The organism is Marinobacter sp. MIT932201 (assembly GCF_047123295.1).
GTDB classification, from domain to species: Bacteria; Pseudomonadota; Gammaproteobacteria; order Pseudomonadales; family Oleiphilaceae; genus Marinobacter; species Marinobacter salsuginis.
On the sequence record NZ_CP138917.1, the window covers coordinates 2,588,459 to 2,646,129 of the forward strand.

General features: G+C 57.6%; 48 protein-coding genes (2 of these 48 running past the window's edge). 15 read left to right on the top strand and 33 right to left on the bottom strand.

Translation table 11 applies throughout. From position 1 onward, the window contains the following. The 3 genes in view from SIC15_RS11850 to SIC15_RS11860 are tightly spaced (at most 38 nt apart) and all read left to right on the top strand, a layout consistent with a single transcriptional unit that may run on beyond the window. On the top strand, positions 1-666 hold the final stretch of the coding sequence (locus SIC15_RS11850) for a heavy metal translocating P-type ATPase (RefSeq protein ID WP_412535988.1). It extends 1,782 nt beyond the left edge of the window; only the last 666 of its 2,448 coding nucleotides appear in the window; its start codon lies off the left edge, out of view; it ends in the stop codon at positions 664-666. A 38-nt stretch (positions 667-704) separates the two neighbouring features. Beyond that, positions 705-965 carry a cbb3-type cytochrome oxidase assembly protein CcoS gene (gene ccoS, locus SIC15_RS11855; RefSeq protein ID WP_412535989.1) on the top strand — a complete coding sequence of 87 codons (261 nt, stop codon included), beginning with the start codon at positions 705-707 and terminating at the stop codon, positions 963-965. After that, positions 962-1,651 carry a sulfite exporter TauE/SafE family protein gene (locus tag SIC15_RS11860; protein WP_153633543.1) on the top strand — a complete coding sequence of 230 codons (690 nt, stop codon included), beginning with the start codon at positions 962-964 and terminating at the stop codon, positions 1,649-1,651. Before ccoS ends, SIC15_RS11860 begins: the two co-directional genes overlap by 4 nt. A 4-nt stretch (positions 1,652-1,655) precedes the next feature. On the opposite strand, the gene ttcA is transcribed toward SIC15_RS11860, so the two are convergent. After that, positions 1,656-2,570 (bottom strand): tRNA 2-thiocytidine(32) synthetase TtcA, encoded by a 915-nt coding sequence (gene ttcA / locus SIC15_RS11865; protein WP_412535990.1) that lies wholly within the window; start codon positions 2,568-2,570, stop codon positions 1,656-1,658. Positions 2,571-2,642: 72 nt separating this feature from the next. Between ttcA and SIC15_RS11870 the strand changes: the two genes are divergently transcribed. The 3 genes from SIC15_RS11870 to SIC15_RS11880 are packed head-to-tail and all read left to right on the top strand — an operon-like array spanning position 2,643 to position 5,059. Continuing rightward, a complete protein-coding gene (locus tag SIC15_RS11870; RefSeq protein WP_412535991.1) occupies positions 2,643-3,287 on the top strand; it encodes a TetR/AcrR family transcriptional regulator in 645 nt (214 codons plus the stop codon). Between the two features lie 28 nt (positions 3,288-3,315). After that, the gene (locus tag SIC15_RS11875; RefSeq protein ID WP_412537614.1) at positions 3,316-3,981 is read left to right on the top strand and encodes a DNA-J related domain-containing protein; all 666 of its coding nucleotides are present in this window, start codon (positions 3,316-3,318) and stop codon (positions 3,979-3,981) included. A 46-nt stretch (positions 3,982-4,027) separates the two neighbouring features. Continuing rightward, the gene (locus SIC15_RS11880) at positions 4,028-5,059 is read left to right on the top strand and encodes a polysaccharide deacetylase family protein (RefSeq protein ID WP_291907192.1); all 1,032 of its coding nucleotides are present in this window, start codon (positions 4,028-4,030) and stop codon (positions 5,057-5,059) included. Positions 5,060-5,063: 4 nt separating this feature from the next. On the opposite strand, the gene SIC15_RS11885 is transcribed toward SIC15_RS11880, so the two are convergent. The 4 genes from SIC15_RS11885 to SIC15_RS11900 all read right to left on the bottom strand — a co-directional run bounded on the left by SIC15_RS11885 (position 5,064) and on the right by SIC15_RS11900 (position 9,685). Continuing rightward, positions 5,064-6,092 (bottom strand): MalM family protein, encoded by a 1,029-nt coding sequence (locus tag SIC15_RS11885; RefSeq protein ID WP_153633545.1) that lies wholly within the window; start codon positions 6,090-6,092, stop codon positions 5,064-5,066. A gap of 63 nt (positions 6,093-6,155) precedes the next feature. Then, positions 6,156-7,781 carry an OmpP1/FadL family transporter gene (locus SIC15_RS11890; protein WP_069183690.1) on the bottom strand — a complete coding sequence of 542 codons (1,626 nt, stop codon included), beginning with the start codon at positions 7,779-7,781 and terminating at the stop codon, positions 6,156-6,158. A 38-nt stretch (positions 7,782-7,819) separates the two neighbouring features. Next, positions 7,820-8,830 carry a flagellar protein FilC gene (locus SIC15_RS11895; protein WP_069183349.1) on the bottom strand — a complete coding sequence of 337 codons (1,011 nt, stop codon included), beginning with the start codon at positions 8,828-8,830 and terminating at the stop codon, positions 7,820-7,822. A 54-nt stretch (positions 8,831-8,884) separates the two neighbouring features. Then, positions 8,885-9,685, bottom strand: coding sequence for a C39 family peptidase (locus SIC15_RS11900; protein ID WP_053112284.1), 801 nt, complete (start codon positions 9,683-9,685; stop codon positions 8,885-8,887). A gap of 250 nt (positions 9,686-9,935) precedes the next feature. Here SIC15_RS11900 and malT point away from each other — a divergent pair, with 250 nt between their 5' ends. Continuing rightward, the gene (gene malT / locus SIC15_RS11905; protein ID WP_412535992.1) at positions 9,936-12,692 is read left to right on the top strand and encodes an HTH-type transcriptional regulator MalT; all 2,757 of its coding nucleotides are present in this window, start codon (positions 9,936-9,938) and stop codon (positions 12,690-12,692) included. Between the two features lie 11 nt (positions 12,693-12,703). Here the strand turns inward: malT and SIC15_RS11910 are convergent, their stop codons facing one another. The 7 genes from SIC15_RS11910 to SIC15_RS11940 all read right to left on the bottom strand — a co-directional run bounded on the left by SIC15_RS11910 (position 12,704) and on the right by SIC15_RS11940 (position 21,384). Next, complete coding sequence (locus SIC15_RS11910) at positions 12,704-14,170, bottom strand: SLC13 family permease (RefSeq protein ID WP_412535993.1); 1,467 nt, start codon at positions 14,168-14,170, stop codon at positions 12,704-12,706. A 51-nt stretch (positions 14,171-14,221) separates the two neighbouring features. Beyond that, complete coding sequence (locus tag SIC15_RS11915) at positions 14,222-14,827, bottom strand: DUF2238 domain-containing protein (RefSeq protein WP_069183346.1); 606 nt, start codon at positions 14,825-14,827, stop codon at positions 14,222-14,224. A gap of 20 nt (positions 14,828-14,847) precedes the next feature. After that, on the bottom strand, positions 14,848-16,596 hold the full coding sequence (locus SIC15_RS11920) for an N-acyl-D-amino-acid deacylase family protein (RefSeq protein WP_412535994.1): 1,749 nt from the start codon (positions 16,594-16,596) through the stop codon (positions 14,848-14,850). A gap of 98 nt (positions 16,597-16,694) precedes the next feature. Further along, positions 16,695-17,900: an efflux RND transporter periplasmic adaptor subunit gene (locus tag SIC15_RS11925; protein WP_412537615.1), complete on the bottom strand. Its 1,206-nt coding sequence runs from the start codon at positions 17,898-17,900 to the stop codon at positions 16,695-16,697. Positions 17,901-17,932: 32 nt separating this feature from the next. After that, positions 17,933-20,302 carry an ABC transporter permease gene (locus SIC15_RS11930; RefSeq protein ID WP_412535995.1) on the bottom strand — a complete coding sequence of 790 codons (2,370 nt, stop codon included), beginning with the start codon at positions 20,300-20,302 and terminating at the stop codon, positions 17,933-17,935. A gap of 21 nt (positions 20,303-20,323) precedes the next feature. Next, positions 20,324-21,025: an ABC transporter ATP-binding protein gene (locus SIC15_RS11935; protein WP_349344113.1), complete on the bottom strand. Its 702-nt coding sequence runs from the start codon at positions 21,023-21,025 to the stop codon at positions 20,324-20,326. 38 nt (positions 21,026-21,063) lie between these two features. Next, positions 21,064-21,384 carry a TraR/DksA family transcriptional regulator gene (locus tag SIC15_RS11940; protein WP_069183342.1) on the bottom strand — a complete coding sequence of 107 codons (321 nt, stop codon included), beginning with the start codon at positions 21,382-21,384 and terminating at the stop codon, positions 21,064-21,066. A 143-nt stretch (positions 21,385-21,527) separates the two neighbouring features. Here SIC15_RS11940 and SIC15_RS11945 point away from each other — a divergent pair, with 143 nt between their 5' ends. The 4 genes from SIC15_RS11945 (at position 21,528) to SIC15_RS11960 (ending at position 26,895) form a co-directional block, all read left to right on the top strand. After that, a complete protein-coding gene (locus tag SIC15_RS11945; RefSeq protein ID WP_069183341.1) occupies positions 21,528-21,860 on the top strand; it encodes a phasin family protein in 333 nt (110 codons plus the stop codon). Positions 21,861-21,869: 9 nt separating this feature from the next. Further along, positions 21,870-23,672, top strand: a complete 1,803-nt coding sequence (locus SIC15_RS11950; RefSeq protein ID WP_412535996.1) for a PHA/PHB synthase family protein — start codon at positions 21,870-21,872, stop codon at positions 23,670-23,672. A gap of 163 nt (positions 23,673-23,835) precedes the next feature. After that, a complete protein-coding gene (locus tag SIC15_RS11955; protein WP_412535997.1) occupies positions 23,836-25,467 on the top strand; it encodes a diguanylate cyclase domain-containing protein in 1,632 nt (543 codons plus the stop codon). Positions 25,468-25,530: 63 nt separating this feature from the next. Continuing rightward, positions 25,531-26,895 carry a sodium:solute symporter family transporter gene (locus SIC15_RS11960; RefSeq protein WP_412535999.1) on the top strand — a complete coding sequence of 455 codons (1,365 nt, stop codon included), beginning with the start codon at positions 25,531-25,533 and terminating at the stop codon, positions 26,893-26,895. Between the two features lie 24 nt (positions 26,896-26,919). Here SIC15_RS11960 and SIC15_RS11965 read toward each other — a convergent pair whose 3' ends face one another. The 15 genes from SIC15_RS11965 to SIC15_RS12035 all read right to left on the bottom strand — a co-directional run bounded on the left by SIC15_RS11965 (position 26,920) and on the right by SIC15_RS12035 (position 42,080). Beyond that, positions 26,920-27,918 carry an AgmX/PglI C-terminal domain-containing protein gene (locus SIC15_RS11965; RefSeq protein WP_412536000.1) on the bottom strand — a complete coding sequence of 333 codons (999 nt, stop codon included), beginning with the start codon at positions 27,916-27,918 and terminating at the stop codon, positions 26,920-26,922. Between the two features lie 5 nt (positions 27,919-27,923). Next, the gene (locus tag SIC15_RS11970; RefSeq protein ID WP_064228964.1) at positions 27,924-28,424 is read right to left on the bottom strand and encodes an ExbD/TolR family protein; all 501 of its coding nucleotides are present in this window, start codon (positions 28,422-28,424) and stop codon (positions 27,924-27,926) included. After that, positions 28,421-28,933: an ExbD/TolR family protein gene (locus SIC15_RS11975; RefSeq protein WP_023009970.1), complete on the bottom strand. Its 513-nt coding sequence runs from the start codon at positions 28,931-28,933 to the stop codon at positions 28,421-28,423. Before SIC15_RS11975 ends, SIC15_RS11970 begins: the two co-directional genes overlap by 4 nt. Positions 28,934-28,958: 25 nt before the next feature. After that, positions 28,959-29,666 carry a MotA/TolQ/ExbB proton channel family protein gene (locus SIC15_RS11980; protein ID WP_069183336.1) on the bottom strand — a complete coding sequence of 236 codons (708 nt, stop codon included), beginning with the start codon at positions 29,664-29,666 and terminating at the stop codon, positions 28,959-28,961. A 139-nt stretch (positions 29,667-29,805) separates the two neighbouring features. Next, positions 29,806-30,111: a hypothetical protein gene (locus SIC15_RS11985; RefSeq protein WP_069183335.1), complete on the bottom strand. Its 306-nt coding sequence runs from the start codon at positions 30,109-30,111 to the stop codon at positions 29,806-29,808. Positions 30,112-30,126: 15 nt separating this feature from the next. Further along, entirely contained in the window at positions 30,127-30,696 is a 570-nt protein-coding gene (locus SIC15_RS11990; protein WP_412536001.1) for a tetratricopeptide repeat protein, read from the bottom strand. Beyond that, on the bottom strand, positions 30,683-33,568 hold the full coding sequence (locus tag SIC15_RS11995; protein WP_412536002.1) for a tetratricopeptide repeat protein: 2,886 nt from the start codon (positions 33,566-33,568) through the stop codon (positions 30,683-30,685). The genes SIC15_RS11990 and SIC15_RS11995 overlap by 14 nt, the downstream gene beginning before the upstream one ends. Continuing rightward, the gene (locus SIC15_RS12000) at positions 33,561-35,495 is read right to left on the bottom strand and encodes a hypothetical protein (protein ID WP_412536003.1); all 1,935 of its coding nucleotides are present in this window, start codon (positions 35,493-35,495) and stop codon (positions 33,561-33,563) included. The genes SIC15_RS11995 and SIC15_RS12000 overlap by 8 nt, the downstream gene beginning before the upstream one ends. A 20-nt stretch (positions 35,496-35,515) precedes the next feature. Further along, positions 35,516-36,067 carry an AraC family transcriptional regulator gene (locus SIC15_RS12005; protein WP_069183333.1) on the bottom strand — a complete coding sequence of 184 codons (552 nt, stop codon included), beginning with the start codon at positions 36,065-36,067 and terminating at the stop codon, positions 35,516-35,518. Between the two features lie 19 nt (positions 36,068-36,086). Then, entirely contained in the window at positions 36,087-37,247 is a 1,161-nt protein-coding gene (locus SIC15_RS12010) for a DUF3570 domain-containing protein (RefSeq protein WP_069183332.1), read from the bottom strand. Beyond that, the gene (locus tag SIC15_RS12015; protein ID WP_069183331.1) at positions 37,234-37,470 is read right to left on the bottom strand and encodes a DUF4266 domain-containing protein; all 237 of its coding nucleotides are present in this window, start codon (positions 37,468-37,470) and stop codon (positions 37,234-37,236) included. Before SIC15_RS12015 ends, SIC15_RS12010 begins: the two co-directional genes overlap by 14 nt. Before the next feature lie 18 nt (positions 37,471-37,488). Beyond that, positions 37,489-37,992: a TlpA family protein disulfide reductase gene (locus SIC15_RS12020; RefSeq protein WP_136631838.1), complete on the bottom strand. Its 504-nt coding sequence runs from the start codon at positions 37,990-37,992 to the stop codon at positions 37,489-37,491. An 11-nt stretch (positions 37,993-38,003) separates the two neighbouring features. Next, the gene (locus SIC15_RS12025) at positions 38,004-38,648 is read right to left on the bottom strand and encodes an outer membrane beta-barrel domain-containing protein (protein WP_069183329.1); all 645 of its coding nucleotides are present in this window, start codon (positions 38,646-38,648) and stop codon (positions 38,004-38,006) included. Further along, on the bottom strand, positions 38,618-39,370 hold the full coding sequence (locus SIC15_RS12030; protein WP_412536004.1) for an SH3 domain-containing protein: 753 nt from the start codon (positions 39,368-39,370) through the stop codon (positions 38,618-38,620). The genes SIC15_RS12025 and SIC15_RS12030 overlap by 31 nt, the downstream gene beginning before the upstream one ends. A 22-nt stretch (positions 39,371-39,392) precedes the next feature. Beyond that, complete coding sequence (locus tag SIC15_RS12035) at positions 39,393-42,080, bottom strand: hypothetical protein (protein WP_412536005.1); 2,688 nt, start codon at positions 42,078-42,080, stop codon at positions 39,393-39,395. A gap of 170 nt (positions 42,081-42,250) precedes the next feature. Between SIC15_RS12035 and SIC15_RS12040 the strand changes: the two genes are divergently transcribed. From SIC15_RS12040 to SIC15_RS12050, 3 genes are read left to right on the top strand one after another with little or no spacing between them, the layout of a single operon-like run. Beyond that, a complete protein-coding gene (locus SIC15_RS12040) occupies positions 42,251-43,492 on the top strand; it encodes a hypothetical protein (protein ID WP_412536006.1) in 1,242 nt (413 codons plus the stop codon). A 31-nt stretch (positions 43,493-43,523) separates the two neighbouring features. Beyond that, positions 43,524-45,989 carry a LamG domain-containing protein gene (locus tag SIC15_RS12045; protein WP_412536007.1) on the top strand — a complete coding sequence of 822 codons (2,466 nt, stop codon included), beginning with the start codon at positions 43,524-43,526 and terminating at the stop codon, positions 45,987-45,989. 12 nt (positions 45,990-46,001) lie between these two features. Then, positions 46,002-47,561 carry a general secretion pathway protein GspF gene (locus tag SIC15_RS12050; protein ID WP_069183325.1) on the top strand — a complete coding sequence of 520 codons (1,560 nt, stop codon included), beginning with the start codon at positions 46,002-46,004 and terminating at the stop codon, positions 47,559-47,561. 22 nt (positions 47,562-47,583) lie between these two features. Here SIC15_RS12050 and SIC15_RS12055 read toward each other — a convergent pair whose 3' ends face one another. Next, entirely contained in the window at positions 47,584-48,528 is a 945-nt protein-coding gene (locus SIC15_RS12055; protein WP_412536008.1) for an FAD:protein FMN transferase, read from the bottom strand. 348 nt (positions 48,529-48,876) lie between these two features. Between SIC15_RS12055 and SIC15_RS12060 the strand changes: the two genes are divergently transcribed. Beyond that, positions 48,877-50,127, top strand: a complete 1,251-nt coding sequence (locus tag SIC15_RS12060; protein ID WP_136631845.1) for a substrate-binding protein — start codon at positions 48,877-48,879, stop codon at positions 50,125-50,127. 25 nt (positions 50,128-50,152) lie between these two features. Here the strand turns inward: SIC15_RS12060 and SIC15_RS12065 are convergent, their stop codons facing one another. The 5 genes from SIC15_RS12065 to SIC15_RS12085 all read right to left on the bottom strand — a co-directional run. Beyond that, the gene (locus SIC15_RS12065) at positions 50,153-51,784 is read right to left on the bottom strand and encodes an NADP-dependent glyceraldehyde-3-phosphate dehydrogenase (RefSeq protein ID WP_227549495.1); all 1,632 of its coding nucleotides are present in this window, start codon (positions 51,782-51,784) and stop codon (positions 50,153-50,155) included. Positions 51,785-51,795: 11 nt separating this feature from the next. After that, entirely contained in the window at positions 51,796-52,602 is an 807-nt protein-coding gene (tpiA, locus tag SIC15_RS12070; RefSeq protein ID WP_136631846.1) for a triose-phosphate isomerase, read from the bottom strand. 23 nt (positions 52,603-52,625) lie between these two features. Continuing rightward, on the bottom strand, positions 52,626-53,927 hold the full coding sequence (gene eno, locus SIC15_RS12075; RefSeq protein ID WP_412536009.1) for a phosphopyruvate hydratase: 1,302 nt from the start codon (positions 53,925-53,927) through the stop codon (positions 52,626-52,628). A gap of 164 nt (positions 53,928-54,091) precedes the next feature. After that, entirely contained in the window at positions 54,092-56,098 is a 2,007-nt protein-coding gene (locus SIC15_RS12080) for a methyl-accepting chemotaxis protein (protein ID WP_412536010.1), read from the bottom strand. A 214-nt stretch (positions 56,099-56,312) separates the two neighbouring features. Continuing rightward, on the bottom strand, positions 56,313-57,671 hold the 3' portion of the coding sequence (locus SIC15_RS12085; protein WP_412536011.1) for an extracellular solute-binding protein. It continues 384 nt past the right edge of the window; the window shows 1,359 of its 1,743 coding nt (coding positions 385-1,743); its start codon lies beyond the right edge, outside the window; the stop codon is at positions 56,313-56,315.

Here is a 57,671-nt window from a genome sequence, read left to right on the forward strand (position 1 = left end):
GCACCCGTACCCAAATCCGGGCAGCATCAAGGCATGGAGATCTGGCTGGCATCAGATCGCGAATGGCTGGCCTGCTTCAGGCTCGACGACCAACCCCGGGATGATGCCCGAGCTGCCATCAAGGCCCTCCAGGAATCCGGCATTCGGACTTTGCTGCTCAGTGGCGACCGATCAGGCCACGTTGAGCAGGTGGCGGGTATGCTGGGCATCGATGAAGCAATCGGGCAGGCTTCTCCGGAGGAAAAGCTGGCGGTATTGCAGAAGCTGGAATCTGAGGGCAGGCAAATCATGATGGTCGGCGACGGGCTGAACGATCTACCGTCCATGGCCGGCGCCGGAATCTCCGTTGCCATGGGGACAGCCGCAGACCTGACTCAACTGAAAGCTGATGCAGTTCTGCTGAACGGCCAGTTACTGCAATTGGTCGAAGCCCTGAAAACCAGCCGTCAGACACGGCGAATCATCCGACAGAATCTCTGGTGGGCACTTGCCTACAATGTCTGCGCGTTGCCCCTCGCAGCAGCAGGCATGGTTCCGCCCTGGCTGGCAGCAATCGGTATGTCCCTCAGTTCCCTGGTCGTTGTGTTGAACGCGCTGAGACTCGGCAAGGCACCGAAGCAAACGGTTCAGCCAAACCCGGCGGTTGGCGCCCAGGCCCTGTCCTGATACCGTAAACCCTATACTCTTTCCTACGAGGTTTCGCCGTGCAAATCGTAATGTTCCTGGTACCGGTGATGCTCATACTGGTGGCCCTGGGCATCGTTCTGTTTTCATGGGCGGTCAAGAACGGTCAGTACGATGATCTCGAAGGCCCCGCCCATCGGATTCTTTACGATGACGACAAGGACATGATCCCGGACGACGCTCGCACCGATAAACCGGCTGCTGAAGAACAAACCCCTGAGCACGTATCGGAGGACAGCAAGGGCGCCAATCCGGATGAGGATAACTCCCAGAAAGGATGAATCCGGAACTCTACCTCAGTTATCCGAGCGCCTTCCTGATCGGACTGCTCGGCAGTACGCACTGCCTCGGCATGTGCGGCGGTATCAGCGCTTCCCTGTCAATGGCGCTTCCCGTGGGCCGGGGTTTCCGGTTCCGGCAAACCGTCATGCTTCTGGCTTTCAACTTCGGACGAATCGGCAGTTATGTGCTGATCGCCACCCTGGTCGCGCTGGCCAGCACCTCGGCCGCCAGCCAATGGGCCTCTGCAGGCCTCGTGCTTCGCACCCTGGCCGGGCTTCTGCTGATCTTCATGGGGCTGTCCATGGGGCAATGGTGGCAGGGGATCCGATACGTTGAGCGGGTAGGCGCACCAATCTGGGCGCGACTTTCACCCCTGACCCGCCGCTTACTGCCGGTGAATCACGGCGGCCAGGCACTTGCTCTGGGAGCTCTATGGGGCTGGCTGCCCTGCGGGTTGGTTTACAGCACGCTGGGGTGGGCAGCACTGCAGCCCACGGTGGGCTCCGCAGCGCTGACCATGCTGTTTTTCGGGCTTGGCACCCTGCCCTCGATGCTGGCCACGGGGTTCGCAGCCAATTGGATTCGCGGCTTGCAGAGCCACCGGTTATTTCGCAAAGTCACCGGCGGCCTGCTGATCCTGTTCGGCCTCTGGACACTGCCTTTCCTGCATCTGGCCGGACACTAGCCGGCTAGATGTTCAGTACATCCAAACGCCCGAAGTCTGTTTGTGCCTCGGGTTCCGCCGTATGAACGGCCTGGCGCTTGCCACCGAGGCGCTTGCCTTCCTTGAAATCATACAGATTGGTATCTGCCAGGTGCGAGGGCTCCACATTGCACATGGCGCGGAACATGGTCTCCAGCCGACCGGGGTGGTGCTTATCCCAGGCCTGGAACATGTCTTTTATCACCTGGCGCTGAAGATTCTCCTGGGAACCGCACAGGTTGCAGGGAATGATGGGGAACTGCCGCAGCCCCGCATAACGGGCGATATCTTTTTCCCGGCTGTAGGCCAGCGGCCGGATAACCGTATTGCGGCCATCGTCGCTGTGCAGAACCGGAGGCATCGACTTGAGCTTGCCGCCATAGAACATGTTCAGGAACAGGGTTTCCAGCAGATCGTCCCTGTGGTGACCAAGGGCTATCTTGGTAACCCCGTGCTCCTCCGCAAAATTATAGAGAATTCCACGACGTAGCCGGCTGCATAGACCGCAGGTAGTCTTCCCTTCCGGCACTTTTTCCTTAACAATACTGTAGGTGTCCTTCTCGATGATGTGATACTCGATACCCATGGAGGACAGGTATTCGGGCAACACCTCTTCCGGAAATCCGGGCTGTTTCTGATCAAGGTTGACGGCTATCAGCTCGAACGAAACCGGGGCGCTCTTCTGCAGGTTGAGCAGAATATCGAGCATGGCGTAAGAGTCCTTGCCGCCGCTGAGGCAGCACATGACTTTATCGCCGGCTTCAATCATCGAGAAATCGGCAATCGCCTGCCCGACTTCGCGGCGCAGACGTTTCTGCAGCTTGTTCAACTCCAGCTTCTGGCGGCGCTCCCGCTCTGGGTTGAGGGACTGTTCGGAACTGGCGATCATTGCTTCGGACATACACACTACGTTCATAGGGCAAATGGACGTGCGATTATACGCGTCACATGGATTCAGGGACAGGATACCGACATGGATATGTTGCAATCGAGCGAAGAGGTCGCGGGCAAACGGGAACAGAACCGGATTCGGAACCGCGGAGCGATCCTGCATGCCGCCCGGGAATGTTTCAGGGAGCGGGGCTACGAAAACTCAACCATCCGTGACATCGTCCAGCGCACGGGTCTTGCCGCCGGCACTTTCTACAATTATTTCTCCAGCAAGCAGGACATTTTCGCCGCGCTGCTCACCGACTTCCTGACCAATCTGAATGACAATCTCACCCGCCACCGGCGCGCGGCCAATAACACCGAAGATTTTATCCACTACGCCTATCTGGCACTTTTCACCGCGACTGCCAGGGATCCGCTGGTCTATGAGCTGGCACACCGCAATGATCGCGCGCTTCGGGAGCTCTTCGGTTCGGACATTCTTGGTCTGACCATGCTCTCTCTGGAGGACGACGTTCGAGAGGCTATGGAGCGAGGCCTGCTTCCCCGAATCGATCATGAGTACCTGTGCGCCGCTTTTTTCGGGGTCGCCTACGAGACCAGCCTGACGCTCGCACGACGGGCGCACAGGAACCCGGAGTCAGCAGAGGCCGAAGCGCTGAGGGCAACGCGGTTTTCGAGCGCCCTGTTCATCGGCGGCCTCCCGAGGTTGGCGGCACTTCCCTGATGACCGGGAGTACCCTAACATGGGTCCCATGACAGACCGCCATGCTCCAACGCGCTCCGCTTACCCCGGAGCAGTAAATGAAGACGACTGCCTGGAACAACAGATTCAGCATCTTCTGGTGGCCGTTGAGCACGAGCTCCGGTCGGCACCGGCAGGCATGAACGAATTATCGCTGATCAAGGCCCTTCAGAAACCGCCGTGGGAACTGCTTGGAGCGGTTGTGTTCAGCGAACCGGAAAAGCTCTACCCGGTTCACTTCCTTCTGTTCCATGTGCTCTACCGCCTGCGGGACCAGTTGTCTGAGGCCGGCGAGAGCCTCACAATTTCGCCTCTGAATATTCGCATCGAGGCGCAAACGGTGGTCGGTGGCGAGGGTGTTCCGGACAGTGTCGACGAACTCCGCCATTTCTATCTGGACCTGTCCCAGTACCGTCTGCCCGAGGAAGCAATCCAACAGATGATGAATGATTTCTGGGCAGGTTCGCCTGGCCAGGCGCCTGCGCAAGCCGAAGCGAAGGCGGCGGCGGAAGTACTTGGATTCCAGGCCGTTCCCGGGGATTTTCCAACGGTCAAGAAGCGTTTCCGCCGGGCCGTGATGCACGCCCATCCAGACCGCGGCGGCAAGACCGAAACCATTCAGCATCTCAATCAGGCCTTTGCGGTACTGAAAGCCCATTTTCGGCATAGCATCTGACCGGTCCGCTCCAACTGAGCCAGGACACAGAAACACAGGAGACGATATGCAGCTTAAAGCATTCCTGAAATCTTCCATGATCGTCACTTTGATGGCGACTGGCACCGCAGCGCGCGCAGATCTCGTTGTCCTGCAGTACCATCATGTCAGTGATTCAACGCCGCCCGCCACCAGTACGTCTGTGTCTCTTTTCGAGGGCCAGCTGGATATGATCTCGGATCTGGAGCTGGAGGTTGTGGATCTGCACAAAGGCACAGAAGCAACACTGGCCGGTACCGATGGGCAAGGTAATCGCATCGCGATTACCTTCGACGATGCCTATGACTCCGTCTACCATACCGCGGCGCCACTTCTGGCCGAAAAGGCCTACCCCTATACCATTTTTGTAAACACCGAAGCCGTTGGCCGAAACGGCTATATGACCTGGGATCAGATTCGGGAACTGGCCGAGCGTCCGGGCGTTACCATTGCCAACCACAGCGCAGACCATGGACACCTTGCCCGAAAGCCAAACGAGAGCGAAAGCGACTGGCAGGCCCGGGTTACTAACAGCCTCGATTCGGCCCAGGAATCCCTTGAAGAGGAGCTGGATTCGCCTGCACCAATGTTCGCTTACCCGTACGGAGAGTTTGACCAGGCACTGGAACGCAAAATTGCCGAGCGAGGCTGGTATGGTTTTGGCCAGCAATCCGGAGCCATCGGACAACAAACAGAGAAAACCCGGCTGCCTCGCTTTCCGATGGCGAACGCCTATGGTCAGTTAGGGAACCTTGAGAACAAGCTACGCAGTAAAGCCTTCCCTGTTAATACCGGAGAGCTGCCAGATGGCGTGATCTCCGAGAATCCGCCCACATTGGTTTTCCCGCTCGTGGACCCCATTGATGCCAACCGACTGACATGCTTTGCGTCCGGTCAGGGACGAATCGACTTTGATGTCATCGACGGCAATGTGGAAGTGAAAGCCCCTGAGGCCTTTAACAGCCGGCGGTTCCGCTATAACTGCACGCACCCTGTCGGTGATGGCAGCTACTACTGGCTGTCCCAGCAGTGGCTGGATCTGAGTAAGCCGGAGGACTGACGCCTCACTCCTCCAACTGCATCAGGCCAATCTCACCATGACTGACATGGGGGATTTTCCGGGGGCCGGTACTGGTTTCGGTAACAGTCTGGCCCTTCAAATCTTCCTCCCTGGTAAAAACGACCAGCCAACGCTCTCCCTGGCGGGGGAATGCAGGTACCCAGGCCTCCAGGTAGCCGCGTCGGTGCCAGTTCTCCGGGGTAAAATCCATGACCAGGTCTGTCACCAGCCTTAACGGCGCCATCGTCTCATCCAGAAATACCAGGGAGGGCACAAACACGCCGTCCCTGGCGTAGGAGCGCAGGCGGATGACCAGACTTGCCTGCTCGTCGGGGTCGGGAAGTGCAATCAGTTGGTAGGGACTGGTTCCGGTGAGAAACGGATGGGTTGCTGAATCCTCACTAAGGGTAACGCCGAACTCCCTTCCTGATTGCCACCCTTGCCGACTTTGAACATCCAGTGACTCGCAGCAGGTGGCTGAAAATCGGGCAAAGAAGTTATCGGTTGGAGCCTCAATGCCGAGTATGGCAAAGGCGTCGGGGTCATAACCCTCCACCGGCGTCTGGTCTGCCTGATCCGGCCCGGCATGGTACACGCTGGCTTCGGTAATCTGGACCGGCGGCTCAACCAGCCCTTTTTCAACGTCAGAACGGGTATCGGGCTGGTAATAGCTAACCCGGACATTGCCTTCAGCATCGCGCCAGGTGAAATAAGGCTGCCTCTCCCCGGGTCGAACGTAGCCGTCCTTCTCAAGCTCGGTAGCATCAGGGTAGTTTTCAAGGGTGTACTCGGTTTCCTCCTCCAGCCCTGACTCTGAGCTGGCCGGATTTCCGGACCGCTCTGGCTCTGCCTTTACCTCCGGATCGAGCTGCTCACTAGCGTCTGAATCAGAGTCCCTACTCCCTGCTCTGGCAATGGGGGAGTATCGCACCCTGCCCTGTTCGTCGACCCAGGTAAAATAGCCTTCCCGCTCCGAAACCGTGGAGCCACCTATCTGGCAGCCTCCGAGAAGCGCTGCCAGAAAGAGAAACAAGGCTGATTTACCTACAGAGCCGTTAATCACTGCGAATGACTACCCTTCGGTTAGTGGCATCACTCAGAACTTGGTCCGGAAACTGAGGCCTGCCATGACAACCCTGAGCGACGTCTTGATATCGAGACCCGCATACGGGTTGTAGATAATATTGGTGATGTTGTCGCAGTTTACGTTACAGCTGGTGTCGGCGGGAATCGACTCTACCGAGTGAAGATAGCTGAGATTCATGTCAATTTCTGTGTCTTTGTCCCACTGGTAGCCCATACCGATGCTGTACAGGTTTGCCCCACCGAAGGGAGCCATTACCTGTCGCTGATCGTCCGGGATAACGGAATCCCGTATCTCTACCCCGGCTCGCAGGTCCAGACGGGAAGACGCGTGAAACTCCATGCCGAACGCCCAGTTCCACTGGCTCTTGAAACCGAGCGGCAACCTCAGGGTATTGGGCGTGGCATTGTCTGGGGACAAAATCCGGGCCGCATTGAGAAACTCCAGATTACGGTCAAACCGGAAAACGAAAGCATCCCACTGTTTGTAATCGGTCCAGCCAATGTCGGCATTGAGGGTCAGTTTCGGATGCACGTCAACACTGATGCCGGTCTGGAAATGCTGGGGATACACCAGATCCATACTGACGTTCCCGGATTCCTTGGGCGCGCCGGACGGCAGGCTCAGGATCGCCGAGGTGATGGCTCCGAGGACTGATCCGTTCACGCTTTGCCAGAAGCCGGACCAGTCGTCGGTGTACTGGATCTCGAAGGTGCCCTTCATATTCATTTCGGCTTCCGAGGTGTAGCTCGCACCCCAGCTGAACCAGTCCGTCGGCTCCCACATGACACCCAGAGCATAGGTCGGGGACAGGGTTTCCTGAACATTGATGTTCAGTGCGCCAATGTCGTCCCAGGGGCCAACATTACCACCACAAAGCGCCAGCCAGGGCTGGAGCGGCTCATCACCACTCTCACAGTTGAAGGCGTCCTGCAGGACTTCAGCCACCCCGAGCAACAGGTTCGGCGCGCGCATGTACTGATCCGCCGCGATCCCCATATGGGACAGGTGTATTCCGGCTCCCACCGACCAATCGTCATTGATCTCGTAACCCACCGTTGGTGACAGGTAGGTGGTGCGCTGCAGCGCCGTGGCCTGGGGCTGATAGCGACCGGGGTCGTCCTTGTCGCGGTAGAAACCGGCCGCCAGCGGCAGGTAGAAGGCATTACCGAACGTCAGCTTGGAGCCTGGCGGGTTGATGCTGATCCCCGCTGAGGGTGCCAGGGCCGGTCCCGGAGGCGCACGCAGAATTCCGTAACCGGGCAAATACAGCGCCACGTTGTTGGTATGGCTGTGGGTATTGGCAACCGGATCCCGTTGCTTCCCCGTTTGCGGGTCAATCTCAAGCCCGTCGATGCCGAAAATCTCATAGCCCTCTGGCGCTGTGAAATCCGCGTCAATGTCCAGATAGACGCTCATCAGGTTCACTTCCAGCTGACGCCCGTCCAGTTTTGTCAGGCCCGCAGGATTGTAGTGAATCGCCATGATCCCCGGAGGATCGGCGGTCACGGCGTTGCCGAGCGCCAACGCCTTGGGATGAATGGTCAGGTTCTGCGCCAGCTGGGCCTGCGCGCCACAGGAGATGGTCGTGGCGATCAGGGCCGCGAGAATCTGACGGTTGTGGCTTTTCTGTCCCATGAAATCCTTCCCTTCCCGTAGATCGTCAACGACACCAATCACTCTTTGAGTCCGGAGAAGTTAATGGGCAGGGAGACCCCCAGGGAGAAGTCCGGTGCGTCCTCGGTAAGGCCAATACCCAGGCTGGTATTCACAATCGTTGTATCGCTGACACGGGTACCCAGTGACATGCTCAGGAATCCGGTCATCTGGTCCTGTGCAACAGCCTGGTCGCCATTGGAGAAGGTGAGAATGGTTTCATCGCTGTAACTGAGCTGGGCCGAAATGCTCAATGAAATGTCGTAAGACAGGGAATAGGCGAAACCAGCCGAGCCGGACAGTCCGAAACCGGGATCTACTTCTTCCAGCAGGCGTGCGCCTCGCACCTGCTGCAGGTTTTCTGCCGGCAGGTTATAGGTGGCACTGACAGAACCGAAAACCACCACCGGATCGAGAACCTTCGAAAGACTGGCCCCTCCCCCGATGGAGTAGTATCCGCTGCCAGTAGACAGCTGCTCGTTGATATCGATCTCATAGGGGCTGACACCGGTCTTGGTGGACAGGGTTCCGAACAGGGTTGTCGACATCTTGCCCGGGACGTAGGCAAACGGTTGCCAGCGCCCGGTAAAGGAGATATCGCCAAAATCGTAAACGTTTAACTCGTCCTGGGTATCATATTTGACCACCAACGGAATCCGGGTACCCACCGTGAGGTTGTCCAACAGGCCGTAATCGTAGGAAAAGGAATTCGTAAAGCTGTGGGTTGCCGATGGCACCACGTCCAGATTTCTGACTGATCCATTGGTGATGGCCAGATCCAGCCGCTGGTCCGCGGTATAGGAATAGTCGAATGAATAGTTCAGGGAATGGGAGCCCTTCTTCTGCAACGAGTAGTTCTTCTCTGCAGCCTGGAACACCTCCTCAAGCTGTTGTGAAGCGTCCTCGTCTCCCTCCTGCTTGGCCAGCGCTTCCCGCGCCTGATCCACACTTCCTTCCTGCGCCAGGGCCATGCCCGGAAGCAGACCTGCCGTGGAAACAAGGATAAAACCTCGCACAAACCAACGATTCATCCTGACTCCCTTATTTTATTTGTAGTGTTCCTGACCGGGGGATTGCCCGGTGAATTAGTTTCGACGGTAGTGCAACTGCTTTCGGGTGTTCTCTACACTGCCGTCGGGATTGTTTTTCTGGCGTTCCAGCAGATTCTGGATCCGCCTCTGGGTGGACTCGTGAAACGCCGGTATCCGTTCCAGCGCCAGAAGTGTCATTGTCTGGTCATCCACAAAACGAAGGTCTTCCTCCTTCAGCTCGAGGTTGTCCAGCGGCTTGTCACTGCCCGGAAAGACAATGAAGAGCACGTTGTCATCCCACTTCTCCTCGAACTGGGCGAGGGTGAAAGAGATGTTGCCTACTGAAGGATCGGCCAGGTAGGCGCGCCCGTCGCGGATCGTTCGTAACACAACGAAATGTTTGAAGCCCGCGTGATGGATAGGCACGATTGCCGGGTGATCAAGGTCCTTGAGGTCATCAATGGTGGCCCGGAAGCCACCTGATGGATAGCCGAGTGCGGTAACCAGTCGCTTCATGTCGAGCATGGAAAACGCGCGTCGCTCAACAATGCGCTCGCTTTCGCCGTAATGCAGCAACCCCTCCATGACCTGTCGTTCTGACAAAGTCCGGCCGAGGTAGAAATTCAGTACGGTGGTCAGCGCGGCACTACCGCAGCTGTAGTCATAGGCCTGACGCACGATGTTCCGGAATTTCTGCTCAACCAGCGGCTCGACCCTGACGTCGGACCTCAGCTCAACCGGACTGGAATCCACATCCTGCTCGATAACGATCTGGCCCTTCTCGAAAGGCTCCACCACGGTGGCTTCCTGCACCATGGTGAATGTAAGAATGGATCCGGCGAGCACCAGCAGCATGTCAGACGAAGTCCCTGTTTTTATTGGCCACGTTATAAATCGGGTTACATGTTGTTACGGTAAGATACCGAAAAGCCTGCGCCCTGAAAGATAACTGTGCCTCAAATCTGTCGCTGCAGGAGGGGCCTTGCGAGGTGGATTTGAGAACTGGTTCAAGGCGCTGATCGAAGAAGCCTCGAGAGTTGACTCAACGGGCCAAAAGGGGGTATCAACACCAGTCCTGACACTCAAATTCCTGATGTAGATCCTGATGACAACAACTCTGAACCCGGGACAGATCACCTTTATCACTGCCAAGAACCAGAGCCCGGTGTCCCCACCCGCACTACTTCCAAGAGAGAAGTTCAACGATCTTCTGCATGGCCTCGAGCCGGTGAGTCTGCTCCTGGTTCATGCACCGGCCGGGTATGGCAAAACCACCACCATTGCCGAGCGACTGGCCAGCCTTGAGGCACGTTCAGCGTGGTTCCGCCTGGAAGCCAGTGACAACGCCCCGGGCCGTTTTGCCGGGTACCTGGCCAATGCCCTTGCCAGCGCCACCGAGGGGAGCTGCCAACCGGTTTTGGAAAGACTCCAGACCGAAGGCTATGACAGCCTCGAATCTTTCCTGACTGACCTACTCGCCGCCCTGCCCCAGGATGACGAGCCGCTCTACCTGGTGCTCGATGATTATCACCTGATCAGCAACGGCGAAATCCATGAAGCGCTACGCTTTCTTCTGCGGCATCTGCCAGGGTATCTGACTCTGGTTCTCATCAGCCGAACGATGCCGCCGGTGGGAGTAGCCCAGCTCCGTATGCAGGGGCGTCTCACTGAAATAACCAGCCGGGCCCTCGGTTTTGAAGCGGACGAAGCCCAGCAGTATCTCCAGAGCCGGCTGCCTTTTGAGATTGCGCGTGAAGACATTGAGCGGGCGGTCCGCCGGGTTGAAGGCTGGATCTCCGCCCTGCAATTGCTCGCCGCTTCATCCGCCACCAGTGTCGAATTCAGCGAGTTTGTCGATCAGCTGGAACACGGTAACCAGAATATCTTCGATTACTTCGATGAGCTGGTGGGCAACGACCTGAGCGAAGAGCAAAGGCGGTTTCTCATGCGCACGAGCATCCTCGACCGGTTTAACGCGGGAATGGTAATGCGGGTCATGGACGACGCGGACGGACAGGCACTGCTCAGCAGCCTGCTGTCCATGGGGCTGTTCATAACCCCCGTGGATAACTCAGCACTCTGGTTCCGGTACCATCCGCTATTCTCGGTTTATCTGCGCCATCTGCTCACCTGCACCACTCGCGAGAACCAGAGAGACCTCAATCAACGGGCCGCCGACGCCTGGCTTGAACTGGACCATGCGGAGGAGGCTGCCAAACACGCCATTGCTGCGGAAGATCCCGAGCGAATTACCCGCGTGCTCTCCATCCACGGGCGCAAATTCTTTACCGAAGGTCAGTTTCACCTGCTTCAACGCTGCCTGGACACGCTGCCACAGGAAATCATCGCCGAGGATCCCACGCTGACTCTGCTTAGAGCGTGGGTTGCCCAGGGGCAGTACAAGTTTGATGAAGTCGAAAACTGGCTCTCAGCAGCGGAAGCCCGTCTGAGGGCATCCCTGAACGAGGACACGCAGCGCGCCGTTCACGGCGAATTCAGTGCCATTCGCGCCCAGGTGGCGATGAATTATGGCGACGGCGAACGCGCCCTGACGCTTGCCCGCGAAGCCATCGAACAGGAAGCGCGCTTCCTGCCCACTTCCAGAGTAGCCGCCGCCTCGGTCATTGGTGAGGCGCTGTTTGTGCGCGGAGAACTTGAGGAAGCCCTGGCCCGCATGCAGGATACCGAGCATCTCGCCCGGGCCCATCAGGCCCACCAGAACGTGATCTGGGCGCTCTGCCAGCAAAGCGAAATCAGTGTCGCCATGGGTCTCCTGCAAAAGGCCTACAACATTCAGGAACGTGCTTTCCAATACGCGGAAGAAAACCAGCTGAACCACCTGCCGATCCTGGAACTCCTCTTCCGCATTCGCAGCCAGATCATGTGGGAGTGGCACCATCTGGAAAGCGCCGAGCGGTGTGCACTTCAGGGCATCGAAATTCTTGAAGCCCAGGGAGAACGCTGGTATGTCCAGAGTTACACCTCCCTGGCCAAGGTTGCCCAGGCACGGGGCCGACAGAGCCTGTGTGCGGATTACATCGCCAAGATCCAGAAAATGCTGGCGGCGGAAGATTACCACCTGGATTGGGTGGCCAATGCCCAGGCCACCATGCTGTCATACTGGGATGCAGTTCGGGATCACGACTCTATCCAGCGTTGGCTCACAGTTGCCCCACACTGCGATCCGGTGAAGGCCACTAACCATTTTAATCAGTGCAACGGCCGCAACCAGGCCCGGGCGTTAATCAGCCTCGGCCAATACGAACTGGCACAACCACTCCTCGAAGAGCTAACCACGGTAGCGCGGGAGTTTGGCCTTAAAACAGACCTGAATCGCAACCACATAGCCCTCGCCTACCTTTACTGGCAACTGGATGAACGCGAACAGGCCCTCGATCATATGAAAACAGCGCTGGAACTGGCAAGTACCACCGGTGCTGTCGGCAGCTTCCTGCGGTTGGGTAAAGAGCTAATTGTACTGCTTAAGGCTCTGATCAACGATGAAACCATTGAAGGTATGGAACTCCAGCGGGCAGAGCGTCTGATTCAACTGGCCCAGCAACAGCGGGACTTCAGCCGCGCCATCCGGATTTCGCTGGATGAAGCGATTATCCAGGACATCATCGACCGGCCGGATGTCCCGGAACTGATCCGCACATCGCCGCTCACCCGCCGGGAGTGGCAGATCCTCAGCCTGATACATGCCGGACTGTCCAATGACCAGATTGCGGAGCACCTGAAAGTGGCCTCGACAACGGTGAAGACACACATCCGCAGCCTTTATCAGAAGCAGAACATCAGCCATCGTTCAGAGGCCATTGAACTGGCCAAAGACCTCCTGAGCAAAATCCAGGGAGACTAGGCTCGGCTGGCCTACATGGAGAAAACCACACCAAGAAGCAGATAACTGAGCAGTGTCACCACCACAATACCCATCAGATTGAGGGCAAATCCGGCTCTGATCATATCGCTGATCTGCATATGGCCGCTGGAGAACACGATGGCATTGGGTGGCGTGGCCACAGGCATCATGAAGGCGCAGCTGGCCGCGATCGCAGCAGGCACTGTCAACAGCAATGGTGACACTCCCTGACTGAGGGCCAGTGCCCCCAACAAGGGCAGAAACGCCGCTGCCGTTGCCGTATTGCTGGTCACTTCCGTCAGAAAGATGATGATGCCCGCCACCAGCACAATCATAACCAGTGTTGGCAGAGCGCCGGCTACACCCAGGCTCTGGGCGATCCATTCAGCAAGACCTGAACTGCTGATCACGCCAGCCATGGCCAGCCCGCCACCGAACAGAAGCAGCACGCCCCAGGGAATTCCCTTCGCGGTCTCCCAGTCGAGAACGAATTCTCGGCAGCGGGTATTGACGGGTATGAGGAACATGGCAATGGCCGCGGCAATGGCGATGCCGGTGTCACTCAGCCAGGGCATGAGGTTCTCGGACAACAACGGTCTGAAGATCCAGGCGGTGGCCGTGATCAAGAACACCAGGGCCACGAGTTTTTCCCCTTTTCCCAGTGGCCCCAGGGCATCGAGCTCCTCGCGTATCACTTCAGCACCACCTGCAGTACTACCCAATCCGAAATCGCGCCGGGTCAGCCACCACCACGCAAGGGCCAGCATGACGACCGTGACCGGAACCCCCAGCAGCATCCATTGGGCAAAGCCCACGGAAATACCCTGATTTTCGCTCAGGTAGGCTGCCAGCAAGGCATTTGGCGGTGTGCCAATCAGCGTGGCAATGCCCCCGATACTGGCGGAATAGGCAATAGCAAGCAGGAGGGCTGTGGCGTAACGCCGAATACCCTCGGGATTGTTATTGCTGTCCATCATTGCCACCACCGACAGGCCTATTGGCAGCATCATGATGGCCGTTGCGGTATTGCTGACCCACATGCTCAGAAAAGCCGTTGCCAGCATGAATCCGGCAATCTGCCTGCGGGGTTTGCTGCCCACGGCCTTCAGCGTCAGCAGTGCGATCCGCCGATGCAGGTTCCATCGCTGCATGGCAAGCCCCAGCGTAAATCCCCCAAGGAACAGGAAGATGATCGGATTGGCATAGGGCTCTGTGGCTTCACCAACCGTGCCAAGCCCGAGCGCCGGGACCAGAACGATTGGCAGCAAAGCTGTGGCCGGAATCGGAATGGCCTCGGTTGACCACCAGGTCGCCATTAGCAGCATCAGGCCGAGGGCGGCCCAGGCTTCCGCCGCCATGGTTTCGGGGGGTGGAAGAAGGATGGTTGCCAGGAGAAACGCGGCGCCGAGGATCAGCCCGATCACCTGGCTGCGGGGCAAGCCCCGGGGTTGGTTGTCAGCGCTGAGCTCTTCGGACATACCATTTTGTTCCGTTATTCAGACTCTCAAAATTTGCGGGCAAGAAAAACGTCAGAGCTTCCGAAGCTGGCGATCATGCAACCGCCCAAGCAGGATAAGAGCCAGGATCGCGCCGGACAACGCCCAGGCCATATCCGACTGGGTATCCCAAACATACCCCTGGGTGCCCAGAAAAGCCTCGGCGGCTTCGTCGCTGAGCAAGGCCACCCACCATTCGATCAACTCATAGAAGGCACTCAATGCCAGACAGAAACAGACGATGAAAAATGCAGCCCAGCGAGGGCCGGAGAATACGTCGAATCGAATGACCAGTTCCCTGGCGACCATTGCCGGTATAAAACCCTGCGCCAGGTGGCCGAGCTTGTCGTAATTATTGCGCTGCCAATCAAACCAGTCCCGAAACCAGTCGAACAGAGGCACTTCAGCATAGGTATAGTGCCCCCCAACCATCAGGATGACGGCATGGATCAGAATCAGGAAATAGACCAGCGGCGTCAGTGGATAACGGAAGAAACACCAGACAACGAGCGCGAAGCCGATGACCGCAGGCAGAACCTCAAGCACCCAGGTAGCCCGATCCTTCGGCCCGATGGCAGACCAGACAAAGACTGAAAGAAAGACAACCACCCAGACTGCGGGCGCAAATCGATGGTTCATAGGTTTCCTTTTATCCGAAACTACCCAGACGCCCCGGCGCGCAGGAAGTGGCCGTATCCGGGTTCTCTGCCCAATGCAGCTTCCACCTCACCATCCGTTACTGCAGCTCGGCCGTTGATCAACACCTCTCTGACACATCCAGGCACCCGGTTCACCATTCGCTCCAGCCCGAAGTTTTCCATTTCGGCCCATTCGACCTGTTCCAGATCCTGATCAAGGCCACGGGGATCCAGTACCGTTATATCAGCCCGGTCTCCTTCCCTTATATGACCCGCATCAACCCCCAGCCAATCTGCCTGCTCGCCCGTCAGCCTGTGTACGGCACGCTCCAGGGACATAACTGGCTCACCGTCTTCATGGCTTTCGCGAACCAGCTTGAGAAACCGTAACGGCAGATTGTAAAAAGCCATATTCCGGATGTGGGCGCCGGCATCGGAAAAGGTGATCAGGGCACCGGGATTAGCGACCATTTTCCGGAGCCGATCCTTTCTGTGGTTACCTACCGTGGTGAACCAGCGCAGCGAACGGCCATGGGCAACCACCATATCGAGAAAGAAATCGACCACATGGATGCCGCGATCAGCCGCCAGTTCGGCGAAGTTACGACCAACCACGCTTTTATCCGGGCAATCGAGAATCACAGCATCGCCGAAATCCCTCTGCCACACCCGGGGCGAAAGCTTTTCCTTGTAGAATTTCCTGAACTTCCGGCGGTATCCCTCGTCTTTCAAAAGCTCGTTGCGCTCGAGTTGATCGCGGATATCGAGGGCCATCTCACCGGCACCGAATTCCTCAAACAACACGATATCCATACCGTCGGCATAAACGGTGAATGGCGTGGGCAACAGCTGCCAGCGAAAGTTACCGCCAAAGCTGTTGGCCATCCACCCCACCAGGCTTGCCATGGGTTTGACCGTGGGATTGCCTTTCAAATCGATCATGGCAATCAGGGTGGTTTTCAGGGGCTTTCTCAACCAACCCAGGGTCTCTTTCAAATACTGGGTTACCTGAAGAGGATTCGCCGCATTGGGTGCGCCCTGGTGCACCCGCCCGTAACGACGCAGAAGGGCATTCAGACGGCTGACCTCACGCCAGCGGGCGTAGGTACTTGGCAGACTCTTGGACCATTCCCGGTCACCATCCACCTTGTCCCATTTCAGGCACATGGTGGAAAGCCCAAGAAAGCCTTCCTGCAGCGCTTCCTCAAGCAGAGATTCCATTTTTCGCTGCTCTTCTGCTGTCGGAGTCACGCCCCGGTCGGTGGCGCGATGCAGACCCATGACTGCCGTCCGCAGATCACTGTGACCGAGAAAGCTGATGACATTGGGCCCCAGTGGGTGCTGGTCCATGAACTCCACCCACGCTTTGGGTGTCTGCCAGGACTTGTGCTGTTTCAGGATAGGCAACACTTTCTCTCGGGGCACGGTTTCAACCCGGGTGAAAATATCCGAGGCGTCTTCCGCATCGGAGCAAACCATGCTCAGGGAACAGCTGCCGATAAGCACTGTGGTGACACCGTGACGCACAGATTCAGACAGGGAGGGCGCTACCAGCAACTCGGCGTCGTAGTGCGTATGGGTATCGAGAAATCCCGGCGTTACCCAGCAACCACTGGCGTCGATCGTGCGAGTGGCCAGACCGGTGTCAGGCTGCTCATCAAATATCCGGGCAATCCGGCCTTCTTTGATGCCCACGTGGGCTATGCGTGAGGGACCGCCGGTACCATCGAAATAACGACCACCGACAATGAGAGTATCGAACTGGTTCACCTCGCCAGGCTCCTTTTTGTTGTTTTATGTCGTCAGTCTAGCCAGGAGAACGTGATATGTCCTCTCATTTTAGTGGGCGGGCCCTGCAATACGGGCCATTAACGAACCCTGATCCTGCTGCCGTCTTCAAGTTGGCGATCAGGGTGGCGTACCACTCTATCCGAGTCTGCCAGCCCCTCCTGAATCACCGTTTGAAATCCATTGGTACGTCCTACCGAAACGTTGGTCAGGACCGCCCTGTCATCGACCACGCGGAACACCTGATGCTGCCCGTCACTAATGAAGATCGCGGATTCCGGAAGCTGCAGGACATTGTCTGACTGCCAAAGCAGAAATTCGGCGTCCACACGATAACCGTCACCGAGGCTCCGCCAGGCTTCGGGGGGACTGGTAATGTCCGCGACCACCTGAACCCGCCTTTCCTCGACCCCCAGGGCCGACACGTCTTCAAAGCCCACCGGCTCAACCCGCCGGACTCTGGCATCAAGACTGCCCCCGCCCCACCCAGTCAATCGTACACTTACCCCAGGGCTCAGTTTGACCGCATCGAAACTGAGCACGTCCACGACCACTTCCAGAGCGCCGGGATCACCCAACTCAAGGATGGGCTCACCCGCTCGGATGACGCCTTCACTTTTGCGGGCAACGCCCAGCACAGAACCATTGACCGGCGACCGGACAGGCACTCTCTCCACGTTGCCATTGCCAGTCTCCCGGGCCGCCGATACCTCCAGACGAGTCCTTGCTGCGGCCAGCTCATGGGCCATCACCTCCTCATCAAAACGGGCCGACCGAAGGATTGCCTGGGCCCGGTCTGCGGCCGCCCGGGCCTGCTGTAACCGTTCATCGGACACGAAGTGGTCATCGCTGAGAGCCTGCAATCGCGACAGCTCGCGGATTGCCAGATCGGCTTCCGCTTCGGCTGCCGCCACTTTCTGGCGCGTTGAATTCAGAGCGGAACGAGCTGATTGCACTTTTGCTTCCGCTTCAGCCCGGCTTCTGGCATCCAGGGTACTTGCCGGCATCGGATCCACTTCGGTAAGCAGCTCGCCTGGTATAACGGTATCCCCCACTTCCAGAGGTACCCGATGCAGGTAGCCCGCCACCGGGGAAGACACAACGTAACGATCGCGGACGCGTGTTCTGCCCTCTTCCTTGATGGTGATTTCCAGGGGACCACGGCTCACGGGCGCCAGATCGACCCACACGGGCTCCGGACGGATCGTATACACCAGTGTCGCCAGTGCGAGCAGCGCAAATACGCCCCAGAACAGCCATTTTCCAGAAAACCCTTTTACCGTCATGATATTCACTCACCCCCTGCTTCCAGATGCTTTTATTCCCGGGTTTTCAGCACAGCAACCAGATCCAGCGCTTTCAGGCGCCACCACGCAATCACTCCGGACGCCATCGCTGACACCACCACGACCAGCGCTGAAATTGCCAGCGTCTGGCTGGTGATGGTCAGAGGTACCCGGTAGAGCTCTGTCTGCATGGCCGTAACAATGGCCAATGCCAGTCCCTGCCCGATCAACCAACCCAGCGGCACACCCAGCATGATCAGCAACGCCACCTCGCCGAGCAGTATGTGCGCAACTTCGTTATGGGTGTACCCCAGCACCCGGAGACTGGCCAGTTCTCTACCCTTTTCGGCCAGGGATATCCTGATGGTATTGTAAACAACACCGAATGCGATGATGCCGCCCATCAGGCTGTTGAAGAAAGTGAACGTCAGGAAGGTCTTGGCCAGGGTGTCATAGAAGCTGTCCAGCATGGCCTGGCGAATGCTGAGCCCCAGAACACCGGGCGTTTCCCTCAGACTGTCATAGATCTCGCCGGCTCTTTCCGGATCAAGGTTAATCATGGCCTGATTGATCAGGGGGCCGTCGCCCAGAGCCCGGTTGAGAGCATCCAGGTTCATGTAGGCACCCACACCGAGAAATTCACTCGTAATGCCTGCAACAGGGACCTGGATTGTCCGTCGGTCACCCTCCAGCACTTCCAGTCGGACAATGTCCCCGGGAGTAACGCCCAGCTCTTCAGCGAGAAAATCCGTCAGCAACAAGCCTTCCTTTGGCAACTGGACCCGCGCCAGATTGCTGTCCACAACGAACTGGAGTCTTGCATCCGAGGGGATGCCGGTTACGGCGCTGCGCCACTGACGGTGACCAAACGTGAGCCGCGCCGGCACCAGTCGTTTTCCCTCGACATAGAGAATACCGGGCTGTCGCTGAAGCGTGTAAATAGCGGAGCTGTTGACCGGATCTATGAACGCCGCCGCCAGATCCTGTTGCTGCACCCGCGCAAACTGGGTGTGAACCATCAGGGACACGGAATCAAACTGAAAATTGCCCACCATCACGATGGCGGTTGCCATCGCAATGCCACTCATTGAGAGCAGGGTTCGACCGGGACTTCGATCCAGCTGACGCACAATCATTCTCGACGGCTGAGAGAAACGAATACCGGAGAGCAGCTTCTCGGCACCGGCAATCCGGTACCTTGCCGGCCCCTCTGGTCTCATGGCCTCGGCCGGGGGCAAGGCCGCGGCTTGACGAATTGCCCGCCAGGCCCCTGCCCAGGCCACCAGTATCGTCAACAGGCCAAGCAACACCAACCAACCCGGATGAATACGGAACAACAGCCCCGGAAACCGGTAGTAATCCATGTAGAGCTCCGCCAGCCCCCGACCTAGCCAAAATCCAAGTGCGAGCCCCACCGCCAGACCAATCACCGCAATCAGTATCACCAGTTTGCTGTAGTGCCAGGCAATCTGTCGGTTGCCGTATCCAAAGGCCTTGAGCACCGCGATGACATCCCGCTGGGTACTGATTAAACGGCTGATGACGACATGCAGAAGAAACATGGCGACCGACATGAAAATCAGAGGAAACACCGTCGCCATGGTCTTCAACTGGTCCAGTTCGTCACTGAGGAACCTGTGCGAGAACTGATGCTCCCTGCCATAGACGCCTATCGCCCCGTACCTGGCCAGGGACCGATCCAGATGATCAATCACTGTGGCATCCGACATGTTGGATCGCAGGGTCACCACAAGGCTGTTGAAAGCCCCGACCATATCAAACCCCGCAGCCAGCGCTTCCCTGTTCATCCACAGCACGCCATAACGCTCATAGTCCGGCAGCATCCCCCCCGGAGGAATCACATAAATAAACTCCGGCGATTCGACAATACCGGTCAGGACCAGCGACTGGCGCCTGCCATTGATGATGCCCGTAAACCGGTCACCGAGGGACAGATCGTGGGCTTCGGCAAAGCTTCCGATGGCCACGACCTCCTGGTTGCGTCCCGCCATCGGCAGTCGTCCCTCACGGATGAAAAGTCGGTTGATATCGGGTTGCGAGTTCGGTGGCAGTGACACCAGGCGGGCCGACACGGGATCCGTATATCCGGGCATCTCAAGCTTGGCGATGCCCTCAACCCGGCCTTCGGCGCGGGCCACCCCGGGGATCTTCGAAATCTCCTGCAGGACATGACGCGGGGCACGTTTGACGGCTGCAAACACTTCGGCAAACCGGTGATGCTCGTAGTACTGCGCGCGCGTCTCCATAAGAGAGGAATAGTTCAGAACGGACATGACACACACGGCTACACCACCGGCGATCACCAGAGCGATGGCCACCACCTGGCCACGCAATTGCCAGAGTTCGCGCCGCAGTTTGATGTTGAGCGCGTTTCTGCCCATCAACTTACCTGCTCAGTCTTTTCACCATGACAGGGTCCGGGGATCCTGGCGCTCAGAATTGCGGTGTTCGCCGCTGATGTTGCCATCGGAAAGGGTTATGACCCTGTCGCCCATGGCCGCGATCGAAGCGTTGTGGGTGATAATAACCGTCGTGGTACCGGTTTCCCGGTTTGCCCTCGCCAGGGCCTCAAGGACCAGCACGCCAGTGGCTGAATCGAGCGCTCCCGTGGGTTCGTCACAAAGCAGCACAGCCGGACGCTTGGCGACAGCCCGGGCAATGGCAACTCGCTGCTGCTCACCACCCGACAACTGAGCGGGAAAGTGATCAATGCGCGCTTGCAGGCCCACCAGGGCAAGAGCCTCTTCGGGCGCCATGGGGTTGGATGCAATCTCGGTAACAGCCGCCACGTTTTCACGGGCAGTCAGGCTCGGAATCAGGTTGTAGAACTGAAATACAAAACCGACGTGTTCCCGACGGTAACGGGTCAGTTCCCGATCGCCGGCCTTGCTGAGGTCTATATCCCGGTAGTGGACCTCCCCGGAGGTGGGAACGTCCAGCCCACCCAGGATGTTGAGAAGCGTGGATTTACCCGAACCGGAGGCGCCAAGCATGACGACAAGCTCGCCGCCAAAAAGATCCAGATCGACGCCACGTAGCGCATGCACCTGAACCTCGCCCTGATCGTAAGTCTTGGTCAGCCCTCGTGTATGAAACACTGGCAGTTCTGAACTGCCTGCCGTCCGTGGTTCCACTGTGTCAGTCAGTCTTCGGCACAGTCGACACAGACCGTGGTATACGGCAGCACCTGCAAACGGCGCGGGTCGATGGCTTCGCCGCAGGATTCACATTCGTCGCCCACACCGTTCTCGATACGCGCAAGTGCGTGTTCAATCTGCACCAACTCTGCACGGGTTTCCGTTTCGAGCGAGTCGACCACCTCGTCATTCTGGGTCTGGGTAGCCTGTTCCTCGAAATCCTTGTCCAGCGCACCAGCCTCCCGGTGCTGATGGGCTTCATAGCGGGAAAGTCGGGCCGTCAGGTCTGCCTTCAAGGTTTCCAGTTCGGATTTCCGGTCAGTCATGTGGTGCCTCCTGCCTTGCCGGGAAAACATTCTCTTACAGTAAAGCATAAGCTGAACCCGGGATTGATGCTTGTCAAAATTGCGTCACGCCGGCTGAGGCAGAATGGAACTCCATCGATTCTTCATGCAAAGGAGTTGTGACCATGAACACTGAGCTTTTTGAAAAAGCGACCCGACTGAACGAGACCCTGGTTGAGCAGTTCGGAAAGGCCGCGGAAATGCAGATGAACGCCTTCCGCCGCTATGCCGATGTCACCATGGAGCAGGCCAAAAAGGTGTCTGAAGTCCGTGACCTGGAAGGCCTGAAAAGCCTTACTGGCGATCAGGCGGAAACTTTGAAATCCCTGAGCGAGCAGTTCACGGCAGACTGGAAAGCCTGGCAGGACTACTTCAATGAAAGCCGGGAGCAGATTCAGAAGGTGTTCGAAAAAGCGCCGGAAGAAGTCACCAAGGCCAGCCCGAAAGCTGCCAAATAGGGGATACCCATGTTCGGTCTGGATACACTCGGGAAAGCGGTTGGTCAGCTCGTCAACGTTTTTGAAACGAACGTCCGCCAGGGACAGCAGCAATTGGAGAAATTGCTGGGGGACGCTGGCGTCCTGGATGATGCAACCCTCTCCACGATCACGGAAATGTCCGACGCTTACCGGACAATGGCCGAGGATCTTCTTCTCCATCCGCTCCGGTTCGCCGGCGCGGAGCTGGATCTGGCCCGCAAACATGCCGCGCTGGGGTCTTACACCCTCGCCCGGCTGATGGGTAAGGACAAGAAGCCCGTTGTGGAACCCGAACCCGATGACCGGCGCTTCCAGGCCGACGACTGGCACAAGCATCTGCCGTTTGATGTGCTTCACCAGGCGTACCTGATCAATTCCCGCACGTTCCTGAACTGGGTAGCCGGCATGGAAGGGTTGCCCCAGGCCGGGCGGGATCAGATGCTGTTTTACGCCCGGCAACTGACCAGCGCGCTGTCACCGTCCAATTTCCCGGCCACCAATCCGGAAGTGCTTCGGATTACCTGGGAGCGCAAGGGGATGAACCTCGTCGACGGTGGGCGTCAGCTCATCGAAGATCTGCGCCAGAACCCATCCCTGTTCAATGTTGGCATGACGGATCGCTCCGCCTTCGAGGTTGGGCGCAACCTGGCAACCACGCCGGGCAAGGTGGTCTTTCAGAACGAACTGATGCAGCTGATCCAGTACTCGCCAACAACCAAAACCGTCAGCAAACGCCCCCTGCTGATTGTGCCGCCCTGGATCAACAAGTATTACATCCTGGACCTGACGGCCAGGAACTCCTTTATCCAGTGGTTAGTGAACCAGGGGCAGACTGTTTTCATTATCTCGTGGCGCAATCCTGGCCCTTCCCTTCGGGACAAAGGCTGGGAAGACTATATGGAGCTCGGGCCGCTGGCTGCCATGGAGGCTGTAACCGAAGCCACCAGCGAAGAACGGATGAACGTGATCGGCTACTGTATCGGTGGCACCCTGCTGGGCTCAACACTGGCCTGGCTGAAGAAAAAAGGCCGCAATCCGGTAGCCAGCGCCACCTATCTGACCACCCTGCTGGACTTCTCGGACCCGGGTGGAATCGGGGTGTTTATCAACGATCACTCGATCCGGGGCATTGAGAGAATGCTTGAACGCAAGGGCTACCTCGACGGCCGTGCCATGGCGTTCACATTCAATCTGCTGCGGGAAAACGAGTTGTTCTGGTCGTTCTGGACCAATAACTACCTCAAAGGCGAGAAGCCTGCGGCGTTTGACCTGCTGTACTGGAATACCGATGGCACCAATCTGCCCGCACGCATGCACAGTTACTATCTGCGCCAGATGTACCTGAATAACCGATTGGTGCAACCTGATTCCCTGAACCTGCTCGGGGAATCCATCAACCTGTCCGAGATCGAGGTGCCCTCGTTCTTCCTGTCTGCCCGGCAGGACCACATCGCCAAATGGAAAACAACTTATAAGGGAGCCCTGGCCCACGGCGGCGATGTCCGCTTTGTGCTCTCCGGCTCAGGCCATATCGCTGGCGTGATTAACCCGCCCTACAAGGAAAAGTACGGCTACTGGACCAACGACAGACTGGTGCCAGACGCAGACGCCTGGTTCGAGCAATCCGAACACCATCCGGGCTCCTGGTGGCCCCACTGGCTTGAGTGGATCGGGCGCTTTTCCGATGGAGACGTACCGGCCCGAGTACCTGGAGAAGGCAAATTGCCCGCCATCGAAAATGCTCCGGGTAGCTATGTGAAGGTCAAGGCAGCCGATGCTGCTAAACAGTAACCCAAACGCTTTACCTCTAAAGGCAAGAACAAGACGCCCGACCCAAAAACGACAAAAACCAGGAGTGACCATGGGGCGACCGCTACCGATATCCCGCATCATGCACAGCGGTCTTCTGTTGCGTTGCCCTCCGCAAACGTCAATCGCGGAGGCGGCCGCGCGTATGGCTGAAAACTCGGTCAGTTCGATTCTGATTTCTGATAATGACAAGGTTATCGGCATCTGGACCGAACGGGATGCCCTGACCGTCGATTTCTCCAGACCGGAAAGCTTTGAGCGACCGGTCAGTTCCGTTATGAGTGCCCCGGTGCTGACACTCCCCTGCGACATGGATGCTGGCGAAGCCGCACTGCGTTTCCGGGAAACCGGCAAACGCCATTTTCTGATCGTCGATGAGTCCGGCACCCCCTCCGGCATTCTTTCCCAGACTGACCTAGCCCTGAATCAGGGGCTGGAACCCTACCTGCGCTTGCGGGAAGTAAGTACTGCGATTACCCACCCCCCGCTCGTCACCGATGGCAAGCTGCCACTCTCCGAAGTGGCTGCGATCATGCACCGTCAGCAGGCAGATGCCATCGTGGTGGATTGCCACGACGGCGGTCTCGGGATCCTGACCGAGCGGGATATTGTGCGCCTGATTGCACGTAATACCGGCAACGCATTGGCTTCTGACCTCGCCACCCGGCCGCTGTTAACCGTTGGCGAGTCGGACCCGTTGATTCACGCCAGGGACCTGCTGATCAACCACCGGATTCGCCATCTGGCAGTAATCAATAGCCAGGGAGAAGTGACCGGTCTGATTGGCTACAACGATATGCTCGCTGGCGCCGAACAGATGTATCTGGACGATTTGCGAGACGCTCTTGAGCAGAGAGACCGCGCCCTTGCCCAGTCCCGAAAGACTCTCCAGTTGGCAGAGCGAGTCATCGAGTCTTCTTTCGAGGGCATTATGGTAACGGACAGGAACGTGAACATTGAGTTCGTTAACCCTGCATTCACGCACCTGACCGGCTACAGCCAGGACGAAGTTATCGGCAAAACGCCGCAGATTCTCTCGTCAGGACGACACGACACCGAGTTCTACCAGCGGATGTGGAACTCTCTGGTTACCCATGGCTATTGGCGGGGTGAAATTTGGAACCGGCGCAAAACCGGAGAACTCTACCTCGAGCTGCTGACAATCACCGCCATTACCGACAACGAGGGTAACACCACCCACTACGCCGGGCTGTTCACCGACATCACTCAGAACAGGAAAAACGAGGATCAGATTCGCCAGCTGGCTTATTACGACGCGCTTACCGGCATTCCGAACCGACGCTTGCTGGAAGACCGACTGGAGCACGCTATTCGGCATGCCCACCGACGCTCCTCACTGCTTGCCGTCATGTTTATGGACCTGGATCATTTCAAAAACGTGAACGACCAACTTGGCCACGCCGCAGGCGACGAACTGCTGCTCCAGTTCACGAGTCGGGTCCAGAGCTGTCTGCGTGAGGACGATACCCTTGCCCGATTGGGCGGGGACGAATTTATTGTCCTGCTGCCCGATCTGGAGCATGTTGATGATGCCTATCGGGTTGCGGAACGCCTGATCGCCCAGAACCAGGAACCCTATCGCATAGATGGCACGACTCAGCGTGTAGGTTCGAGCATTGGCATCAGCCTTTACCCCCAGGATGGCTCGACGGCATCCGAGCTGCTGCAAGGTGCGGACATCGCCATGTACCGGGCCAAGCAGGACGGTCGCAATCTGTTCCGGCTGTTCACCCCCGAGGTTGCTGCGGGCGCCTGATCTCGCCCCGCCTTTGCCATTGTGGCACTATAGCCCGCTCGAAGAATGGCGGAGAATCCCCCGATGTTTTATACCACCCTTGCGGCGATTGCGGTTGCCATGATCCTTTTTGCCTGGCTGGGACTCAGGGCCCGACTTGCAGACGGCAGCCTGGATGATTACGTAACAGCGCGGAACAGCCAGGGGGCCAGGGCCCTGGGACTCTCTTTTCTTGCCTCCGGCATGGGTGGCTGGATTCTATTTGCACCGCCTGAGGTAGGTGCACTGGTCGGGCCTTTGGCGCTGGCAGGCTATGCCCTGGGTGCCGCCCTGCCGTTCATTGTGTTCGCCTTCTGTGGCCCGGCCATCCGCCGATTCCTGCCCGAGGGACGCAGTATCGGCGAGTTCGCCAACGCCTGCTATGGCAATGGCGTGCGCCGCTATGTCTCAATGATCTCGGTACTCTACATGCTCTGCTTCCTGACCGCGGAGCTCACCGCCATCGGTGCCATTACCGCGCTGCTCTCCGGCATAGACGGTGGCATTGTGGTTATTGGCGTGGCGGTCACCACACTGATATACACGGCCGTCGGCGGCCTCCGGGCAAGCATCGTCACCGATCAGTGGCAGGCATTATTACTGATCGGCTTGCTCGCCATTGTCAGTTTCGTCGCCCTGGGCAAACTCCCGGACGCAACACCCGCCGCCCTGCCGGACATACCAACCTCTGCATCTCTGAGCGTGGCGCTGACGTTGGTAATCGCGGTAACCGCCGCCAACCTGTTCCACCAGGGATACTGGCAACGATTGTGGTCAGCCCGTGACACCGGTGCCCTCAGTCGTGGGGCTCTGCTAGGCGGCGCAGTCACCATCGGCGTTGTCGCCGTAGTGGGCGGGCTCGGAATCCTGGCCGCCATGCGTGGCGCCGACCTGGGCAGCCCTCCAATTCCGTTCTTTGCCTTACTCGCTGATGCTCCGGCATGGCTTGCTTTACCGGCTCTTATTCTGGCCATCACCCTGGTCGCTTCGTCGGTGGATACCCTGCAGAACGCGCTTGCTTCCCTGGCGGTTACCGAGAAACAGGGCCTGTCCATAATCAGCGCCCGTTGGTTCACTGTGCTGCTGATGATTCCGGTCGTTCTGGTAGCGCTTCAGGGCATTTCCGTACTACGGCTGTTTCTGATCGCCGACCTGCTGTGCGCCACGGCGGTGCTGCCGGTGCTGATGGGACTTTGGAGAAAGATGACCACTCGGGCGGCGATTCTGGGCTGCCTGGCAGGGCTTTTCGGAGCGATTCTGCCAGGCTGGATTTCCGGTGGCAGCCTGATGGCAGGTCTGGAAGCTGCGAGTTTTCCGGGCAGCATTCCGACCCTTATGCCATTCGTTGGAGCCCTTGCAGGCTCCGGTCTGGTGAGTCTCGCGATTGCGGTTGTGACCCCGAAACGCTAGGCGGAGGTTATGCTGTCCAGTCGGTTAACTGGACAGCAATTCAATCGGGTACCTGATCTTGGTCTGGTCGACGCCCGGCCGCGCCCCGAAATCCACCAGCCTCAACCGGTTACAGATCTTGTTCTCGAGCGCCGGCTCATTCAGCGTTGATTCAACCACTGAGCAACTGGACACCGCACCGTTAGGTTCGATGACCAATTCCGGTGTGATACTCCCCTGGAGCGAAGGCTTCCGTCGCAGCTCCCGGTTGTAGATGCTGTATATTGCCGATTTGTTGGCGTCCATGGTTCGACGCAACTCTTCCTTGCTTCGGGTTCGGGCGGCGGTCTCCTGCTTTTCCTTTCGGGCAGCTTCTTTCACTGCGGCAACCCGCTCTGTCTCCGCAACCTCTGCGCGCTGGCGCTCAGCAAGCGCAACCTGACGAGCCTCCCGGTTCAGAGCCTCTTCGTTGACACCACTGCTCCGGGTATTTTCCGTAGCACGGGTTGCGAGCGTATCGCCGGTTTTCCGCGCAATTGGTTCAGCAGTCTTCGCTACCGGCCCATCAAGCTTGACCGACTCTGCCAGGGAGCTGAGTTTTGACAGCTCGTTCCCCATCGCGAGAATACCGGTGTTCTTGGCCTTTTCCCGGGCTTTGGCCACCTCTTCAGGTTTCGGTTCCGGCTTGGGCTCAGGTTCTTCTGCTACCTGTGGTTCCGGCTCAGGTTCCGGAACCACCGGTTTGGGAATGGGCTCCGGTTCGGGCTCAGGCTTCGCCTGCTCCACGGGCTTTTCCTCGGGTTTCGGTGGTTCTGGCTCAGGCTCGGGCACAACCGGTTTTGGCGGTTCCTTTTTCTCGATGATCAGTTTGGCGAGTTGGGGTGGCAAGGCCTCCTGTTCCTCACGGTCCCGCTCTGGCAGTTCTATCCAACTGACATAGCCTGCAAAAGCCAGGAACAAAGGCACCACAACAACGGCTGCGGCAAGCAGCCGCTTTCGCTCACCGCGTTCCTGATTCCAGGGCAATCCATACCGGTAATCCATAAGGCTCAGGCTCCCTGTTCCGTACGCTGATTAACCGCCAGGGAAATGCTGGCATAACCGGCGTCCACACAGGTGGACATGATTTTCTTGAGCAGCTCGTAAGGAAGTTCCCGGTCCGCAAGAATGGTAATCGGACGCCCTGCATCCGGCGCTGGCGCCGACGACCGGCTGGCCTGGTAGTCGAGCTCCTGCTTCAGGGATGGCTCAACCTGCCCGTCGAAGGTCTGGAAGGCGTCGCGTTTTACCACCAGTCGACCATTGACCAGAATATCCCTGTCGGTCACCGTTAATGCCAATACATCACCCGGGGGTTGTTGGGCAGTCGAATCGGGCAATTTGATGGTGCTGTTCTGGTTGAGTACCTGCACGTCAGACGAAGAGTTCACCATCAGGAAGAACACGAGGATGGTAAAAATATCCATCAGCGACACCAGGTTCATTTTTCCCTGGCTTTTGTTGCGCCGGTAATGACGCTTCAGACGACGGGCTTTCGCGGATTCTTTCATGAACTCACCTCCGCGGAGCCCGAGGCCTGGGCAGGCGCATCTCCGAGGGAGATTTCGGGGAACAGTTCCGCCTCTACAACACTCCCGGCCACTACGGCTTCATAGGAGCGTACCGTATCCATCACGGAAACCAGGGACTGATAGGAGGTCTGGCGGGACGGCATGATGATCACATCCTTCTTGTCCGGCACCCGACTCTTGATCTCTTTCATGACATCCTTGAGCAGAGCAAAATCATACTCGCCCTCACGCCGGGGTATGTCCTTGATGACGCCGCCCTGGTTATCTGCAACAACCAGCCGATCTTCATAGATCACAACCTGGATCTGCAGTTCTTCGGCCTGCTCTGCCGACAGGCTCTCGCCTGTCGGGAAGTTCAGTTCCAGAACGCTGGTGTGGGCAAACACCATGTTCAGCAGCAGTACCGGCACCAGCACAATCATGAGATTCATGAAGGGCGTGATGTCGAGATCTGCCTCACTTTGTAGGCGACGATGCTTCCGTCTCATGGCCTGACATCCTTCTGGCTGGTTATCAGGCCGGGCTACCGGCCGGTGTCGCTACCTGTGCCGGCGCAGCGGCAGTCTGACCCTGAGTTTGTGCACCGGACTTATTGCCGGAGCCATCGCTGAGAAGGTTCAGAACCTTGATGCCGGCCATCTCGAAGCTATCAACAATCTCGTTGGTCTTGGTCTGCAGCAGCGAATGGATCAGGAGCATCGGAATGGCTGACATCAGGCCAAACGCCGTGGTGTTCATGGCGACCGAGATACTCTGGGACAAGAGGCTTGCTTTCTGGGCCGGATCCGCTGCGGCTACTGCGGTAAAGGCGGCAATCAGACCGATGATGGTACCAAGCAGGCCCAGCAGCGTGGCAATGTTGGCCAGCGTTGCCAAATATTGTGTGCGCTTTTCCAGCCGGGGCATAACATCCAGCAGCCCCTCTTCCATGGCGTATTCGATCTCTTCGCGACCCTGGCGGCGGGCCAGACGCTGGAGGCCGAAGCCGATCATGGTGGACATGGCACTACCGGACTCCTGAGTATAATTCAGTGCGCCCTTCAAATCGCGCTTTGCAATCATCTGGTGGAGGCGGTTGAAATCCCGACGGTTGGTCAGTTTCTGGGCGGAAAGGTAGACGTAACGTTCAATGGCAACAATGAGTCCGATGATCAGCACAACGGCGATCGGAAACATAAAAAAGCCACCTTCCTGGAAGAAGCGAACGGCGGTATCGATCATTTTCTGGGCACTCCATGGTCCGGTTTTCAGATCAGTCTATGCGCGTCCTGCCCCTGTGCGGGTAAGTTCGCGAAAGTCTGTGTGAGGGTTTGTTTAATCTTGCGCAGGTACACACACAGGATGTGACAGGCATCACATCCTATTCCCCGGTTTCTGCCTGATTCTGTTTGATAAACGCCTGGTGGTAGCTGATGAACCGCTGAAATTCATAGCGCTCCAGCGGCGCGAGGCCCTGGTCGACCATCAGGCGTTCTTCCGGCGCTCGCAACTCGTCGACTTGCGGTGGCTGCCAGGGCACCAGATACATCACAGTAGGCACTTCCTGGTCACCACGAATGCGGGTGCCTTCAATGGTTACAACACCCGGGGCGTCCTGGGCATACAGCATGGGCGCTGCAGGCAGCAGCGCGGACGCAGCCAGAGTGAGCAATACGAGACGTTTCATATCACCTTCTCCCCATCAGATTCGGTTTTTCGCATCGAAGATCCAGTCTTCCAGTCTCGGGTGTGTCTCGCCGGCAACCGATTGATAACGCTCGTAAAGTTCAACGGCACCAGCAGGATTACCCAGGTAGATATCGAGCAGAAAGGCGAGATTAAGGATCGCCGGGGCATATTTCGGATCCGAGGACAGTGCGGCGCGATAATACTGCTCCGCTTGATCGAATTCTCCGGCGTTCCGGGCAATCACGCCCAGATGATTCAACGCCTGGACATGGTCGGGATTTACCGCCAGCGCCGCCTCAAACCATTTCGTGGCGGTCTCGGTGTCGCCTTCGTTGAAAGCAATGATTCCCAGGTTGACCATGGGCCCTGCCTTTTCCGGGTAGTCGCTGGCCAATTGCTCGAATCGGGACCGGGCTTCGGCAACATCTCCCCGCTCCATAGCTTTTACTGCTTCGCTGAATGACGCCTCAAGAACCGCCTGCTCGGCTTGTTCGTCTGACTCCGGCTGCGGCGGGGCGGTCACACATCCAGACAGCACGGATATCACGACAAGACAGAATCCGAAGGTCTTAATCGAGCTCATAGACAACCCCCGAGGTTACTTCTTCTTTCCGGTAGCGCCCTGGCAACAGCACTTTCAACGCCTCGTAACTGCGCCTGACCCACTCATCAAAAATGCCCTCCCGGGCCCGCCGGATATTCTGCTCGTGAATACCAATGGCGTTGTCTTCGAATGGATAGGCCTGCTCTTCCAGCAACAGCTCGTACTGGGCCAGTTCAAGCTCGCTCAATCCGGTAGGCCGCTCAGAATCCATCAGATCTGCGCCGAGGCGTCCATAGATATGGGCAATCTGATAGCCCGCCTCGGTCGAGAACGAGGAGAGTCCGTAACTGGCGGTTTTCTGATAGGCATTCACCGCCCTCTCCAGCGCATCGGTTTTCGCAGTCATGCTCTCGTTCAGAGGGAGCGTCAGGCGAATGCTGTCATACCGGGCAAGTGCCTCCCGGGCAAGGGTCGCCGAGGCTGACGCCGCAAGGTAACGCATGCGATCGTCCGCCGCCTCAGGGGCGTCGTCCACCGTTTCCATCTGCTTGCGCAGCCAATAATCCCGTCTCTCTGTGTCCCCCTCTTCCTGATAGAGCTCGGACAGTCGATTGGCCGCTTCCATATAGACATCCGCCGGCTCTGGATGGCTGTTGGCATAGTCGCGCCAGGTGTCGATCGCCTTTTCCCGGTTGCCCGCCTGATCGTAGAGTTCTGCGGCAATCAGCAGATTTTCCCGACGCTCTTCGGGCGTTGTCGCCAGGGCTACCATTTGCTGAAGTTCGTCTGCGGCTCGCTCCCACTGCTCCGTTTCGCGATAGGCCAGCGCCAGTTTTGCCGGGACCGTATCAATCAGTTCGTGATCCGGGAAAGACCTCCGGAAACTGGTCAGCACACTGATAGCCTGATCCCACAGATTGGCGGTGATCAGAAGTGAGGCAGCATCGTATTCCGCATTTGCCCTCAAAACGGACTCGGGGACGGCACTACCGACTCGCAGGAATTCGCTGACTGCCGCCTCCACATTGCCGGCATCTGCCAGCTGCTCGGCCTGCCGATAGACTGCTGCGGCGAGATTCTCGCGCACACTACCTCTGCGTTCATCGTTTTCAGCCATGGTGGCGAGGGCATCACGATAGGCCTGCTCCGCCTCCGCGTATCGCGCCAGTTCAGACAGACTGTGGCCAGACAGTAACAGGGCTTCGGTGGTCAGGTCAGACGGAGGTGCCGGCTGCCAGGTAACAAGACGGGCTGCCATGTTGACCGTCTCTTCCCAGTTGTTCTGATCAAACTCCCGTTGCAGCGCAATGTAATACACGGCCGGAGCCCGGGGATCATCCGGGAACGCGTTGGCAAATCGCAGCCGATTCAATTGCTGCAACTCCTGATAGGCCCTCTGGTCCGATACGGGCTGGTTGTCCCATGTCTTTGCGTACTCCCGGAAGGCGAGCACAGAGGCATAGCCTGCTTCAGCGGCGCGCTCGGGCACCCTGTCCCCGGGGTAGTCATAAGCAACCCGCTCAAACGCTGCGATGGCTGCCGGCCAGTCTTCCAGTTCCAGATAGGTCTCTCCGAGGAGGAAAAGGCGCTCAGGTGTCCGGGGGTGATCGGGGAATGTGGCTGCAAATTCTGCGTAATAACGGGCGGCATTGCGGTAGTGACCATCCGCCTGCTGATCATCTGTGGCCTCCCCTGCCAGCAGATACTGACGGTCTGCCAACTCTGGCAAGAGCTGTTCCAGTTGCTGTTCGATGAAGGCGATCGCATCGGGGTCTGCTGACTGCCAGTAATCACTGTAGATACCGTAAAGGCTGACAAAGCCGGCCTTTCTGTCAGGAATAGTCCGGGTGAAGCCGGCAAGCTCCAGGGTATCGATGATCCGTATGTGGTAGCGCGGCGCCCAGGGGCTTGCCGGATGGTCTTCTATATAAGCTTCATAGACATCGATCGCGTCAGTGTACTGCTCCCTTTCCAGCAGGAGCTCACTGTAGCGGTCGTAGACCAGAATTTCGTAGGGACGCCCACCAGTCTGGCGAAACAGCGCCTGAAGGGTTTCCGCTCCGTCCAGGTATGACAGTGACAGACCCACTACCCTGAACAGATCCTCGATCAGGGTCTGGCTCCGCTGGTCCACATCTCCAACCGGTTGCCCATCGGGCATCACCAGATCGAGTACTTCAACGTAGCTGAACAGGGCCTCCTGATATTGCGCTTGCTTGAACAGGCTCCAGCCTTTCATGTAATGCGCGTTCACAAGGAACGAGGCATCGGCCATGCGTTCCTGGCTGGCAAGGGTAACCTCGTCGAAGGCCTGCTCAGCATCCTGGTACCGGCCATCGATGAACAGCAGATCGCCCCGACGGAACTGGGCTTCAATCCAGTATTCCGAATCCGGATAACGGCGGACCAGCGTATTCAGCGCATCCAGCTGCTGGGGCGTCGCCCCCCGAAGTTCCCAGGCCCTGGCAAGCTGATAGTAGATCTGGTCATTGCCCTCGCGTTCTGGATATTCAGACAAAAGACGCTGATAGGCATCAATCGCACCGGAGAGCTCATCGACGGCTGTATCCGCCATTTTCCGCTCCGCTCGCTGTAACTCCAGATCGGCCAATCGATGCCGTATCGTGACCTGTTTACGGGGATCGTCCACGAGTGGCAACAGCGCGTTGTAGCTTTTCATCACCGTCTCGATGGAGACATCGCTCGCTTGTTCACTGTCAGCGTCTGCACCTTCAGTGGATTGCCGAACGTCGGTTGCCGGCAGCGCTGCCAGGGTGCCCTCACGCACCCGGGGCATTTCCTCGTCGCCGACGGGCATTATCGACTGCCACATCTGGCAGCCACTGACCAAGACAAGGGCGCCGGCAATAACAAGCCCTCTAACGATGTTTCCAGGCGCCCAGTTATTCATCTGCAACACCTGCACTCTGCGATGCACGGAACAGCTGATCCGCCAGCCTCGCCTGGGCATGGCGGGAGGCCACCAGATACCCGTTCAGTTCTTCCTGCTGGGCTGCAAGCATGTTGTCTACCTGGCGCACGAGAGCTCGCCGGGCATTCCCCAGTGCATCGGCTACCTCTGCCCCAAGGTTCGCGAGTTCCCGCTCACTGGCAGCGATACGTCGAGCCAGTTCGGCATGGCGGCTGTCATCGGCCATCAGAGCTTCAACCCGCTGCCGTTGGACCTGGAAGCGTTCCATTTCACTGTCCAGCTCACGCAACTGCTTTTGCGCCGCCCAACGGTTCACCCCGTAATCATCAGCAATCCACCAGTCGAAGTAGGCACGCATCCTCTGATAGGTCGCGCGCTGGCTGTCGGTGGTCGCGTCGTCAGGCAAGCCCGCCAGGGTTTCTTCAACCTCATCGAGCTTGTCCCTCAGTGCTTTCTGTTTTGTGGTCATGAAGAAACCGGCGTCTTCCTCGGACACCGCAGCAGATATCTTGTCTCTGAACGCCTGATGTAGCTTTTGCCACTGGTCAGCTTGCTGGTTTTCCAGCTCCCGACGGGTCTGGGCAATGCGAACCTGACGTTGCTGTTCGCGGGTCTGAAGCATGACTCGGAAGGATTCAAACCGGGACTGCCGTTCAGCAATGAAGGACTGCATCCGGTAGAGTTCGTTCAGTTCGGCGAGGGCCTGCTGGAACGTCTCCGATGCCAGCACTTCCGCCATGCCGAAATCGGTCGGCTCCACACGCAGTCGCCCGTAGGAATCCGTAAGAATCCCGTCGCTATCACGGCTGAAATCCAGCTGCGCCATCAGGCTCTCTTCACTGAGTCTATCCCGGATTCCGTCGAGCTCCTCGATCCGGGCCTGGTAATGATCGGCTGCCTTTTGAAAAGCGGGCAATGCACTCTTCGGCCGGTTCATCTGCTCTAGAACGTAGGCCCTGGCAAACGGCACCTGTTGGCGCCAGGGGAGAAACAGATCGCGATTCGCGAGGGTATCGAGAGCATCCAGTGCCCGCTCCGGCCTGCCCTGCCCGGCGGCAGCTACCGCGTAGTCAAAGAGGGCCTGATCGGCAAATACCCCGTCCAGGGGTATGTTCCCAAGAACCTCCAGGGCCATGTCGAACCGATTGTCCCTGAGATACAGCCTGGCCAGTGACAAGCGGGCCCGGCCCAATAGTCCCTCGCGCTCGTCCTCTGGTTCGGCAACATCGATAGACTGTTCGATGATGGCAATGAGTTTCTGCAGTTCCGACTCGGCCGCGACTGCTTCTCCCGCAGCCAGAGCCGAAACCGCCGAATTGTAGCGGAGGTAAAGGGACCAGGTATCAGTGTCTTCCAGTTGCGCGCGAAGCGACGCAAGTCCCGATTCCTCTCCGAACTTCGAAGACATCATGGCCAGCCGGGCTTGCAGATAAATCCACTCGCGGAACAGGTCATGGTTGGCCTCAGCCAGAGTGTCGCCATCCACGCGACCCAGATTCTCGCTGGCCAGCTGGTAATCACCTTCCAGGTAGAAAACCTTGCCCAGGTAGAACCAGGCCTGATTGCGAACATCGGGCGAGAGCGTGCTGCCCGAACCTTCATCGCCCAGCAGCTCCGTGAACAAACGGCTGGCCTCACGAGTCATTCCCCAGGAGAGCATCAGCCCGCCCTCTACCAGAGCCGGGTGGTCACCGTGACCCTCAATGCCACCCTGTTCCCGGGCAACCGCCAGCTGAGTCAGTGCCTCGAAGGCGTTGCCCTGATGGTATTCATAGAGTGCCCAACCGTAACGAAGGTCCTTCGCACGCTCTGGTTGAACATCTTCGGCCTGAGCCGGAGAAACCATCGTCAGCCAGAGCAAAGCACCGGTGAAAAAAACCGGAAGCGCTCGAAACGACGTGATCACGATCAATCCCACGACGCGATTTACTCCCACTCCACGATGGATACGGAAGGCTGATAGTTGGAAGAGCGATCCTCAACGCGGATCTCCAGAGCGGCCGTACCGGTGCCCTTTTCAAATTCCAGGGACGCGGCCTGCTTGTAGGGACGCTCATCCGGACCGATTCCCTCGATGAACGCCGTCATCTGGTGAACTCCGGTTTTCAGGTTACCCACGTACAGCCGCTGCATGCCGCCGCGTTCAAGAGCCGTGACCTGGCGCTGCGTGTAGAGATGAGAGGCTACGATCTCGTCATTGACCTTCAGCTTCACTGCATCGAGCTTCAGGAACTTTCCGGCATCCACGCTGAGAAACACCGCAACCTGGGTGTTGGCCGGAAACAACAGATCCTCTTCAAGGATGAACAAGTCCCGGTTCAGCCGGATCACCTTCTTTTTCAACGCCTCCACCTGTTCGGCGACGGCCGTATCATCGTCATCTGCTCCGGTATCTGTCTGGGCGAACACGGGCCCTGTCAGTGCAAGTGTCAGTGCTGCCAAAAGAGCCGGAAATCGATGGTTCAAGCAAGTGGCCATGGTCGTTCTTCCTGCATGCTCAGTATTCAAGAATCAACGACGCCCGGGTGACCAGCGCGTCGAAGGAATAAAGGGGTTCTTCTCCGGGGAGATAGTCGCCGGGTGCGGTTACATCCCGGAAGTTGTCATAATCAAAATTCAGCCAGTCCAGCAGAAGGCTGAACTGCAGGCGATCAATGCCGGGAAGCGACGTCTGCTTCCATTCATAGACGGCGCCCGCTGCCAGGGTTGTCCCCGAGAGAGAGCTGAGCTCCTTGTCCCGTGCAAGATGAGTCTGGGAGTTCTCGAACGGAAAAAGATCGCTGTAAAAATCCGCCTCATTTTGGCTGTAAAAGCGGATTGAGCCCTCAAGGGTCCAGTGCTGGTTCAATCCGTGAACGTATCCGAGTTCGACAGTATGGGCATTGATGCCCCAGGTATCGGAAAAATAGCGGTATTCCCCTCGGATCGAGGCCCGGTACGGTAGATAGTACAACGCTCGCAAAGCCACGGAAGTACTGGTTCGGGTTTCCGGATAACGCTCCGGCTGGTAGAGGAACGCAGTGGAATCGTTGGGATCAATGTAGCGATTCTGACGATAGGGGTTCTGCAGAAAGCCCTCATCCGTGACCACTTCAAGATCGACACCTACCAGGCTATTGCGAGTAACAACCTGGCTAAGGCCCAGCTGATAGTTGCGACGATCGGCCTCTTCGCTGAAGGAATCGTTGCCAACCCGGCCCACTTCGTCCCAGCCACTGGCATAGCCCATGGTAACCGTGGACATGCCCCCGAAGAATTCCTGGCTCACCGAGAAATAGACGGTATTGGCTTCGTAATCGTTTTCCGTGCTGTTGGTAAAGCCCAGACTCAGAATGGATTTATCGTGCAGATAATCGACGCCAAAGGTGTATTCGTTGCGCTCTTCCTCATAAGGGCTGGCCGTTGCCAGAACGTCTACCGAGGCCGCTGAAACGGAATCGACATAGTACTGGCCTGACAGGGAAACCTGGGAACCGATACCCTTTCGAACCAACACCGATGGGCCATCGATGACCATGCCCCCGCCGTCATAGCGGTGATACAGAACGTCAACGTTGTCGACAGGAAGGGTGGCTGCAATCGCAGAATGCCCAAACAGTGCCAGTGCAAGCAGGAGGCACCCTGACCGCACCAACTGTCTTCTGTCAGTTGCAGCCACAACCACCTCCCGAACCGCCTTCAGCCCCCCGGGCAGATTCCCGAGCCTGATAGACGTGGTGCATGTAGGAATCCGCTTTGCCATGACGACTCAGGCTCATGACCGGGTCCGCCAGATTATCCCGCTCGTAAGGTTTCACCCATGGCTTGACTGAGCTGCATCCGGAAACCGCGAACGTGGCGGCCAGAAGAGCGGAGACAGTGAAGATCGACAAACTACGCATAAACGTCCCGTCCGAAAATTACTCGCGCACCAGTTCGCGAATCTGCTGTTCGTACTCGTCTTCGTAACCCGGCTGGTATCCGTAATGGAGATACCGCGCATTACCATCACGATCAATCATCACCGTGGTGGGCATGGCCTGCACTTCGTACAGTTCGCTAACCGAGCTCTCCGGATCGTAGAGGATCGGATAATTCACGGGCACCTTGTCCAGAAAACGATGTGCCTCCTCCCGATTCTCATCCACATTCACTGCCAGAATCGTGAAGCCAAGATCCTTGTACTGGCTATACAACTCATCCATCAGTGGCATCTCCTGGCGACAGGGCCCACACCAGGAAGCCCAGAAGTTCAGCATCACCACTTCCCCACGGTGATCTTCCAGCCTCAGGTTCTCTCCGGAACGGCTTTCAAGAGTGAAATCCGGAGCCGGAACATTGATTGCCTCGGCGCCCGCCAACGGGCTCAGGCAGGCCAGAATGCCTGCGACTGCGAGTGATTGAATGGATGCTTTCATAACCATTGCTCCTGTATTCAGAAAAAGACGGACAGGCCAGTGCTGACCTCGGTGTTCATGGAGGTTTTCTCGGCCCCCAGAACGTCGATTCGGTAGTAGTGCTGTCGCACGCCAATGTGAACGGCAACGCTGTCCGTCAACAGCACCTGGTAGCCCGCACCGGCGTTCAGGGTAAAGCGGGTATCACCGGCAAAATCGGTGGCTCCTGCCCCTGCAATCAGATAGAAATTGGTGTTGAACGCGTAGTTTTCGGTGAGGAAGGCCTCCCCCGGCAGCACGTTGTAGCCCAGATTGATGTTGTAATAGCTGTAATCCCGCTCACTATCGGTGAGCACTTCAACGTTACCCGCCAACTTTTCGAAACTGGTTTCTCCGCCCTCCGCGAAGCCGATTCCGGCCTCGAAGAAGAAAGACTCACTGAGGTGATAGGTGAGCTTGCCACCATAGAGCAGTGACGACTCGAAGTCCTCGATGTTCAGGACACCCACAAACGCGCCGATTTCAAAGTTCTCGGTGTCGATCATTGCCTCGGTAACCGGTACCGGGGTTACGTCAGGCTCGATCAGCGGCCGATCATCCTGGGCCTGGGCAACACCCGCTACACATAGCCCTGCCGCGAGGCACGCTGGTTTCAGAAAAAGATGCTTAGTCCGATTTTCCATTCTGTCGCTTCTTCGTTGGTGGACCGGGTAGTGAACACTTTGTAGTCCTTCACTTCGGCACGGATGAAATATCGATCGGTGATGTAGGCCCGGATGCCAAGGCCGGCATGGCCGATAGCGTTGTCCCGCTCTTCCGGCTCAGCCAGGGTGGCCTTGGGATCCACCCAGATATGCCCGACCCCGAGGGTAAAGAAGGGGGATACCCGCCAGTGTGGAAATGGCTGATGCACCAGATTGGCATCGACCTTCCGAATCTCCGACGCACTGCCCAGAATCTGGGCGGCCCACAGCTCGGCAGACAGGTTCCGAGTCATCCAGAAACCAACGTAACCGGCGGTGACGGCGGCACCATCAAATTCGCCCATCATTAAACCGGCCTCGAACCTCCGATCACTGAAAGAATCAAAATCCGGGACCTGAAGATCCACCCGGTTACCCGTGGCGTCCACGGTCTGGGCGATATCGGCAACAGCTACCCAGCCTTCCCGACCCCGGGAGTCAGTAACCTTTAGCCAGCTTGTTTTGCGCTGAAGAATGGTCAGCCACTCCCCTTGCTCGCTGGTGTGAAAAACCGGATAGCCAGTTGCCGGGCCGGTTCGCCATTCAATGTAAGGTTCGGTCACCTGCACTTGCGCGACGTCCTCGTCACCCTGACCCCACAGCCAACCAGCCCAGCTCTGGGCCGGAAAAAACAACAGAAACACGAGAATGGCAATGGGCATGGCGCGAGTGTCAGTCCTTGGATCAGTCTTCCGGGGCATCGAACGGGTTGTTGAAATACTGGCCGCCAACATCCAGCCATTCCGCGATCAGTCTGAGCTCCGACGGTGTCAGGAAATCGCGGTGCGTTCCCCCCTCGGCAAACACATCAAAGAAATTACTGGCACGGGCGCCGTTGACAGACATTGAAGCCTGCACAGGCACTGTCACGAAGATGGGTTGCTCATTGCCATTGGCATCCAGAATGGGGTTGCCCTCTTCGTCCCTCAAAACCTCTCCCGAGTCCACGAGTACGTCGATCAGGGCTCCGTTAACAAGTTCTTGCCTGTTGTCCGGAAAAAGCAATTCACGGTATGCGTTGAAGTGCAGCGGTTCATCGGGTGACGGGCCATCGCCCAGGTCCAGCTGTCCAGCCGGCACCTGCTGAGCGTCGGCCGCATCGGTGTCGGTATGGCAACTGGTGCAAGTCGTAACGAGTACCTCCATTGTCTCCGGATCAATTATCTCCCGGTTCAGGCTCCAGAGCGGATGAATATGCTGCTCGTAGTTGATGACAATCCGACAATTCGGCGCCCAGTCGCTGGCGCAAACGCCAGATATAGGTTGTGGAGTCTGCAGCTCGCCATAGGCATAGGAAAAGCTGTCAGGCTTTGGATCCACCGCATCACCGGACCACTCATCGGCATAGATCACATCCGGCGTCGGTCGGCGAATATCGTTGATGCGAGCAAACACCTCGGCCATGGTTTCACCCATATCGGCGAACAGGCCCGGGTCGGTATTCGGAAACGGAATACCGGTGGTTGCTGCCCCACCCCATACGGGATCAGGTCCGGCATCCGGCCTGCCATGGGGCGTAGGACTGTTCGGGTTGTGGCAGCCTGCGCACTCGAGGGTTTCACCGGGACGCACCGTCAGCCAGTTCTGGTGCCGCGCACCGATTCGCTGGCCTTGCTCATCCAGCACACTGATGGCGAACGCGACATTGGCCGGCACTGCCACCTTCACGGAGCCGTCCGGCTCGATCGGCACGTAACCCAGGATTTCCCGCATCAATTGAGCGCGGCTCCGGCCAAACGCGCTGTTATCAAAATCCCGGACGTTTTCATCGGGGATGGCGACGGGTTTTTCCAGACGCAAAAATCTGGCGGGACGATCTTCGGGCGGTGTCTGCAGCGGATCGGCCATAACATCGATGCCTGCAGGAGTGGTATCGACACCATCGATATCATACACACTGCGGATGTGCAGAACGCCGTAACCGGCATCCTTCAGCGCGCCTTCTGGACCAGCAAACTGCGATTCAGGAATGAAGCCTTCCAGGGGCCGTTCTTTCATCAGGACCGCTTCATCAAACTGGACACCTTCCACCGGTGGAACCACCGGCCGCTGCGTTTCGCTGTTGATATCAAGAAGCCAGAGACCGTAGACGGGCTCTGCGGGCAGATACGCTTCCGACTCCAGGCGATCATCCGTGCAATTCACAATCCGGTCGGTTGCTACCTCCCGCAAACGGCAGGGAGTCCAGCTCACAAGATAACGGTTGGTCCCGTCCAGCAAGGGAGAAACCGATGCGTAGCTGCCCTTCAACGATAGCTGCCCGTCCAGACCCACTCCGGGAACCAGAGGTTGTTGACCCGTGCCCTCGGTTCCGTCGATGCGGAGATTGGCCTCGACAAACTGCTCGACGTCTACCTCCGCCAGCACAGAGGCGTAATCATCACTCTCAAAGGGACGCAACTGAACCAGCAGATTGCCGCTGTCCGACTTCCGAGGCTGGAGATACTGAATGCCGTTCGCCTCAGGCACGGAATCGTGGGAATGACGACCGTAGAGATATCTCAACCCGGTGCCATCGGGATTAACGCGATAGAGGTTTACACCGTTGTTTCGGGTCTGGCCGGCATTGTCCCAGCGACTGAACACAATGGTGCCGTCGTCAGCCACCATGGGATCGAGGTCGTGACTCTGGTTAAACGTAATCTGTTCGATGTTCTCGCCATCATCGTCCATCACATGCAGGACAAACGCAGGGCTGTCGCCCTCTTCGTCCAGGCCGGAGTATTGAGGCTTGCCTTCATCGAGCAATACCGCCTTGGAGATCCGCTGACGGGTAGAGGAGAAAACGATTCTGCCATCGGGCAGATAGGCGGGAGCAACATCCTGGCCTGCGCGTGCGGTAACGTCCGAGCCAATGATCCGACGCAGGGTGTCTGCACTAACGTCGTATTCCCAGATATTCCAGGTTGGCTGATCCTCGTCATCGGCGTCCTCGATTTCAGGAGCGCGCATGGCGAACAGCAATCTGGCGCCATCATGGGAGACATGGAGATCTTTAACGTCGTAACGCAACTGGCCGTTGTCATCGAGAAATTCCGGCCCGGCGAACGCTCTGGAAGCGATATCCCGTGTTTCAGCATCGGCCGTCGCACTGGCCTTCAGTAGCAGCCTGGCACCGGGACGGAAGGCCGTAGGGTCTGCGAGGTTGTCCTCCACCAGGGCGCCGGTGTTCTCATCAAAAAGCAGAGGTCGCTCGACATACGCCACCGGGTTCTCGACAACAACCGGATCCGCCTGCTGGCTGTCGCTGCTCGAAAGGCAGCCAGAAAGCGCAGTAAACGAGCCAAGCGCGATAGCCAGACGAGCACTGCGACAGATGTTCAGATTGGGTGACTTAATTTCCAACGTGACAAACCCTGTTTCGGATGACATTCCATGACATAAATTAAGTCGGTTCCGATGGCAGGCTCCAAGGGTTTTACGTAACGCAATGTAATAACGTGGCCTACGACTCAAAACGAAGGATATAGCAAGCCGTAAACTTTTAACAATTGTCAAAAAGCATTAATGTGCAGATGCTAATGAAAACCGAGGGAAAGGACATGACCGCCCGGAACAGGATCAGAAGCCGTCTCAGTAAGGCTTGCAGTACCGCAGTTCTCGTCGCACTGGTGTCTGGACAGGCAAGCCTTGCTCAGGCCGGCCCCAGAGAACAGGCCAAGCGAATTCACGACCGGATTGCCGGCGTGCCACCTTCCGAAAGCGTCCTGAATTCCATGGCAAGCCTTATTCCTTCCAATCCAGAGGGTGCAGCGTTCATAGCCATGGATGATCCCGCTTTTTACAACGTGACTCTCAAGAATTTTGCTGCACCTTGGACCAATGAGGCCATGTCAAAGTTCGTTCCGTTGAACGACTATATTGCGACTGTAATCGGTTTAGTGAGGGAAAACGAAGACTTCCGAAAAATCCTCTACGATGATGTGCTCTACGTGGGCAATTCATCAGAGTTAGCCGTCCCACCCTATTCGGTTAATAACAACAACCACTATGTTTGGCTTGAGGAGAGAGCAGTTGACCTTAGCGATCCAGACAATCTGGTCCGGGTAAACCAGTCGACCTACACAGGCCTCCCCCCCGCTGCCACCGCAGGCGTTATTACGTCCAGAGCCTCAGCCCGGGCGTTCTTCAGCGCCGGTACCAACCGTGCCATGTTCCGTTTCACATTGATCAACCACATGTGCAACGACCTTGAGCAGGTAGCGGACGTTACTCTGCCGCCAGATCGCATTCGCCAGGACGTGTCCCGCAGCCCGGGAGGGGACAGCCGGGTATTCCTGAACAACTGCGTTGGCTGCCACAGCGGCATGGACCCGATGGCCCAGGCGTTTGCCTATTACGATTACGAATACGACGCCAATGCTGATCCTGATGGCGAGCTGGGCCGCTTGGTCTACAACGCCATGGGCGAAACGGATCCTGAAACCGGCTCCCGGGTTCAGGCCAAGTACCACATCAATTCTGCAACTTTCGAGCAGGGCTATGTGACGCCCGACGACAGCTGGGATAACTACTGGCGCCAGGGCGCCAATCGCCGACTGGGATGGGATCCCTCATTGCCGGGTTCGGGCAGCGGTGCCAAGAGCCTGGGCAGGGAGTTCGCCCATTCAGACGCCTTTGCAGAGTGCCAGGTCAAGAAGGTGTTCGAGAATGTCTGTCTCCGACCGCCGTCAGACAGCGCGGACCGTTCACAGGTAAGCAGTATGGTTGCCAGCTTCGCAAGCCAAGGATACGACCTGAAGCAGGTATTCGCAGAATCCGCTGTGTATTGCATGGGGGAGTGAGGACGCTATGAACACATTTAAAGGAATTTCCATGAGCTCCCTCAAATCGGTCTTTACTATCACTGGCCTGGCGCTTCTGCTTGCAGCCTGTGGTGGCGAATCCACGGAACAGTTGCCGAATACCTCCCAGAATTCCGGTACGGTTACCTACAACGGGCCTGCTCCTGCGACGGATGATGTAGCCAACTTCAAACGCACCGTCTGGGACAACCTGGTTACCCAGGACAAATGCGGCGCGTGCCATGGCTCCAGTGGTCAGGCACCTACGTTCGTCAACGAGCAGGACGTCAACCTTGCCTATGCCCAGGCAAACTCCATTGTCAATCTTTCAGATCCATCCCAGTCCACAATGGTGACCAAGGTAGCCGGTGGCCATAATTGCTGGCTGCAGAGCACTTCGGCGTGTGTGGACATTCTTACCACCTATATTTCCAACTGGGCCGGCGGCTCTGAAGGTTCTGCAAAAACTGTCGAACTCCGCGCTCCGGCCCTCAAAGAGCCGGGTGCCACGGTTGCCCTGCCCAGCGACCCTGGCCTGTTCTCCACCACCGTATACCCAGTACTCACACAGTATTGCAGTGACTGCCACGGGGACGGAGGTCAGACCCCCTACGTGGCCAGCGCCGATGTCACCACCGCCTACGATCAGGCGAAAAGCCGCATTGATCCGATGAACCCGGGCGCATCCCGCCTGGTTGAGCGCCTTCGCTATGACTTCCATAACTGCTGGGACGACAACTGTGAAGCTTCCGCCGATTTGATGGAGCTGAAGATTCTTGAAATGGTCCAGGACCTGAGCGCCCAGCCCGTGGACCCGGCGATGGTAGCGAGCAAGGCACTCAACCTCGAGGCAGACGGCCTGCTTGCCAACTCCGGAGGCCGCTTTGAAGACAACGTGATTGCCCTCTACGAATTCAAGTTTGGCGAAGGCCAAACAGCCTTTGACACCAGCGGCGTATCGCCGGCGCTGGACCTGACCCTCAGCGGAAATGTCGACTGGGTTGGCGGCTGGGGCATCGACCTTGGCCCGGCCGGCGAAAACGAACAGGGCTTCATGGTCCCGGCCGGCAAGGCCCAGGGCAGCACCACCGCGAGTCGTAAGCTTCACACTTTGCTGACCGCCTCCGGTGAATACAGCATCGAGGCCTGGGTCGCCCCGGGAAATATTACCCAGGAAGATGCCCGCATCGTGACCTACTCGGGTTCATCCACCACGCGAAACGTCACCCTGAGCCAGTCGCTCCAGCGTTACGAGGTACTGCACCGCAGCACCACCAGTGACGAAAATACGCCTTTCGCGACTCAGGACGCCGACATGCTTCTGCAGGCAACCCTGCAGCACGTTGTGGTGAACTACACCCCGGCGACCGGGCGTCAGATCTTCGTGAATGGCGTTCCAACCGGCGATGTTGATCCGGACGACGGTGGACTGTTGACAGAATGGGACGACAGCTTCGCCCTGGTGCTGGGCAACGAAACGGACGGCAATTCGCCCTGGCAGGGCGCGATCCGGATGGTTGCCATCCATAATCGTGCGCTGACACCGGAGCAGGTCCAGGCCAACTTCGAAGTCGGTGTAGGCCAGAAGTTCTACCTATTGTTCGGCGTCTCTCACCTGATCGACGTGCCCGAGAGTTTCATTGTGTTCGAAGTCAGCCAGTTCGACAGTTACGCGTACCGGTTCACCAGTCCTTTCTTCATCAGCCTGGATGACACCGCCGAACCGTCAAACATCGCGCTGCGAGGCATGCGACTGGGCATCAATGGCAAAGAAGCGACGGTGGGACAGGCCTGGGCCAACCTGGACGTTGTCCTGGATGCTGACAGTTACGAGCCCGGGACCGGGCAACCGCTCTCTTCTTTAGGCACCATCATTGCGCTGGAAAACGGGCCCGGAAATGACGAGTTTTTCCTGACCTTCGACCAACTGGGAAGTAACAGCTTTGCCCGGTCAGAGCCGTCCCTGCCTCCGCAGCCGGAGCCTGCAGATCTGGAACCATCATCAGAGATCGGCTTGAAGACCTTTGACGAGATCAACGAGTCCATGTCGCGAATGACCGGTGTTCCCACGACCAATCAGGCCGTATTCAACACGTACACCACCGTAAAGCAGCAATTGCCCACGGTGGAGACTATCCAGGGTTTCCTGTCCTCTCATCAGATGGCGGTTACTCAGATGGCCATTCAGTATTGCGATGCTCTCGTCTCCAATGCGCAGCTTCGGGACCAGATGTTCCCCGGGTTCGATTTCTCCGCCCCGGCCAGCACGGCATTCGATCACGGCGGCAAGAGCCTCGTAACCGGGCCGTTGCTGTCCCGGTTCGTGGGCAGCAACCTGGCATCACAGCCTGGTGATAGCACAATCGAAACTGAGCTCAGTTCGCTCATGGATAGACTGACCAGCTGTGGCGCGGGTTGCGAGCCTGACCGCACAGAAACGGTCGTAAAGGCAAGCTGCGCAGCAGTGCTTGGCAGTGCCACCACCCTGGTTCAGTAGAGGAAGCCGATCATGTTTATACGCAAGTCACGTAAAAAGCCTTTGGCCAACGGCAGCCCACTGCTCCACGACGACCACGGCAAGCCAAGAACACGTCGCGAGTTTATCGCGCAGGGCCTTATGGCAGGCTCGGCAACCGTGTTTGGGGCGTCTTTGTTCAGCCTCTTCGGTAATCCCAGAATGGCGTCCGCAGCGCTCTCTTCCGACCTGGAAACCTTGAAGCAAAGCTGTGGCATAGCGGTTCAGGGAGCAGGCAAGATCCCGTTCATCTGTTTCGACCTGGCAGGCGGCGCCAATATTGCCGGTTCTAACGTGCTGATGGGCAAATCCGGGGGGCAAATGGACTTCCTGAGCACCGCAGGTTACAACAAACTCGGCCTTCCGGGAGACATGCTGCCCAACGATCCAGCATTCGTGAACACCGAGCTGGGCCTTGCTTTCCATTCGGACAGCGGCTTCCTGCGCGGCATCCTGCAGAGCACCAGTGCCGGAACCCGCGCAGCAACTGACGGCGCCATTATTGCGGCTCGCTCGGAAAACGACACTGGCAACAACCCTCACAACCCGATGTATGGTATCCATCGTGCAGGTGCCGACGGCTCCCTGCTCTCTCTGGTGGGTTCCCAAAGCTCTGAATCCGGCGGTAACTCGTTGGCACCCATGAATCTGATTAATCCCGAAGTTCGCCCCACCAAGATTGACCGGCCGTCAGACGTCACTGGGCTGGTGGACGTGGGCGACCTGATCGGCATTCTGGATCAGCAAGATGCTGTTGCAGTCATGGAGTCTATCCAGCGGATCAGTGACGCCAAGATGAATCAGGTCAACACGAGTATCTCCACAGATGAAGTAGTCAAGGACCTGGTCCGCTGTGGTTACGTAAAGAGCGCCGATCTCGCCGACCGATTCGGCAACCCGGCGGATCTGGATCCGGAGCTGGATCTCGAAATCGTTGGCCCCACCGGCATATTTAGCCGCGATGAGTTCAACAGTAACCGCGAATTCCGTAAAACTGCCTCTGTGATGAAGCTGGTTCTGAGCGGCTACGCCGGCGCCGGTACGATAACCATGGGCGGCTACGACTATCACACCGGCGAACGCGGAACGGGCGAACGTCGTGACGAACAGGCCGGCCGGTGTATGGGCGCCTGCCTGGAATACGCTGCTCGGGTAGGCATGCCACTGATGCTTTATGTATTCAGTGACGGTTCGGTATCGAGCAACGGCCGGATTGATGATTCCATGGACGGTCGTGGCAAGGGCGAATGGACCGGCGACAACCAGCAGACGGCTGCATCTTTCTTCCTCGTTTACAACCCTGCTGGCCGCCCCACTCCGATTCGCAGGCAGATCGGCTTCATGCGTTCTGATGCATCGGTGGAAACCGCTTCCAGCCCGGCGGCCAACAACGTCAACCAGTTGGTGCAGACCGTGTTGCTCAATTACATGGCACTACACGGGGAACAGGCTGACTTTGGCAGCCGTTTCAACGGCCACGGGCTGGGCAACGGCACCTCTCAGGACAGCCTGATAGCCTTCTCGAATGTCGTGAACGGTACAATCGGAAACTAACCGAAACCGCTCGTTCCACCCCCTAGTCGGATTGGGGTGGAACGAGCCCTTCTGACACGTGCATCATGCGCTGGTCATCGATAACAACCACATCGATACCCTTTAAACGCTCGATCATCTCCAGTCCCTTTTGGGGGCCGAGCACGAAGACTGCCGTGGAAAGGCCGTCGGTTGTCAACGCATCCTCGCCAATAATCGTCACGCTCTGGACCCCCTGAACGGATTTGCCGGTTTCGGGAGACAGAATGTGATGGACCCGATCTCCCGCTTCATCCATGAAAAACCGCTCGTAGTCGCCAGAGGTGGACACAGCCACGTCCTGCAGCGGCAGAACCACGGCATTGCGCCCCTCTGAGCGGGGATCCCGGATGCCCACGTACCAGGGGCGGCCCCGCTTGTCTCCGAGTAACCGCATGTCGCCTCCGGCACTCAGCCGTGCATGGCGGATACCAGAGCTGACCAGGCGCTCGATCCCCAGATCAACGGCATAGCCCTTGGCAATGCCGCCCAGATCCACCAGGATCCCCTCCTGGCGAAATTCAACGGTTTGCGCACCCTGGTCAAGAATCACATCCCGGAAATTCACCCGGGGCAAGCCAGATTCTAGCTGCTCCTCCGTGGGCTTTTTGCCGGCTCTGAAGTCGTACAGGTAACCGACCGAACCAAAGGTGATGTCGAAGGCGCCATCACTGAGCACCGACACCTCCCGCGCTTTTTCAAGCACCGCGAACAAGTCGTCACTGACGGTTACGGGACCCTTGGCGGCGTTGCGGTTCAGTCGGGAAACTTCCGAGTCCTCCCGGTAGCGACTCATCTGCTCATCAACCTGATGAAAAACCGCCAGCACCTCTTCCCCGACCTTCTCCGCCAGGTCCTCATCCTCTGCCCAGAATTCCAGTTCGATGGGCGTCGTCATGGCGGTGTCTGAGAACCGGTGCCATTCGGCGCCGGCCGAAAATGGATACATCACGAGCCCTAAGACAACTGCAACTGGGGGAAAAAATGTCGTGAATGCAGATTCCCTACCCGATTTTTTGGCCAACACCAGAAACGCTCCATTCTTTTCACCAAGACACGATTTGGCAGCTCCAGCAAGTATATCTATTCTCCGATCTCCAGCTGAACTGATGGAATCTGACCACAGTAGCCATATTAGAGGTAGATCACTAACCTACAATTTGTTACCGAAAATTCCACTTTTGTCCCATTGTTGACTCCATAATCAGCGCTGACACTAGCTCTGCTTAACAAATAATCAAAAAAGATTAGCAGCCCCCTTCCCCTTGTGGCGCTGCAATTCCGGAGGCCAACCTGAATGAACGTCAGAAAAGTACTCTTTTCTGCTTGTCTGCTGTTGCTGGCGAGCACCACTGTGTATGCCGAAACCCTGAAAATCGGCCTGAACTATCCGCAAACCGGTCGTTACAAGGATCAGGGCCTGCAACAGCGTCTTGGCGCCTTCCTGGCCGTTGACGAAATCAACAAGGCCGGCGGTGTCATGGGTCGCCAGCTGGAGCTGGTGATCAGAAATACCCGTGGCGAACCTGCTCAGGGCGCAAAAAACACCGCAGAGCTTATCGACCGTGAAGGCGTCCAGATGGTGTTCGGCGGCGTGTCCAGCGCCGTTGCCATTGCCTCGGGCAAAGCCGCCCGGGATCGCGACCGGATTTACTTCGGTACCCTCACCTACTCGAACGCCACCACCGGGGCCGAGGGTCACTCGCACATGTTCCGGGAGCCCTACAACGCCTGGATGACGGCCAAGGCGCTTAGCCAATACCTCACCACCAATCACGCCAACGACGACTACTTCTACATCACCGCTGACTACACCTGGGGCTGGTCCGTGGAAGAGTCGGTACGAAAATTTTCGGGAACCGAGGACACCCAGCGCCACCAGGGCGTGAAAACGCCTTTCCCCCGAGCACTGATTACCGACTTCCGTGAAGCGCTGGAGCAGGCGGAAGCGAGCGATGCCAAGGTTCTGATGATGGTTCTTTTCGGTGACGACATGGTGCGAGCCCTGAATGTCGCCTATGAAATGGGCCTCACCAAGAAAATGCAGATAGTTGTACCCAATCTCACCCTCGGAATGGCGCGCCAGGTGGGCCCCACCATTATGGAAGGCGTTATCGGCGGCTCGCCCTGGGTATGGAACGCACCCTACGAGCTGAACTACCCGCGAGGCAAGGAATTTGTAGAGGCCTTCTCAGCGCGATATGAAATGCGGCCATCCACCGCTGCGGCCTCTGCCTACAGCATCGTTTACCAATACAAGGATGCTGTGGAGCGTACCGGAACCACCAATACCGCCCGCCTCATACGGGCCCTGGAGGGACACAGATACACGTTCCTGAAGGACGAGCAATACTGGCGGGACTTCGATCACCAGAATATCCAGACTGTGTACGTGGTGAAAGTGAAACCACGCAACACCATCATCGCTGACGAATACAGTTCCGATTATTTCAGCATCATCGATTCGATGCCCGGCGACCAGGCAGCCCAGACCCGCGAAGAATGGGAAGAGCGGCGCCGGGAGGCTGGTAAGCCCCTCCGGCTCTGAGAGTCCGCGAAGTAAGATCCGGCGATCAGAACAGGTAATCGGTCGTAAGGATCTTCGATTGTCGCCCACGCACGATGCTGGTCACCAGGTCCCTGTTGCTGTCACTGGACTTGGTGGCCACCGTTGTCCGTATCGAGAATACCCTCAGGGCATCCGATACCGACAGCGTGCCCTCCGCAGAATCCTTTCTGCCATTGAATGGCAGGGTGTCCGGCCCCCTCTGGCACTGGGCATTGAGATTGATCCGGCCTACCTGATTGGCAAGCAGATCGATCAACCGTCCCACCATATCGGAATCCGTACCGAAGATACTCAGCTGCTGGCCGTAGCTGGAATTCCGGACATGGTCAATCACTTCCTGTTCATCCGAGAAAGCAACAACAGGAATGACCGGCCCGAACTGCTCCTCATGGTAGATGCGCATTTCAGCGGTGACCGGGTATAGCACGGCAGGGTGAAAATACGTGCCGTTGACTTCGCCGCCACCGGGATTGACCACCGATGCGCCTTTGGCGATGGCATCATCCACCAGCTCACTGAGGAACCCGATCTTGCCCGGCTCGGGCAATGGCGTCAGCGATACGCCCTGCTCCCAGGGCATTCCCGCAGCCAGCTCATTGACCGCTTCCGACAGCTGGCTGACAAACCGATCTGCAAGGGAATCATGTACAAAAAGCAGTTTCAGGGCGGTACAGCGCTGACCATTGAAAGACAGCGCGCCGGTGACGCACTCGCTGACGGCGAGCTCGAGATCCGCATCCGGCAACACGATGGCCGGATTGTTGGCGTCAAGGCCCAGCACAGCCTTCAACCGGTGCGGTTTTGGATGCATCTGTTTCAGTGCGGACGCACCCCGGTGAGTGCCAATAAAGGCGAACATGTCCACCTTACCGCTTTTCATCAACGGCCCGACGGTGTCCCTGCCCCGCCCGAAGATGATGTTGATGACTCCAGGCGGAAACGACTTCCGGAATGCGTCGATCAGAGGACCAATCAGGAGCACACCGTATTTGGCGGGTTTGAACACCACAGTGTTGCCCATGATCAACGCCGGAATCAGCGTTGTGAAGGTCTCGTTAAGTGGATAATTGAACGGCCCCATGCACAGGGCAACGCCCACCGGTAAGCGACGGGTCTGCGCCACAACGCCACCTACGATCTCGAATCTCGATGAACGTCGGTCGAGCACCTTCAACTCATGGATCGTATCGTTGATGTAGTCACAGGTTCGGTCAAATTCCTTGCAGGCATCTTTACGGGTTTTCCCGATTTCCCACATCAAGAGCTCTACCACGGCCTCCCGATGATTTCGCATCTCCGCGAAGAACTGTTCGACGTGTTCGATTCTGTTGGCTACTGACATGCTGGGCCACTCTCCGTTGCCCTGACCATAGGCCTGCACTGCCGCATCCAGAGCTTCCAGGGCAGCGGTCTCATCCATCAGCGGCGTCCGGCCGATCACCAGCGGCCGAGGTTCGCTATCGCCCTCCACGATAGTGCAGATCGGGCTTCGAACTTCGGCATAAGGGCCGTCCCAATGGCGGAGTTTGCCCCCGATCAGTGTATCGGCCAATTCCACACCGCCCCCGCGAAATTTTTCAGGTACGTCGCTGTCTTTTGGGAAAAACGTCGTTTGCATCCAGGGTTTTGACTGCATTTCCATCTCCATCAATTGGTTTCGCATTCGCCGGCCAGAACGCCGGAAGCCTCGGCCAGGGCACCGGCAATCGTTCCGAATTCATCGGCGTGCAGCGAGGCACCGCCAATCAGGCCGCCATCAACGTCGGCAAGACTGAAAAGCTCGAAGGCGTTAGCCGCCTTGACGCTGCCGCCGTAAATCACGCGAAGATCCTGGCTGATGTCTTCGGATGCCTCAGGTGCGCTCTTCCCAATGAATTGACGGATCTGCTGATGCACTCGGGAAACCTGCTCTGGCGTGGCCGTTTTGCCTGTGCCAATCGCCCACACCGGCTCATAGGCAATAACTCCATTCGCCATGGCGGCGAGGCCAACTTCGTCAATCACCGCCTGAAGCTGCTGTTCAATGATCAGATTGGTGCGTCCAGACTCCCTGTCGTCCAGTGTTTCGCCAACGCACAATACCGGCGTGAGCCCGGCTCCAAGAACCGACCGGTAACGGGCAGCCACCTCCTGATTGCTTTCGCCAAACAGTAACCGGCGCTCAGAGTGCCCCACCAGCACATAGCGACACCCCATCTCCTGCAGCATGGTGGCACTGACTTCGCCGGTGTAGGCGCCGGAGACAAATCCAGACGCATTCTGGGCACCCAGCATAATGCCGGTGTAACCCAGCAGATCCCGCACCTGAAACAGATACGGGTGCGGCGGGCATACGGCCAGATCAATGGACTTTCGGAACATCCTCAGCCGGGGCAACACACGAACCATCAGGGCCTGGTTGGCCTGAAGGCTGCCGTTCATCTTCCAGTTTCCAATCAGAATGGGTTTTCTCATGATGTTTCTCCCGAAAAGCAGTCTCAGGTGTCCAGGGCACAACGGATTGCGCCAACACCGGGGTAAAACGCGTGGGCGCCAAGATCCTGCTCAATGCGCAGCAGGCGGTTGTACTTGGCGACCCGGTCGGATCGGCAGAGAGAGCCAGTTTTGATCTGGCCCGACCGTGTGGCCACCGCCAGATCGGATATGAAGGTATCTTCGGTCTCGCCGCTGCGGTGGGAAATCACTGTGGTATAGCCGGCATCCTGAGCCATTCCGATAGCATCCAGAGTTTCTGTAAGAGTCCCGATCTGGTTGAACTTGATCAGTACCGAGTTGGCAATGCCCCTAAGGATGCCCTCTGTGATGATTGCGCTGTTGGTCACGAAAAGGTCGTCACCCACCAGTTGCACACGTTCGCCCAATTTCTCGGTCAGCAGTTTCCAGCCGTCCCAGTCGTTTTCGTCCATGCCGTCTTCAATTGAAGCGATGGGATACTTCATGGCCAGGTTGAGCAGATAATCCGAGAACTCCTCAGAGGTATACTCTTTGCCGGCACCCTTGAGGTTGTAACGGCCGTCTTCATAGAATTCAGAAGCGGCACAATCAAGGGCAAGGACCACATCGGATCCAGGCCGGTAACCTGCCTTTTCAACGGCGGCCAGAATGAGGTCCAGTGCTTCCTCGCTGGAACGCAGATTCGGTGCGAAGCCACCTTCATCGCCCACCGCCGTGGACAGCCGGCTTTTCCGTAGAAGCGACCGGAGGGCATGGAAGGTTTCCACCCCCATCCTCAGCGCCTCGCTATAGCTGGGCGCCCCGACCGGTTGGATCATGAACTCCTGGATATCGACATTGTTGTCGGCGTGAGCGCCACCATTGATGATGTTCATCATGGGGACTGGCAAGATACTGGGGCCGCTGCAGCCATAGAGCTCGGCAAGATACCGATAAAGCGGCTGTTGCCGATAATTGGCGCCTGCGTTGGCTGTGGCCAGGGACACGGCCAGAATCGCATTGGCACCCAATTCCGCCTTGTTGGGCGTGCCATCCATCTCGCACATGAGGCGATCCATCACGAGCTGATCAAATACCACACGCCCCTCGAGCGCCGGAGCAATCCGTTCGTTAACACACCGAACCGCCTGCAGGACGCCCTTGCCGTTATAGCGGCTGTCATCGCCATCCCGCTTTTCCAGCGCCTCCCGGGTTCCCGTGGACGCCCCGGATGGCACCCGGCCCTGCCCGACCACTCCATTCCGGAGTTCTACGTCCACTTCCACTGTGGGAAATCCGCGAGAATCCAGAATTTCCCGGGCCGTGACTGATTTTATCTGTTCCATAGCGTCGTTCCTGTTCAATCATTATTGTTTGCGAACTATATATTTTTGATACCGAACATTAAAGCCATCTTAATATTCGTAAACGAACATCATCAAGCGAAATAAACCCATCAATCAGACAAATTTGTTATATGGAAACGATAATTGGTTGGTCCGCGACGGGTTCAGTGGATGCGAAATCGAGCCATCAGTGATTCAATGCTCGTCACCGATTCCTCCAGTCGGTCACAGGTCGTGACCAATTCGTCGATACTCTCAAGGCTTTCAGCCACCGAGGCGCTGATTTCACTGACCTGCCGCGCCACCGACTGACTGACATACTCCTGCTCATCCATGCCGTGACGAATGTGCTCGGCGCCCTGATTGATCCGTCCCACTGCCGAACCAATTCTGCCCGCGCCTTCCGAGACACTGGCCATCAAATCACGCACAGATCCCAGCTGCTCAAAACTGGAGTTCATTGAGCTCACCGATTCCGAGGCTTCCCGCTGAAGACCTTCCACGAGATCCCTTATGGTATCGGTGCTCTCGGTGGTCTTCCGGGCCAGCCCGCGAACCTCATCTGCAACCACGGCAAAGCCGCGACCGGCATCACCGGCGCGCGCCGATTCGATCGCGGCATTCAGCGCCAACAGATTGGTCTGATTGGCAATATCATCGATGGCTTCGGTAATCCTGCCTATGTCAAAAGATGCCTGCTCAAGTTGCTTCAGTTTTTTTGCAGTCTGCTCCGCCTGACAGCCCAGGCTTTCAACACAGTCCATGCCGCGCTCGGCTGCAGACAGATTGTCTTCAACCTGCCGGTTTACCTCACCAACGAGGGCATGGGTATCCCGAACCGAACCCGCTACCTCCCTGGCAGACGCCTCCATTTGAGTCATCGCAGCAGCAATAGAACCAAGCTCGTCGGACTCGGTTCGAATCCGTTCGTTAAAATCCCTGGTAAACCTGGCGTTACCCGATGCGATCACGGATATGTCCGATCCAGCCTGTTGCAGGCTTCCAAGAACCGTTGCCATGGCTTCGGACAAACGGTTAACGGAACGCTTCAGGTCGATAAACTCGCCACGCGCCGGAAACTCGAGCGTTCGAGAGTAGTCACCCCCGGCCATTGCAGCCAGATGTTCCTGAGTCGCCTGTAGCGGCCGGCTGATCATCCGCCCAAGTCTGACGGAAGTTGCCAGCGCAATCAGAACCACCAGAGGAAGCAGCCAGTAAACCAGCTGTTCCGAATTCAGCGCAGTTTCATCCAGCGCGAATACCGACGCACTAGCCCTGTCGGCAACGATTTTTCGCGCTTCATCCAGCTCCGATGCCATTGCCGAAAACGCAATGTCTATCTTTCTGGCCAATAAATCCAGTTCAAGCCGGCTCTGGCGATAGTCTGAGTACTGGCTGATGATTCCTGCGTCATCGTTCACCGCGGCAAGAAACCTTTCAACCAATGATGGCAAGCCCCCCAGGCGAGGCACCTCGTTCACCAGGGCGGACATGTCCTGCTCAAACGTGCTGGTATTGAACCGAAGGTTCTCGACGATGGCGTTTAGTTCACTCGGGTTTTCAGTACTCACCATCTGCATGATCAGCAACTCGATGTTTGCGAGGTTTTCCATTACCGTCGTGAACAGGTCGCGAATATAGATATCCTTTCCCGCCGGCTCTGTACCCTCCCTGACCAGGGTTCTTTTCATCTCCCCGTTGTTGGCAAGGAAATCACTTAGCCCGGAATTTACCGAATCCGACACCGAGAGCAGTTGCCTTTTTATGCCCAGGATCGCTTTGACCGAGCGCTGTAACTCAGCCAGCCGAGCATTCGCGGACTCGTTGACCGCAGCCAGCTCCGGGAACATGGCCGTGCTGTCGGAGGCAGCGAAGGCATCCAGGCTGTCGGCAAGCTTGCTGAGTGCACCGGAAAGTCTGTCAGACTGGGAGTTCAAAACCTGTTGATCGCCTGCAGCCACCACTTCCACTGAGTATCTAGCGGTTTCTGATCGATGGGCTTCCATTTCCTGAATCGATCCACTGAGTGGAAATACATCCGATGTCAGCCTGTCCGTTGCGCCAGAGAAGGACGACATAATGCTTATGTTGAATGCTCCCCAGCAAACGATAATCAGGCAAAGCAGGCCGAAACCTGCGTACAAACGATGAATTACGGAGATTCTGTTCATTGGATACACCCTTCCCGCCAGATTCTTGCAAAGACGGGCCAAACGGCAGAAAAAGGGCCGGCAGGGTTGACCCCGGGAGAGGCTACCTTGAAATGCTTGAAAGGGGGGGAACTAAAAGCAACCGGCCAAAACCCACCGTGACAACGGTGCTCTGCCTGCCGCAACCAAAGGGTCCTGTTGCGACAGGCATTGCTCTTGAGGGAATCAGCTCGTCTTAGCGAGCTTCTTCCCAGGTTTTCAGCAGCTCATCGTAGGCAACGGTCTTGCCCTGGGGCTTCTCGTTGTCCAACTTCGGCTTGGGTGCGCCGGGTTGATCCAGCCAGTATTGCGGATCCCGGGGCTCGTTCAGCTTCGGACCACAAGTCGGTTGAACATTGGCGCGCTCAAGGCGTTCCATAACCCGATCCTGGGCCTGAGCCAGCCCGTCCAGTGCCTCCTGCGGAGTGGCTTCTCCACTGGCAGCCTGGGCAATGTACTGCCACCACAGCTGTGCCAGCTTCGGATAATCCGGCACGTTGGTACCAGTGGGCGACCACTGCACACGGGCGGGGCTGCGGTAGAATTCCACCAGACCGCCGAGTTTCGGTGCCATTTCGGTCATCACCTCGGACTCGATATCAGACTCGCGAATTGGCGTCAGGCCTGCAATGGTTTTCTCCAGGGACACAGTCTTGGAAACGGTAAACTGGGCGTACAGCCATGCCGCCAGACGACGCTTTTCAGGGGTAGAATCCAGGAACGTCCAGGAGCCCACGTCCTGATAGCCAAGCTTCATGCCTTCTTCCCAGTAGGGACCACGTGGTGACGGTGCCATCCGCCATTTGGGAGTGCCATCCTCGTTCACAACTGGCAGACCATCCTTGATCATGCTTGCGGTAAAGGCGGTATACCAGAAGATCTGCTGGGCAACGTTGCCCTGGGCAGGAACCGGGCCGGCCTCGGAGAAAGTCATACCCTGGGCTTCGGGGGGCGCGTACTCACGCAGCCAATCCACGTATTTCTCGGTGGCATACACGGCAGCGGGACCATTGGTTGCACCGCCACGGCTGACGCTGGAGCCGACAGGATGACACTCTTCAACCCGGATACCCCATTCGTCTACGGGCAAACCGTTCGGAAGGCCTTTGTCGCCAGCACCTGCCATGGAGAACCACGCATCGGTAAAACGCCAGCCCAGGGACGGGTCCTTCTTGCCGTAGTCCATGTGACCGTACACGCGCTCACCGTCAATTTCCTTCACGTGCACCGAGAAGAACTCGGCAATATCTTCATAGGCAGACCAGTTGACGGGCACACCCAGGTCATAACCGTAGATCTCTTTGAACTGCTTTTGCAGATCTTCACGTTCGAACCAGTCCGCACGGAACCAGTAGAGGTTGGCGAACTGCTGGGAAGGCAACTGGTAGAGCTTGCCATCAGGCCCGGTGGTAAAATCGAGCCCTATAAAATCGTCAAGATCCAGGGTGGGCAGGGTAAGATCCTTGCCAGCACCATTCATGATGTCTTCAACGGCCACTACCTTGCCATACCGGAAGTGGGTACCGATCAGATCTGAATCGTTCACGTAGCCATC

Coding starts and splice junctions, on each gene's coding strand:
- SIC15_RS11860 (WP_153633543.1), top strand. CDS start 962: ATGAATCCGGAACTCTACCTCAGTTATCCGAGCGCCTTCCTGATCGGA.
- ttcA (WP_412535990.1), bottom strand. CDS start 2,570: ATGTCCGAAGCAATGATCGCCAGTTCCGAACAGTCCCTCAACCCAGAG.
- SIC15_RS11870 (WP_412535991.1), top strand. CDS start 2,643: ATGGATATGTTGCAATCGAGCGAAGAGGTCGCGGGCAAACGGGAACAG.
- SIC15_RS11875 (WP_412537614.1), top strand. CDS start 3,316: ATGACAGACCGCCATGCTCCAACGCGCTCCGCTTACCCCGGAGCAGTA.
- SIC15_RS11880 (WP_291907192.1), top strand. CDS start 4,028: ATGCAGCTTAAAGCATTCCTGAAATCTTCCATGATCGTCACTTTGATG.
- SIC15_RS11890 (WP_069183690.1), bottom strand. CDS start 7,781: ATGGGACAGAAAAGCCACAACCGTCAGATTCTCGCGGCCCTGATCGCC.
- SIC15_RS11895 (WP_069183349.1), bottom strand. CDS start 8,830: ATGAATCGTTGGTTTGTGCGAGGTTTTATCCTTGTTTCCACGGCAGGT.
- SIC15_RS11900 (WP_053112284.1), bottom strand. CDS start 9,685: ATGCTGCTGGTGCTCGCCGGATCCATTCTTACATTCACCATGGTGCAG.
- malT (WP_412535992.1), top strand. CDS start 9,936: ATGACAACAACTCTGAACCCGGGACAGATCACCTTTATCACTGCCAAG.
- SIC15_RS11910 (WP_412535993.1), bottom strand. CDS start 14,170: ATGTCCGAAGAGCTCAGCGCTGACAACCAACCCCGGGGCTTGCCCCGC.
- SIC15_RS11915 (WP_069183346.1), bottom strand. CDS start 14,827: ATGAACCATCGATTTGCGCCCGCAGTCTGGGTGGTTGTCTTTCTTTCA.
- SIC15_RS11925 (WP_412537615.1), bottom strand. CDS start 17,900: ATGACGGTAAAAGGGTTTTCTGGAAAATGGCTGTTCTGGGGCGTATTT.
- SIC15_RS11930 (WP_412535995.1), bottom strand. CDS start 20,302: ATGGGCAGAAACGCGCTCAACATCAAACTGCGGCGCGAACTCTGGCAA.
- SIC15_RS11940 (WP_069183342.1), bottom strand. CDS start 21,384: ATGACTGACCGGAAATCCGAACTGGAAACCTTGAAGGCAGACCTGACG.
- SIC15_RS11945 (WP_069183341.1), top strand. CDS start 21,528: ATGAACACTGAGCTTTTTGAAAAAGCGACCCGACTGAACGAGACCCTG.
- SIC15_RS11950 (WP_412535996.1), top strand. CDS start 21,870: ATGTTCGGTCTGGATACACTCGGGAAAGCGGTTGGTCAGCTCGTCAAC.
- SIC15_RS11955 (WP_412535997.1), top strand. CDS start 23,836: ATGGCTGAAAACTCGGTCAGTTCGATTCTGATTTCTGATAATGACAAG.
- SIC15_RS11960 (WP_412535999.1), top strand. CDS start 25,531: ATGTTTTATACCACCCTTGCGGCGATTGCGGTTGCCATGATCCTTTTT.
- SIC15_RS11965 (WP_412536000.1), bottom strand. CDS start 27,918: ATGGATTACCGGTATGGATTGCCCTGGAATCAGGAACGCGGTGAGCGA.
- SIC15_RS11970 (WP_064228964.1), bottom strand. CDS start 28,424: ATGAAAGAATCCGCGAAAGCCCGTCGTCTGAAGCGTCATTACCGGCGC.
- SIC15_RS11975 (WP_023009970.1), bottom strand. CDS start 28,933: ATGAGACGGAAGCATCGTCGCCTACAAAGTGAGGCAGATCTCGACATC.
- SIC15_RS11980 (WP_069183336.1), bottom strand. CDS start 29,666: ATGATCGATACCGCCGTTCGCTTCTTCCAGGAAGGTGGCTTTTTTATG.
- SIC15_RS11985 (WP_069183335.1), bottom strand. CDS start 30,111: ATGAAACGTCTCGTATTGCTCACTCTGGCTGCGTCCGCGCTGCTGCCT.
- SIC15_RS11990 (WP_412536001.1), bottom strand. CDS start 30,696: ATGAGCTCGATTAAGACCTTCGGATTCTGTCTTGTCGTGATATCCGTG.
- SIC15_RS11995 (WP_412536002.1), bottom strand. CDS start 33,568: ATGAATAACTGGGCGCCTGGAAACATCGTTAGAGGGCTTGTTATTGCC.
- SIC15_RS12005 (WP_069183333.1), bottom strand. CDS start 36,067: ATGGCCACTTGCTTGAACCATCGATTTCCGGCTCTTTTGGCAGCACTG.
- SIC15_RS12015 (WP_069183331.1), bottom strand. CDS start 37,470: ATGCGTAGTTTGTCGATCTTCACTGTCTCCGCTCTTCTGGCCGCCACG.
- SIC15_RS12020 (WP_136631838.1), bottom strand. CDS start 37,992: ATGGTTATGAAAGCATCCATTCAATCACTCGCAGTCGCAGGCATTCTG.
- SIC15_RS12025 (WP_069183329.1), bottom strand. CDS start 38,648: ATGGAAAATCGGACTAAGCATCTTTTTCTGAAACCAGCGTGCCTCGCG.
- SIC15_RS12030 (WP_412536004.1), bottom strand. CDS start 39,370: ATGCCCATTGCCATTCTCGTGTTTCTGTTGTTTTTTCCGGCCCAGAGC.
- SIC15_RS12035 (WP_412536005.1), bottom strand. CDS start 42,080: ATGTCATCCGAAACAGGGTTTGTCACGTTGGAAATTAAGTCACCCAAT.
- SIC15_RS12040 (WP_412536006.1), top strand. CDS start 42,251: ATGACCGCCCGGAACAGGATCAGAAGCCGTCTCAGTAAGGCTTGCAGT.
- SIC15_RS12045 (WP_412536007.1), top strand. CDS start 43,524: ATGAGCTCCCTCAAATCGGTCTTTACTATCACTGGCCTGGCGCTTCTG.
- SIC15_RS12050 (WP_069183325.1), top strand. CDS start 46,002: ATGTTTATACGCAAGTCACGTAAAAAGCCTTTGGCCAACGGCAGCCCA.
- SIC15_RS12055 (WP_412536008.1), bottom strand. CDS start 48,528: ATGTATCCATTTTCGGCCGGCGCCGAATGGCACCGGTTCTCAGACACC.
- SIC15_RS12060 (WP_136631845.1), top strand. CDS start 48,877: ATGAACGTCAGAAAAGTACTCTTTTCTGCTTGTCTGCTGTTGCTGGCG.
- SIC15_RS12065 (WP_227549495.1), bottom strand. CDS start 51,784: ATGCAGTCAAAACCCTGGATGCAAACGACGTTTTTCCCAAAAGACAGC.
- tpiA (WP_136631846.1), bottom strand. CDS start 52,602: ATGAGAAAACCCATTCTGATTGGAAACTGGAAGATGAACGGCAGCCTT.
- eno (WP_412536009.1), bottom strand. CDS start 53,927: ATGGAACAGATAAAATCAGTCACGGCCCGGGAAATTCTGGATTCTCGC.
- SIC15_RS12080 (WP_412536010.1), bottom strand. CDS start 56,098: ATGAACAGAATCTCCGTAATTCATCGTTTGTACGCAGGTTTCGGCCTG.